Genomic DNA, 57,671 nt, shown 5'->3' on the forward strand with positions numbered 1-57,671 from the left:
TAAACTTATTTTTTAAGTTCAACTTGAAATTATAAACGATTTTCTAATTCTTTTTTCTTATCTTCAAAGCCTGGTTTACCTAATAGCGCAAACATGTTTTGTTTATAGGCTTCAACTCCAGGTTGATTAAATGGATTAACACCTAATTGATATCCACTCATTGCACAAGCTAATTCAAAGAAATAAACAACATACCCAAATGTTTCTTCATCTAACTGAGGAATATTTACAACGATATTTGGAACGCCACCATCAGTATGTGCAAGTAATGTACCTTCAAATGCTTTTGTATTCACTTCATCGATTGATTTGCCAGCAAGATAGTTCAGTCCGTCTAAATCATCTGCATCTTCTTCAATTTTGATATCATGTTTTGGATGGTTGACCTTAACCACTGTCTCGAATAAGAAACGACGGCCCTCTTGAACATATTGTCCTAAGGAATGTAAATCAGTTGTGTAATTCGCACTTGATGGATAAATACCTTTGAAATCTTTCCCTTCTGATTCACCGTATAATTGTTTCCACCATTCGTTGAAATACTGCATAGACGGTTCGTAATTAATTAACATTTCAGTAGTATAACCTTTGCTATATAGAATATTTCGAATAGTTGCATATTGATATGCGATATTTTGATCTAGATCATCAGAAGATAACTCTTCACGTGCCTTAGCCGCACCAATCATGATTGATTCGATATTGATACCTGCAGTTGCAATTGGTAGTAATCCTACAGCTGTAAGAACAGAATAACGACCTCCCACATCATCAGGTACAACAAACGTTTCATAACCCTCATTGTCTGCTAATTGTTTAAGTGCACCTTTAGATTTATCTGTCGTTGCAAAAATACGTTTCTTAGCTTCATCTTTTCCATATTTTTCTTCAACCAATTGTTTAAATAATCTAAATGCAACTGCTGGTTCTGTCGTAGTACCTGATTTTGAAATAACGTTAACTGAAAAATCTTTTCCTTGTAAATAATCTAATAATTCTTTTGTATAACTTGAAGATAAATGATTACCTACAAATACAATTTCAGGGTATTCCGTATTTGTTCTAAATGAAGATGTAAGCATCTCAATTGCAGCACGTGCACCTAAGTATGAACCTCCAATACCGATAACAACAAGTACATCGGAATTTGATTTGATACGTTTAGATGCTTCGACGATTCTAGAAAATTCTTCTTTATCATAATCAACAGGTAAATCTAACCAACCTAAAAAGTCATTACCTGCTCCTGTACCTTTATGAATAGTTTGGTGGATAGTTTTAACAATATCCTTTTGCTGATCAAGTTCATGTTTGTCAAAAAATTCTAAAGTTTTGCCATAGTCTAATTGAATGTGAGTCATCTTATTGCCTCCTGTTATAAGTACTTATACTAATTCTACTAAGTTTAGATGCGCTATTCAATTCTGAAGGCTAACTTATCAAAGGAAATTGCTTTTTTATTTAACCTTTTCATTCATAAAAAAAGTTATTTTTAATATCAAAAGTCGCACTACCACTCCAAATATACAATTTACAGAAATTTTAAAATATACAAGAATGCCCTTATACCAGTGTTTAAAACTAAAAAGTCAAAGATAATTAGATTCAAAAATGAATAATTATGTAGAAAAGTGGTTTTATTTTCATTATCAATCTGATATGATAGATGCATATTGATAATCATAAAAATTATTTGAGGTGTAAATATGAAAGATAAAATCGTTTTAGCATATTCAGGTGGTTTAGATACAAGTGTTGCAGTTCAATGGCTTATTGATAAAGGATATGACGTAGTTGCTTGCTGTCTTGACGTAGGCGAAGGTAAAGATTTAGACGTTGTATATCAAAAAGCTTTAGACATGGGTGCAGTCGAATGTCATATTATTGATGCAACTAAAGAATTTAGTGATGATTATGTAAGTTATGCTATTAAAGGAAATTTAATGTATGAAAATGCATATCCTCTAGTTTCAGCATTATCACGTCCACTCATCGCAAAAAAACTGGTTGAAATTGCTGAAAAAACAAATTCAATAGGTATAGCACACGGATGTACTGGTAAAGGGAATGACCAAGTGCGTTTCGAAGTGGCAATCAAAGCGTTAAATCCTAAGTTAAAAGCATTTGCACCTGTTCGTGAATGGGCTTGGAGCAGAGAAGAGGAAATTGATTATGCAATTAAACATAATATTCCTGTTTCAATCAATCATGACTCACCATACTCAATCGACCAAAACTTATGGGGTAGAGCTAATGAATGTGGTATTTTAGAAGATCCTTATGCCGCTCCTCCAGAAGATGCATTTGATTTAACTACACCTTTAGAAGAAACTCCAGATGAAGCAGACGAAATTATCCTTACATTTAAGCAAGGTATTCCAGTACAAGTTGATGGCAAAGAGTATCAATTAGATGATCTTATTCTTTACTTAAATCAACTTGCTGGTAAACACGGTATTGGTAGAATTGATCATGTTGAAAATAGAATGGTCGGAATAAAATCTAGAGAGATATATGAAACACCAGGTGCTGAAGTGATTTTAAAAGCACACAAAGCACTAGAAACGATTACATTAACAAAAGACGTAGCGCACTTTAAGCCTGTCATTGAAAAACAATTTTCAGAACAAATATACAATGGTTTATGGTTCTCACCATTAACAGATAGTTTAAAACTCTTTATCGATAGTACTCAACAATATGTTGAAGGCGATGTGAGAATTAAATTATTTAAAGGAAACGCTATTGTCAATGGCAGACAATCTCCTTACACTTTATACGATGAAAAATTAGCTACTTATACAAAAGAAGATGCTTTCAATCAAGAGGCAGCAGTAGGTTTCATTGATATTTATGGTTTACCTACACAAGTTAATGCATTACTTCACGGGGGGTATAGTAATGAGCAATAAAGCTTGGGGTGGCAGATTTGAAACTCAACCCGAAGAATGGGTTGATGATTTCAATGCGTCAATTGATTTTGATAAAAATTTAATTAAACAAGATGTTCAAGGTAGTATTGCACATGCAACTATGCTCGCTAAACAACATATTATTACAGATGATGAAGCTCAATCCATCATTAATGAGCTTAAAAATATTCAACGTGACTTTGAAGAAGGTCAACTTGAATTTAAAGCTTCTCTCGAAGATATTCATCTTAATATTGAACACGAGCTTATTCAACGTATTGGCGAAGCTGGTGGAAAACTGCATACCGGTCGTAGTCGTAATGATCAAGTTGCCACAGATATGCATTTGTATACTAAAGAACAAGTTCAATACATTATTGAACTTATAACGTCGTTTCAACAAACGATTGTTCAATTAGCAGACCAGCATGTTGACACAATTATGCCTGGATATACGCATTTACAACGTGCACAACCCATCTCGTTCGCACATCATATTATGACTTACTTTTGGATGTTAGAAAGAGATAAAGGTAGATTCGTGGATAGTCTTAAACGTATAGATATCTCACCATTAGGTGCTGCAGCTTTAAGTGGAACTACACACCCTATAGATAGACATCTGACTCAAGAACTTCTAGGATTCGCAAATCTGTATGAAAATAGTTTAGATGCGGTCAGTGATCGTGACTATATCGTTGAAACATTGCATCATATTTCACTCACTATGGTGCATCTATCACGCTTTGCAGAAGAAATCATCTTTTGGTCGACTGATGAAGCAAAATTCATCACTTTATCAGACGCGTTTTCTACTGGCTCATCTATTATGCCACAAAAGAAAAACCCTGATATGGCAGAACTAATAAGAGGAAAAGTAGGACGTACTACAGGACACTTGATGAGTATGTTAGTAACACTTAAAGGCTTACCGTTAGCTTATAATAAGGACATGCAAGAAGATAAAGAAGGTTTATTTGATGCTGTACACACACTTAAAGGATCTCTTAGAATCTTCGAAGGTATGGTTGCATCTATGAAAGTTAATTCAAATCGTTTAAATCAAACAGTAAAAAATGACTTTTCAAATGCAACAGAATTAGCAGACTATTTAGTCAGTAAAAATATACCTTTTAGAACCGCTCACGAAATCGTTGGTAAAATCGTATTAAATTGTATTCATAAAGGTATTTACCTATTAGACGTACCTTTAAGCGAATATCAAGAACATCATGAAAATATTGAGGAAGATATATATGATTATTTAACACCAGAAAATTGTCTTAAGCGTCGTCAAAGCTATGGTTCAACTGGTCAAGAATCTGTAAAACATCAACTAAAAGTCGCAAAAGCATTATTAAAAGACAACGGATCAAAATAGTTATTAAAAATTATAGCTATCTAAAATTACAAAAATTTAATTTTGTATTAAGTTATCAAAGTTTATATAAAAAAAATGTAAAATTCCCTTTCATCCTTTCAAATTGATGTACGTTTAAGTAGACATACTATTTTTGAAAGGATGTTTTTATGTTTAAGTCTAAGAAAATGATCATTTCAACTTTATCTTCCGTTACTCTAGGTTTAGCTAGTTTAAGTTCCCCTACGATAGCTGAAACATCGAACCACTCCTCAGCACCAAACCAATCAGAGAAATCTATACAACAACAAACAAATATTCCATCTAATATGAATCAATCATCAGCTAAAACATTTAAACGACAAGCTGAATCAGACTCAGTAAGTGGTAAAACAAACGATACCCATAATCATTGGGCTAAAAATTTAACTGGGGAGAAATTTACAACCATTGCACATCGTGGCGCAAGTGGTTACGCCCCAGAACATACTTTTGAAGCATATGATAAAAGTCATAATGAATTAGGAGCATCTTACATAGAAATCGATTTACAACGTACTAAAGATGGTCACTTGGTTGCTATGCACGACGAAAAGGTCAATCGTACGACTAATGGCCATGGACGTGTCGACCAGTTTACTTTAAAAGAGTTAAAACAACTTGATGCAGGAAGCTGGTTTAATCGAAAGCATCCTGAATATGCCAAAAATAAATATAAAAATGCTAAAGTTCCTACTTTAGACGAAATTTTAAATCGCTACGGCAAAAATGCAAACTATTATATTGAAACTAAATCGCCAGATGTTTACCCTGGCATGGAAAAGCAATTATTAGATACATTAGATAAACATGACTTGTTAACACAAAAATCACTTAAACATGGACATGTGATGATTCAATCATTTTCAGGGAGTAGTTTAGAAAAGGTACATCACATGAACGCCAATATACCACTTATTAGACTAATGAATAAATTTGAACTTAAAAAAGCTTCTAATCAAGATTTAAAAAATATTAAATCTTATGCCATTGGAGTAGGTCCTGAATACACAGATTTAAATATTAAGAACACAAGACATTTAAAAAATTTAGGATTTTTAGTTCATCCTTATACAGTTGATGATGAAAATCAAATGAGAAACTTAAATCAATATGGTGTTGATGGTGTATTCACTAATTATGCTGATAGATATAAAAAAGTTTCAGAAACACAACAATAAAATATTAGCGTTGAGTTGAACTGACTTCATATTGATTTTATCATCGCATTTTACTTAAGAACATTTGAGAAAGCATTACTTTTAACATTAACTTACTATTAATAAAGTTATCAATTGCATAAACATGATAAAAACCCTGGGACTATCATCTGATGTCTCAGGGTTTTCATCATATACTTATAATATTTTTCTTATGCCCAACCTCTATATCTTGCCGCTTCAGCAGTACGTTTAATACCTACTATATATGCTGCTAATCTCATATCAATTTTTCTATTTTGTGACAATTCATAAATCGTATCAAATGCTGTTACTAACTTTTCACGTAGTTTGTCATTGACTTCTTCTTCAGTCCAATAATAACCTTGATTATTTTGTACCCACTCGAAATAAGATACAGTCACACCCCCTGCACTTGCAAGTACATCCGGCACTAGTAATATATCTCTTTCTGTTAAAATACGTGTTGCTTCAGGTGTCGTAGGGCCATTAGCAGCTTCAACAACAATGCTTGCTTTAATATCGTGCGCATTATCTTCAGTGATTTGATTGGAAATTGCAGCAGGAACAAGGATGTCACAATCCAATTCGAATAATTCTTTGTTAGAAATTGTATCTTCGAATAGATTTGTAACTGTACCGAAGCTATCACGTCGATCTAATAAATAATCTATATCAAGTCCATTAGGGTCATGTAAGGCTCCATATGCATCACTTATACCAACTACTTTAGCACCTAAATCGTATAAGAATTTAGCTAAGAAACTACCTGCATTGCCGAAACCTTGAATCACAATTTTGGCATCTTTAATATCCATGCCACGACGTTTTGCCGCTTGTTCAATTGCAATGACTACACCTAAAGCTGTAGAGCGATCACGTCCTTGAGATCCACCTAATACAATAGGTTTGCCTGTTATAAAACCTGGCGAATTAAATTTATCTAATGCACTATACTCATCCATCATCCAAGCCATAATTTGAGAGTTTGTAAAAACATCTGGTGCTGGAATATCTTTGTTAGGGCCAACAAATTGAGATATAGCCCTTACATATCCTCGAGATAAACGCTCAACTTCGTGTATACTCATTTGACGCGGATCACAAACAATACCGCCTTTACCCCCACCATAAGGTAAATTAACAATGCCACATTTTAAAGTCATCCACATTGATAATGCCTTCACTTCTTCTTCATCAACTTCTGGATGGAAACGAACGCCACCTTTAGTAGGGCCAACTGCATCATTATGTTGTGCACGGTATCCAGTAAATGTTTTAACTGTCCCATCGTCCATTCGTACTGGAATGCGCACTTGTAAAAATCTAATTGGTTCTTTTATAAGGTCATACATACCATCATCAAAGCCCAATTTGTGTAATGCTTCTTTAATAATCTCTTGAGTGGAAGTTACTAAATTATTATTCTCAGTCATGATCCTATTCGCCTCTTTTTACTAAATGATTTCGCTTTCATTCGTAATTGTAACACAATTGAAAGCATTTTAAAGATTTTCTAAATTAATTGTTACAACTATTTGAACCTATGCAAATACACTCTTAATCTTCTCTAAAGCCATGTCTAACTCTTCTTTCGTTATCACTAATGGAGGTGCAAATCTAATAACGGTGTCGTGAGTTTCTTTACATAATAATCCTTGTTCTTTCAAAGCTTCACAATATGGTCTGGCACTTTCATGTAATTCAATACCGATAAATAATCCTCGTCCCCTAACTTCTTTAATAGATGGATGCTCAATTTTTTTCAATTCAGACTTAAAATATTCTCCTAATTCTAATGAACGACCAGGTAAATCCTCGTCAATAATGACATCTATAGCTGCAATAGAAACTGCACACGCTAGTGGATTTCCACCAAATGTAGAACCATGTGAGCCAGGAGTAAATACATCTAATACCTCATTATCTGCAAGAACTACCGAGATAGGAAATACACCTCCACCTAACGCTTTTCCTAAAATATAAACATCCGGTTTTACATGATCCCAATCCGTTGCAAATAATTTTCCTGAACGTCCTAATCCTGCTTGAATTTCATCAGCAATAAATAAAATTTGATGTTCATCACATAATTCTCTAATTGTTTTCAAATATCCTTCTGGTGGTACGTTAATCCCTGCTTCTCCCTGTATAGGTTCTACTAAAATTGCTGCTGTATTTTTATTAATTGCTGCTTTTAATTGATTAACGTCACCAAACTCAACTTTTCGAAAGCCATCTAACAATGGACCATAGCCTCGTTGATACTCAGCTTCTGAAGACAACGATACTGGTGCCATCGTACGTCCATGGAAATTACCATTAAAGGCGATAATTTCAGCTTTGTTCGGCTCAATACCCTTAACATCATAAGCCCAACGACGAGCAGCTTTTAAAGCTGTTTCAACCGCCTCGGCTCCTGTATTCATAGGCAATGCTTTATCTTTACCTGCGAGTTTACATATTTTCTCATACCATTGACCTAAATTATCACTATGAAAAGCGCGTGATACTAACGTGACTTTATCTGCTTGATCTTTCAATGCTTGAATAATTCTTGGGTGTCGATGACCTTGATTCACTGCCGAGTAGGCCGAAAGCATATCCATATACGTGTTACCTTCCGGATCTTTCACCCATACACCCTCTGCTTCAGAAATAACAATTGGAAGTGGAACGTAGTTATGCGCCCCATAGTGATTTGTTAAGTTAATAATTTTTTCAGATTGAGTCATAAAATCTCCCCTTTGTTTTCGAATAAAAACTTATTAACAATATCATAACTGATTTCTATCGACTCTCAAACTTATTTTTTAATATAACAATAAAATGAATCAATATCGTCATAATCGACAAATTGAATTGTATGAAACAGACTAAATCTTGATGCAAAACATATATGTAAGCCCTTACATTTATAATGACATAACGACTCTATCATTGACAAGTTATATCGTTAATAAACATTAATTTCAATAAAGTAAAAATCATAAAATGCTCTATAATAAAAACCCCTAATGTTGGTTTAACATTAGGGGGAATAGATACATTCAGATATACCATTCAATTATTTGTCTTTTCGAGGTAACGGGTAGAATCCTTGATTAAACTGTTCCCAAAGATTTGGTGTTAGATAATGTTGGTCTTCACGATTAGGATCAAAAGCATTTATAATTTCATCTTCTCGTCCTTCTTTAATTTTAGCAACAAAATCATAATCAAGTAGAATTTCACGACCTAACGCAACAAATTCAACTCCAATGTTCTCAACAGCATTTAGTGCATCTTCAGCTGTAAAGACAGAACCTATACCAATAAGTGGCATACGTCCATTTATCCATTGATGAATAAGTTTCAAGCGATTTTCACCTTTATATTTACCTTCTCGCGTCACTGAGTTAACATCCATTAATGACACATGAATATAATCAAGTGGTTTATTTGCGATTTGGTGAATTAATTCTTCAGTTATCTCCATTGAAATACCTGGTGATTCCGCTTCTTCAGGTGACAATCTATAACCAATAATAAAATCATCATTTGCATGAGCTTTTTTAGCTTTAACAACTTCATCTATAACAGCAACAGGGAATTTATAGTTATCAGCCCAAACATCATTTCTTCTATTATAGTAAGGAGAAACAAATTGGTGAATAAGATAATGGTTTGCGCCATGAATTTCAACGCCATCAAAACCTGCTTCAATTGCTCTTCTAGTTGCTTCACCAAAGTCTCTAATAGTTTGTTCAATTTCTTCAGCAGTCATCTCACGAGCATCATGTTCTTCTTGCTGACCAAAACTTTTAAGAGAAATAGCACTTGGTGCAACAACATCTCCATCAGGTGTTAACTCTGGTAAAGCTTGAGCACCTCCATGATGAATTTGGACTATTGCTTTCGCACCATTTTTCTTCATAACTTGAGCAAGTTCTTTTAACCCTTCGATATCTGAGTCATGTGCAACAGAAGGTTGACCAGGAAATGCTTTACCTACATCATTGACATTACTTGCGGCATTAATTGCAATCCCTACATCTTTGGAACGTTTCTCAATGTAAGGTAATTCTATATCCGAAATTGTTCCATCATCATTTGATGAAGTATGTGTAAGAGGAGCTAAAACAAAACGATTTCTTACCTCAACACCATTAGGTAGTGTTAAAGATTTAAATAAAGGTTCATATTTATTATTCATATTTTTAATACTCTCCTTGCTTAATGATGTTATGACTATAGCATGCTAGTTACATACTATTCTAATTATTTGCTTACAAATTATTTATTCCCCAATTATAAAAATGTTAAGAATAGTTAATTACATTCAACAAATAAATAATAATTGTCTAAAATTCTTTTATTTCCCCTTATTGAAATCATCGTTTATCCAAAATAATTGTTAAATTTAATTAATAAAAAACGACAATCCTAACAACACATTGTTGTTTAAAGATTGTCGTTATCATGTGATTGATTACATATATCGTAACATCACATGTTGGCACGAATTGACAGTCGTTTAGTCATTGTGAATTGCACGTTTTGACTGTTTGATCCAGACCGGTAAGCGTTCTTTAAGTGTTTGAAACCCATACTTTTCTGTTTCTCTAATTTCATCTAAGACAGACTGTTTTTCTTTTTTACGCTCATAATTTTTAAAGTAATCATTATCTTTTAAGGACAAATTTAATTTACCTTCATCATCAATTGATAATATTTTTGCTTTAACAACCTGTCCTTCAGATAGAAATTTCTTTAAGTTATGGACATAATCATCCATAATTTCTGAGATATGGATAAGCCCTTCAGTATGGTCAGGGGTCTCAACAAATGCGCCATACGGTTGAATACCAGTCACACGTACCTTGATATGTTGACCTACTTTGTAGTGATGATTCAACTTGATAACCCCTTATTTCGATTTTCTTAACACTCATATCATAGCATAAATCAAATATCTCGACTAACTATAACCATAATAAAATTCATTAAATTTTAAAAACTGGTTCCTTAATGTATTGTTTTGCAAACGAATCTATAAACTCATGGATTGAAATTATCATTCAAATATATGTTTTTCTAATAGATTTAATGAGTAATGAGCATTGGAATCCGAATTGTGAAATATTACAACAAACCCTTTTACATTGTCTATAGCATTTTATTCTAAGAATCAAGGAAAAGTTAAAAATACTTTGGTATCATTTTCTAATCAAGTTATCAATTATCATTATATTAAAATACCTGAGACAAAATTTGCCTCAGGTTATAAATTATTGATTGGATTTTATCTCTGAAAATAAATGCTGACTTCATACACTTTATACAATACAACAAAACTTATAGTTGCAATTAATGAATAAATTATTCTTGTACATCTATCGATTCAATGACTACATCATAAACAGGCTTGTCTTGAGCACCAACTTTAGTATTTGCAATATCTTCTAAAGTTGATTCACCCTCAATCAGTTGACCAAATACTGTATGTTTTTGATCTAACCAAGGTGTACCACCTTTTTCACCATATGCTTCTACAATAGGTTGAGGCCATCCACCATCTGCTAATTGACTTAACATATTTTCAGGCACTTCTTTCATTTGGACTATAAAGAATTGAGATCCATTTGTATTAGGACCTGCATTAGCCATTGATAATGCACCATAAAGGTTAAAAGCTTCTAGAGAAAATTCATCTTCAAAAGCACTACCATAAATACTTTCTCCACCCATGCCAGTTGCAGTTGGGTCCCCACCCTGTACCATAAAATCATTGATAACACGGTGGAACGTTACACCATCGTAGTACCCATTTTTTGAATGTGTCACAAAGTTTTCAACTGTCTTTGGAGCAATATCGGGAAATAATTTAAATGTCATGTCACCTTTATTTGTATGCATAACTACTTTAATTTCGTTATCTTGAATCTCTTTATTTAACTGCGGATAGTTCGTCATTTCAATTCTCCATTCGTGTTATGATATAAACATATATTAACATATATGAAAGGAAGTAATATAGGATGTTATATCGATTTTCTCACAAGACAGGCGTTTATGGTGTAAGTATCAAAGAGGAAACTGGAAATCAAATACTCGTACAAGTTGAACAAGTAATCAAACATCCCAAACAAGGTGATTTACACCATCCCAATGAGACAGAAGGTGTCTTTTTTCATGAACGTAAAGCTTTAAGCCATTTTGAGAAACGTTACGCAACACCTTCTCAACTTCGTGAGTTTAATGTCGAGGCCATACCTTATGAAGACTCACTTCAACATGCTATTACACATCTTGAGAATCAATTAAAAAAAGAGGAGACAGATTATTCACGATTGTCTTTAAATAATTTAAATCGTTTAAAAGAAGATTACGCTATTCAATATAAAAGACACTTCGACTAATCAACATTAAAACTTTAGTAATAAAGCGAAATAATTATTCATATAGTTAAAATTTTTGAATAAATTTTGACGAGTTTCTTCCTATTTAAAAGAGTCTTTAAATCAAAAGCTTCAAGGAGTTACATAGTTTTTCAGAAGAAGCGCATTGATGTATAATATGTGTCGTAAATAAATTTTAAAGGAGGAAAACATAGTGAGTTTGTTACATATTGCGGTACTATTACCGTTAATATTTGCACTCATTATTCCATTCCTATACCGGTTCGTTAAACGTATACACTTAGGATGGTTTGTATTACCTGTTCCTATTGTCTTATTTATATATTTCATATCATTGATTTCAATGACGATGTCAGGTAATAACGTAATGAAAAACTTAAATTGGATGCCACATATTGGAATGAATTTCAATTTATATGTGGATGGTCTCGGATTATTATTCAGTTTGCTTATCACTGGCATAGGAAGTCTAGTGGTTTTATATTCTATCGGATATTTAAGCAAATCAGAACAACTCGGGAATTTTTACTGTTATTTATTACTATTTATGGGTGCAATGTTAGGAGTTGTACTCTCTGATAATTTTATTATTTTATATTTATTTTGGGAGTTAACTTCTTTCTCTAGCTTTTTATTAATTTCTTTCTGGAGAGAAAAAAAAGCTTCAATTTATGGTGCTCAAAAATCTTTAATCATTACCGTATTAGGTGGCTTGAGCATGCTAGGTGGTATCATTTTACTTTCCCTAGCTACCGATACTTTTAGTATTCAGACTATGATTTCAAAAGCAAGTGACATTCAAAATAGTCCTTTCTTTATCTTAGCAATGATACTTTTTATGATTGGTGCATTTACAAAATCTGCACAAGTACCTTTTTATATTTGGTTGCCAGATGCTATGGAGGCGCCTACGCCAGTAAGTGCATACCTTCACTCTGCAACGATGGTAAAAGCAGGACTATATTTAATCGCAAGAATCACACCTATTTTTGCAATATCCGAAGGTTGGGTATGGACAATTACAATTGTTGGTTTAATCACCCTATTCTGGGCATCACTTAATGCAACAAAACAACAAGATTTAAAAGGTATTTTAGCTTTCTCAACTGTGTCTCAACTAGGGATGATTATGTCTATGCTTGGTATTGGTGCTGTAAGTTATCATTATCAAGGCGCTAATAGTCAACTTTATGTTGCTGGATTTGTTGCTGCCATATTTCATTTAATTAATCATGCCACATTTAAAGGTGCACTATTTATGATTACAGGTGGTATTGATCATTCAACTGGTACACGTGATGTTAAAAAGTTGGGCGGTTTACTTACAATCATGCCTATCTCATTCACGCTTACAGTTATTACAACATTAAGCATGGCTGGTGTACCGCCTTTTAATGGCTTTCTATCAAAAGAGAAATTCTTAGAGTCGATGATTAATGTTACACATTTAAATTTAATGAGTTTAAATACTTTAGGTATACTTTTACCAATTATTGCCATTATCGGTAGTATTTTCACATTTGTATATTCAATTAAATTTATATTGCATATATTCTTTGGTTCTTATAAACCTGAAGCACTGCCAAAACAAGCACATGAATCTTCAATGTTAATGCTTATTTCACCTATCATTTTAACATCACTAGTTATAGTATTCGGTTTATTCCCAAGTATATTAACGCAATCTATTATAGAGCCGGCATCTGAAGCAGTTAGTCAAACGTCAAATATAACTGCTGAGTTCCATTTATTCCATGGTATAACTCCAGCATTCTTATCAACAATAGGTATTTATATTATAGGTATTTTATTGCTAATTTCATTTAGTTATTGGATTCGTTTATTACAAGCACATCCATATCAGTTAACGTTGAATCATTGGTATGACACTTCAGGCCGACGTATTCCAGGATATTCCGAAAATATAACAAATAGTTATGTTACAGGTTTTTCTAGAAATAATTTGGTGATTATCTTAGGTATTCTCATTGCTTTAACTTTTGTTACAGTCATCAGTGTACCCTTCAGTATTGACTTTAAAAACGTGAGTCATTTACGCGTATTTGAAGGTGCAACAGTATTGTTTTTACTGATTGCTTCAACTTTCATTATATTTGCAAAATCACGTTTGTTTAGCATTATCATGTTAAGCGCTGTGGGTTACGCTATATCAGTATTATTTATTTTCTTTAAAGCGCCCGACTTAGCATTAACACAATTTGTAGTGGAATCTATTTCTACAGCATTATTCTTACTATGCTTTTATCACCTACCTAATTTAAATCGCTACAATGAAAAACCTACTTTTAAACTGACAAATGCTGTAATTTCAATTGGAGTAGGATTATCAGTGATTATTTTAGGATTAATTGGCTATGGTAATAGACACTTTGAATCTATTACTAAATTCTACCAAGAACATGTTTTTGATTTAGCACATGGTAAAAATATGGTAAATGTCATTCTCGTAGATTTCCGTGGTATGGATACTTTATTCGAGTCATCTGTACTAGGTATTGCAGGTTTAGGCGTATATACAATGATTAAATTACGATTAAAACAAAAAAATCAATCAAGTGAGGTGAATGACCATGAATAGACAACAAAATAACCTTATGTTTCAATACGCTGCCGTGATTATTTTCTTCATGGTCATTGTGTTCGGCTTTTCACTATTTTTAGCCGGACATTATACACCAGGTGGCGGTTTCGTTGGTGGTTTGCTTTTCGCTAGTGCATTATTAGTTATTACAATTGCATATGATGTAAAAACTATGAGAAAGATTTTTCCTTTAGATTTTAAAATCTTAATTGGTATTGGTTTATTATTTTGCGTGGGTACACCATTAACAAGTTGGTTCATGTCTAAAAACTTTTTTACACATGTCACTTTTGACATCCCTTTGCCTTTACTTGAACCTATGCACATGACGACAGCGATGTTTTTTGATTTTGGTGTTTTATGTGCAGTTGTAGGAACTATTATGACTATAATTATTTCGATTGGAGAGAACGAATAGTGGAAATTATCATGATCTTTGTTAGTGGTATTCTCACATCTATAAGTGTCTATCTCGTTTTGTCTAAAAGTTTGATACGTATCATTATGGGGACTACACTACTAACTCATGCCGCAAATTTATTTTTAATTACTATGGGAGGTTTAAAACACGGAACTGTTCCAATATTTGAAAAAGGAACATCAAGCTATGTTGACCCTATCCCTCAAGCATTGATTTTAACAGCTATCGTTATCGCCTTTGCTACAACAGCCTTCTTCCTAGTTCTTGCATTTAGAACATATAAAGAACTAGGCACAGATAACGTTGAGCTAATGAAAGGAGCGCCAGAAGATGATAGAGAGTAACTTGCTTGTTTTAACTTTAGTCATACCTATCCTAACTGCAATTTTACTCATATTTATTGGAAAGCGCCCAATAATAAAAAGATATGTTGCACTTGTCGGTACATTGTTAACATTAGTCGTTGCATTGATTAACTTAAAGAATGTGCTACGAGACGGACCAATCAAGGTTGAACTGGGCTCTTGGAAAGCCCCATACAGTATTGTATTTGTAGTCGATATTTTTAGCGCTCTACTCATCATCACAAGTATTATTATTACCATTTTAGTCATTTTATACTCATATCGTTCTATCGGTTTAGATAGAGAACGCCATTATTATTATTTCTCTATCATGTTTATGTTGATTGGTATTATTGGCTCATTTACAACAGGAGATATTTTCAACTTGTTTGTGTTCTTTGAAGTCTTTTTAATGTCTTCATATTGTTTACTCGTTATTGGTACTACTAAAATACAATTACAAGAAACAATTAAGTATATTTTAGTCAATGTTGTTTCATCATCTTTCTTTGTCATGGGTGTTGCAGTTTTATATTCAGTAGTAGGAACTTTAAATCTCGCTCATATTAGTGAAAGATTATCACAACTTTCTGTGCATGACAGCGGCTTAGTCAATATTGTTTTTATTTTATTTATCTTTGTCTTTGCCACTAAAGCAGGCGTTTTTCCTATGTACGTATGGCTACCTGGTGCTTATTATGCTCCTCCAGTAGCAATCATCACGTTCTTTGGCGCACTATTGACTAAAGTGGGTGTATACGCAATTGCGAGAACTCTAAGTTTATTCTTCAATAACACAGTAAGCTTTTCTCATTATGTCATCCTTTTCTTAGCATTACTTACAATTATTTTTGGATGTGTAGGTGCAATAGCTTACTATGATACGAAGAAAATCATCCTTTATAATATTATGATTGCAGTCGGTGTCATATTAGTTGGTGTTGCTATGATGAACGAATCAGGCATGACTGGTGCAATATATTACACACTACATGATATGTTAGTTAAAGCTTCATTGTTCTTACTCATTGGCGTCATGTACAAAATCACTAAAACGACTGACTTACGTCATTTTGGTGGCTTGATTAAAGGATATCCTATTCTAGGTTGGACATTCTTTATTGCATCGCTAAGCTTAGCGGGTATACCACCTTTTAGTGGTTTTTATGGTAAATTCTACATTGTTCGAGCGACCTTTGAAAAAGGATTTTATCTAAGTGGTATCATTGTACTTTTATCAAGTTTAATCGTGTTATATTCAGTCATACGTATTTTCTTAAGAGGATTTTTCGGTGAAGTTGAAGGATATACTTTATCCAAAAAGGTAAATGTTAAATATCTAACAACTATCGCCGTCGCATCTACAGTGATTACTGTAGTCTTTGGATTATCTGCAGACGCATTATTCCCAATCATCAAAGATGGTGCTGAAACGTTTGTCGATCCAAGTCAATATATTCATAGTGTGTTAGGAGGTAAATAGTTTGGCTATACAGTTTGTAATTAATTTACTTGTTTCTGTCATATGGTTACTTGTAACAAATAGCTATACCTTAAATAACTTTGTATTGGGTTTTATACTAGGATTATTTCTAGTTTATCTCCTGCACCGTGTATTGCCTGGTCAGTTTTATTTAGTGAGAATATATAGAATTGTGATGCTTATCATTACATTTTTAACTGAGTTAATAAAAGCAAACTTTGGTGTACTCAAAATTATTCTCAAACCACGAATTGAGAATAAACCCGGATTCTTTGTGTACGAGACGGAATTAGAAAGTGACTGGCAACTTGTTTTACTTTCCAATTTGATTACGTTAACACCCGGCACAGTCGTTTTAGGTATTAGTGATGACCGTAAAAAGATTTATATCCACTCAATTGATTTCAGTACAAAGGAAGAAGAGATTCAAAGTATCAAATCTTCATTAGAGAAGGTCGTTAGAAAGGTAGGCGAGAAATAATGCCTTTTAAAATATTTATTATTACAGCCTTAATTATTGTCGTCTTATCTATGTTAGCAATGTTAATACGTGTTATTTTAGGACCCTCTCTAGCAGACCGTGTCGTTGCACTTGATGCAATTGGTTTACAGTTAATGGCCGTGATAGCGCTATTTAGTATTTTACTGAATATTAAATACATGCTCGTCGTTATTTTAATGGTCGGTATTCTTGCTTTTCTAGGAACTGCAGTCTTTTCTAAATTTATGGATGAAGGTAAGGTGATCAAGCATGATAGCAACGATCGTCACTAGTGTCTCTATCATATTTGTTCTTCTTGGAGCTTTGATCAGTGCCTTTGCTGCAACGGGTCTCATTCGATTAAGGGATGTTTACTCAAGAGCACATGCAGCTGGTAAAGCAGCCACACTGGGTGCGATGTTTTTACTATTTGGAGCATTTTTATACTTTATTGGCACTGAAGGATATGTAAATATGCAATTAATTATCGGAATTATTTTCGTATTTATTACTGGTCCCCTTTCAAGTCATTTAATCATGAAAGCTGCCTATAACATTAAAACACCGTATACCAAAGATACTAAAATTGATGAAATTAAAGAGGATATGAAGCATACAAAGCTATAATTCATACTTTTAAGAGTTTTATACCAAAATCAAATTCAATATTTATTAATTTTTTTAAATCGATAATATGATTAATACCTGGGACATAATTCCTAGCAAAATAGCCAGTAAATGAGTTTTCATAAATTCATTTACTGGCTTTTTTATTTACAATACTTCGTATTGTTGGCTCCTTTTCTTAGGGGACAGCTTCAGCCTGTAGTCTTCAGCTTGTCCTGTTCCCTCAAGAGTCTCGCCAAAATACTTTGTATTCATATGTAATTTTACATTAAAATTGTTTTGCTCCTCTTTAAATAAAAATGACACTTTGTAACTCTTTGCAAATTGTGGTATGATTTAAATCGTAATAATTACGTTTTGAAAGTGGAGGGGCGATTCAATGCATTGGACAATTATTGGTGGTGGCTTACAAGGAACCACCATTGCACTTAAATTAAAAAATGAAGGACTAAAAAATGAGGAGCTTACTATCATAGATCCTTACTCCTCATTATGTGAGCGTTTTAATATTTATACACAACGTATTAGTATGCCATACTTAAGATCGCCTTTCGTTCATCATATTCATCCTAAACCTTTTCATCTCAAACAATATGCTAGATATCATCAGTATACTTCAGCTTATTACGGCCCGTATAAACGTCCTCAAAGAGATATGTTTATGCATCATGTTCATGATTTGATACATCAATTTAAACTTAATGATTGTCATATACAAGGTAAAGTCGAAGCTATTAATAAATCAAGAGGTAAATGGTGTATAAAACTATCAACTGGCGATAAAATGGTTACCGATTGTGTTGTGATAGCAAATGGTTATACGCAAACGCCATTCATACCTGAAATTTTCAGAAATAAAGCGAATGTAAAACACATATTTGCTGATAATTATCATGCCTCTTTAGATAAAGATACTCAACATGTTGTTGGTTCAGGTATATCTGCTGCCCACCTCACTTTAAAATTATTAAATGAACACAATCACCAACTTGTTCATTTATGGATGAATAAAGATATTGAGATACACGATTTTGATGCTGATCCTGGTTGGTTAGGACCAAAGAAAATGAACCATCTTGCATCTATATCCTCTTCAGATGCAAGAATGAAGTTAATTGAAGACGAGCGTCATAGCGGTTCAATGCCTATGGAATTATTTTTAAGGTTAAAGAAATATGTGCAAAGTGGTCGACTCGTCATACATATGAGTCAAATTGATGATGTAACAGAATCCTATATTATCGCTGCTGGAAAATATTTTGAATATAAGCATATTTTGTTAGCTACCGGATTTTATAATCAATTATTAACACAACCACTCATTAAAAACCTTATTCAAAACGAACAAGCACCACTCAATCATTCAGGTTATCCTTCTTTGTCAAACGAACTAGAATGGTTAAATCAATTATTCGTAGCTGGTGGACTTGCAGATTTAGAACTAGGTCCTTTTGCAAGAAATATAATGGGCGGTAAAGAAAGCGCTGAACGCATAAGTAAAGCATATAAACGTTTAAATAAGAAAATCTCATAAACAAACACCCCGATTAGATTGTGTAGAATTCACAATTTAATCGGGGTGTTCTGTTACATTATTGAATAGGTTTAATAGCAATCGTACCACGCATGACACTGATTAATTGGTCATGGTCATCTTTGATATCAATATTCCAAACTTGTGTTGTTTTTCCTTGATGTATTAAAGAAGCAAACGCTCTCACATGTCCTTGTCGAGTTGAGCGAATATGATTTGCATTCATTTCTAAACCTAGTGGAATGAATTGCTGCGTATCAATCAAATGAGCAGCACCTATCGAACATGCTGTTTCACCTAAAGCTAAACTCGCACCACCATGTAAATAGCCAAAGGGTTGCTTTACTTTATCTGTCACAGGCATAGACACTACTACTTTACCATCTTCTTTTTGTTCAATCTTCATTTCAAATGTTTCTAAAAGATTGGTCATAGTTCACACCTCATTTCAGTAGTTATAGTACCATAGCTGCTATCGTACCAAAAACCATAAGGGGAACATTATAAAATAAGAAATTCGGGATACATGTATCACGAATATGATCATGTTGTCCATCCATATTCAAACCGGCTGTCGGTCCAAGTGTAGAATCACTTGCTGGAGAACCTGAATCACCTAAAGCACTTGCTGTACCAATTAAAGCAATAAGAGCCATTGTGTCTAAACCAATTGATGCTCCAAAAGGTATAAATAATGAAGCAATAATAGGTATTGTTGCAAAAGAGGAACCAATACCTAATGTTACAATAAGTCCAATGAGGTACATGACGATAATACTAATCAATTTATGATCTCCAGTTAATCCTGTTAAACTCTTGACTAAGCTATCTATATCACCTGTTGCATTCATCACGCCAGCAAACCCGTTAGCTGTTAGTATCACTACACCAATATAAGCCATTAATTTGACTCCATCTACAAATTGTTCATCGAGTTCATACCAATGATAAGCTCTTGAAACAAAGAAAACAAGTACCCCAGCTAACGCACCAAAAATCATAGAATCTGTAAATGTCTGTACTAAAAACGTAGCTAGTATGGCAATGACAGTAACAATTAGCACATAAGGTTTGAGTTCCGAAATTGTTTCTCGATCATTTACATTACGTTGTTCATAAACGCGTGGCTTTCTATAAACAATAAATCCAAGTATGAGACCCACAACATATCCCATTGAAGGTATTAACATCGCCTTCCATATCATGTTCATCTCAATTGGATGGTTTGCTTTTTGAAAACCACTTTGAATGATTTGATGGAAAATTTGACCGAAACCATAAGGTAAGAGCACGTAAGGAAAACACAAACCAAATCCTATTACTAAAGCAATAAGTCTGCGATCAATTCTTAAATCGTTAAACAAACTCACAAGCGGAGGTATTACAATTGGAATAAAGGCAATATGTACAGGAATTAAGTTTTGACTCATGATACTCATTGTTAACAATGCAATGATAATAATTATTTTAACCTTAACTCGGGAAAGTCTACTATTCTCAGCATGAATACTTGCAATAATTTTACCGACAAGATAATCAGTTATACCACTATAGGAAATCAAAGCAGCAAAACCACCGAGTAACGCATAACTTAATGCGACTTCTGCGCCATCTACTATATTTTTTCCAAAAACATTAATTACTTTTTCTAAATTCATACCTGATATTAATCCACCGACAAGTGCACTAATAAATAAGCTAATGACCACATTTAATCGACATAAACAGAGTATGATCATTAATATGACTGCGATTACAACAGCATTTATCATTCCGCCTCACCCTTTATCACTCTATCGAACTAAAGTATTTATAAAATACATACTAGCAAGACATATATTTAATGTCAATGTTAAAAAAGACTCAACGATTATATACATTTAGTTATATTTAGTTGATTATTTTCAATAACTGAAATATAACACCTAAAAATGTAATAAGTTGAGTCTATATAACTTTATTTATATTTTTGTTGTAACCACTCTACAACTGTAGGTATCATGTAACCTGTCGGACCCTTTGGACCTTTATATGTAGCACTTTTAATTGTTGCAGGGCCTGCGATATCAAAGTGAATGTGTGGGATGTCACCACTAAAATGCGAAATAAATGCTGCTGCAAACAATGCTTTTCCTTGACCGTTCGTATGATTGACTAAATCTGCGACATCTGATTGTTTAATTAAATGTCTTTCAGTCTCTGTAATAGGTAATTCGAATACTTTTTCGTCTACATGACGTGCAACTGTTAATAAGTTTTTAAGTTCATTTTCAGCATGAGATTGGAAAGCAGCCGCCTTGTCATCACCTAAAGCTACAATCGCTGCACCCGTTAATGTAGCAAAATCAAGAATTAGTTGTGGTTTAAATTGTGTTGCATAGAATACTGCGTCACCTAAAACCATTCTACCTTCAGCATCACTATTCAACATTTCTACCGTTTCACCATTAAGCGCAGTAAATACATCATCTGGTTTCATCGAAGATTCACCAATCATATTTTCAGCTGAAGCGATCACTCCTACAATATTTACAGGTAGCTTTTGCTTAGAGATCGCATCAACCATACCAATAACATTGGCCGCACCGCACATATCATATTTCATAGTTTGCATACCTATCTTAGACTTAATACTATATCCACCGGAATCATATGTAATGCCCTTACCCACTAATGAAATAGGTGGTTCATCAGCTTCTGCACCATAATATGATAACGTAATTAATCTCGGACCATGATTAGAACCTTTACCTACTGCATGTATTAATCCAAATCCTTCATCTATAATTTGTCGGTGATCTTTGATATCTATACTAACGGAACTCCCTTCGAAATGCTTTTTTATTTCTTCGGCAAAATATTGGGGTGTTAAAATATTCGGAGGCATTTGACTTAGTTCACGAGCATAGTTTATAGATTCACCCAATTGTTGGCCTTCGTTAATCTTCGTTTCTATATTATGTTCTGTCGTTTGTATATAGACTCTACCTTGGTATGGAGGCTTTTTATCCGATTTATAATGGTCAAATTCAAAGATAGATTGTGCACTTTGTAAACCTAAAGTTTGACAAATTTCAATAATGTTACCATATTTAGATTTGAAAGTATCTAACAATAATTCACAATCCGTTACATGAACGTCTTTTAAATATTGAAACAACTGACCCCAAACTTTTAATAAACGTTGATATGATAAAATTTTTAAGTTTCCTAGTCCTACAGTTAATAATCTTTTGGGCTTTTCATCAATATAAATAAGCGTTGATGATATTTTGCCGATTGAGCTATTGATGACATGATATTGTTTTAATGTTTCTAATCGCTCTTTAATTAACGTCTTATGATATTTTATCTCACCTAATTGGTTGAGGTGATCTGGCACACCCACCACAATCGTTTCAATTGATGTTGGCGTATCTTGATTAATAAAAAATTGCATATAGATCCTCCGTTCCTCATTATGTATAACAATAATTATAAGTTATGAACACCACAATATTAAACAAAACCACTTTTTACTCTAACTCTAAATAAAAAGCATTTTTGTTTAATTAAGTGTGAAATTCTTCTTCATCATATTTTTTTGATAAAAAATAACCTGAGACAATCATTTTGTCCCAGGTATAATTAAAATATAAACAATCGATGACAAAATTAATTTGAGTTGTTTACATATTTTAACTCTAGTCATCTTTGCTAAGGGAGACAATAAATTATGTCTCGTACCTTTTTATTGTATTTTTAATGTCTATTACTTGATTAAAATTTCCCTTTTTTAAAGGCTAATCCTATGCCACCAAGTTTGTAAATCGCACGAGTATCAATAACTTTCTTCAAGAATGCTGCTTTTTTACCAGCGATATCTCTACCATATACAATTCCAACACCATCATTAGTACCTAATGAACATACAGTTCCACGGTTAACATATTGGAAATCTTGTGTTGATTCACCATTTAATAAACGTTTAATGTTGCTAGCAGTATGCTCACCTTGTTGCATAGCAATTTGAGCTGTTGTTGGTAATGGACGCTCTTCACCAGCTGGAATAAACGCTGAACAATCTCCTATAACGAAGATGTCATTATGACCTTCAATTGTTAAATCTTGTTTATTGATAATGCGTCCACGTTTAACACCTTCAAATGATTCTTCCATTAAATGACTTCCACGCACTCCAGCAGTCCATACAGAAGTTCCAGCTTCTAACTGTTGTTTTTCTCCATTGACTTCAACAACGAAACCTTTTTCATTACAAGCGACAATAGGTGTTGCAATTTTGAATTCTACTCCACGGTCTTCTAAATATTTTACTGCATAACTAACTAAGTCGTCTGAGAACATCGGTAACATTTTAGGTGCTGCTTCAACACATGTTAACTTCACTTTACTTTGATCAACACCATATTTACTGCATAATTCAGGAATTCTATCAGTTAATTCACCTAGAAATTCAATACCTGTAAATCCAGCTCCCCCAACTAAAATAGATAAATCTTTATCATCTTTTTCTTTAGAAGCAGCATAATTTGCGAACTTATCTTCAATGTGACGAGACAACTTACGAGAAGTTAAAACGTTCTCAATTTGGAAAGCATGTTCTTTCATACCATCAATGCCAAATGTTTCGCTAACAAAACCTAGTGCAACAACTAAGATATCAAAGTCATAAACACCCTTATCAGTTTCTACGCGTTTAGCATTACGATCAATTTTTGTTACCTCAGCAACAACAAAATTCACTTTATCTTTGTTGACAGTTTTCTCAACAGGATACAATAAATCTTCATAATTAATCGTACCGGCAGAAGCTTCATGCAACCAAGTTGATTCATAATGATATTCATTCTTATTAATTAAAGTAATTTCCGCTGCATCAGCAGAAAGTTCCTTTTGCAATTTAGTTACAGTTTGTAAACCAGCATAACCTGCACCTAATACGAGCACTTTCTTACGATCTTGAGCCATCTCTAATTCACCTAAGCTTTCATAATATTTTAACCAACCAACAATGTAGATAAAGGCTATAAACATATGACAAGCCAAATTGTCTCTTTCTTTATAGTCTTAGTCAACATTTAAAATTTTCAAGTCTTTTTTGGGTTTTGCTCTTCAGTTGTTCACATAAAAGACACTTTTAATCTAGTTTTAATTTTATAGCTTTTACCCTATATTTTCAAGCTACAATAGGGATAGTTTGTGAAAAGTTTAATTTAATTTCGGATGGCAATATGAAGTTAACATTGCTCTGGATTTCCAGCGACTTTAGCTGTTTTAAATGAACTTCCACAACCACATGAGGCAATAGCATTAGGATTGTCTATTTGAAATCCTCCACCCATAAGTGACTGTTTAAAATCAATTGTTGTTCCATTTAATACTGGAGCATCATTTTGGTCTACTAGAACTTTCAAACCATAATATTCGAGAATTTCATCATTTTCACCAGGTTCTGCTTCGGCTGACATACCATAGGTTAATCCTGTGCATCCTCCACCATTTACTTTAATTTTTAAATAACCATCAGACATGTCGTTATTTTTTAACATGTCTTTAACTTCAAATGCTGCCGCTTCAGTTAAAATGACTGTTGGCATATAAAAAACCTCCCATAATTTTTTAATCTCTATAGCAAATTCGTTATATCATTATCTTCGATATGTTGATATATGTTTTTTAATAAATCGTCTGGTGTGTTACCTTCAACAATATCACCATCTACAAGGGCATACAAGCTACTTGCGCATAGACCACAATTTTGTAGACAACCGTATTCAAGGACATCTATATTAGGATCATTTTCTAATTTTTCAAATACAACATCACTGCCTTTGGCCATATTTGAAATACAGAACTCCACTAATGGAAACATAAGTCACCTTCTTATCTTTATTAGTTTAAACATTATAACAAAGTATTCAATGTCCTGACTATCAGTCGGTATGACGATTTTAATTTTGTTTATCTTTTTAAATTTTATAATAATTAAATTGCATTCTACATTTGTTTGTAGTCAATTTGAAAAATAGATATAATAGTCATGCATACAAGTATTTTATTATAACTATCAGGGACTAGGAATCATCTTCATTTAGAGTATTCTAGTAATTTTTGAAAAGGGTTTCAATAAAACAATTTTAACAAAGGGGTATAAATCAATGAAAAACTTAGTATTACTAGGCGGGGGCTATGGTAATATGCGAATTATGTCGCGCATTTTACCTCATTCAATTCCTGAGGGATATCACTTAACTTTAATCGACCGCATGCCATTCCACGGTTTAAAACCAGAATTTTATGCACTTGCAGCAGGAACTAAATCTGACAAAGAGGTGCGAATCCAATTTCCAGATAGCAGTAAAATTAATACGGTTTATGGGGAAATCAATGATATAGATTTGGACGAACAAATGATAACAGTTGGAAATTCAAAAATAGATTATGACGAACTTATCATTGGTCTAGGGTGTGAGGATAAATATCATAATGTCCCTGGTGCTGAAGCATATACTCATAGCATTCAAACATTATCTAAATCGCGTGATACGTACCATAGAATTAGCGAATTACCTAAAGGGGCGCGTGTAGGTATCGTTGGGGCAGGTTTAAGTGGCATTGAATTAGCGAGCGAACTACGTGAAAGTCGATCAGACTTGGAAATTTTATTATATGATAGAGGGCCTCGAATTTTAAGGAATTTTCCTGAGAAACTAAGTAAATACATATCCAATTGGTTTTCTAAACACAATGTTACTGTAGTACCCAATTCAGTCATCGACAAAGTTGAACCTGGAAAAATTTATAATAATGGTAAACCAGAGAATATTGATTTAGTCGTTTGGACAGCAGGCATACAACCTGTTGAAATTGTGCGTAATCTTCCTATCGATATGAGTACCACTGGACGCGTGATTATTAATCAGTACCATCAAGTCCCAACCTATAGAAATGTCTATGTCGTAGGTGACTGTGCTAATTTACCACATGCACCCAGCGCTCAACTAGCAGAACTACAGGGTGAACAGATTGCTGAGGTGTTGAAGAAGCAATGGAATAACGAACCACTTCCAGATAAAATGCCTGAAATTAAAGTACAAGGCTTTTTAGGCTCTTTAGGTGACAAACAAGGTTTTGCTTATATCATGGATCGAACAGTTACCGGACGACTGGCTTCTATTTTAAAATCAGGTGTTCTGTGGCGCTATAAATATCATAATGGTTAATAAATAAAGAACCTAGGACACTTACATTTTCCTAGGTTCTTTATTATTAATCACAAACAATGACAGAATTGAAAAGTTATTCTTCTCAATAAAAGATGTAGCCCGAAAATGAAGAATTTCAACGGAAAATAACACAGACAATGTCAATTGAGGCACATGGTTAGTATGAGTATTGTCCCCCTTCTTTTAATCTTACGTGGTAAAATATGATTCAATAAAACGGGTTATTTGTTTATATTGTATGTAACCATCTGCTACATATTCATCATTCATCGTAACTAATGGGTAAAACAACTCATCTTCATTAATTCTTTCTATAAATTGCATATCATGATCAGTTAAATTTTCAGTATCATTTCGTATGTCAATATATGTAAATTCAAAATGATGTTGAGGAAACTTTCTTAAAAGTAATGCTTGAAGCCATTGATAAGTATCTATAGAAGTAGGTGCATTTACACAACTCGCACAAACGACTTCTGCTCCATATACGACAACACTAATTTTAGTCATTAAAATCCCCTATCTTGTTTTATAGATTTTTACTACTTTATCTATTATAATGTAATAATAATGATTATGAAATAATTGCTCTGAAAGGAGACATGTCACATGCCTACTGAGAATCCAACAATGTTTGATCAAGTAGCAGAAGTTATAGAACGTTTGCGTCCATTTTTACTACGAGATGGTGGCGATTGTACGCTTGTAGATGTTGAAGATGGTATAGTTAAACTACAATTACACGGCGCTTGCGGAACATGTCCTAGTTCTACAATAACCTTAAAAGCTGGCATCGAGCGTGCGCTTCATGAAGAAGTTCCAGGTGTAATAGAAGTAGAACAAGTATTCTAATATATCCCTATATATTTATAAACCTAGGACTCATAGTAACGTCCTAGGTTTTTTTAATTTGATAGAAATGAATAAATGAAATCATAGCGCACTAATATTAACCCTATGATGCTATATAAACAATAAAATGCTTAGGATACAAAATATTGTTCCTAAGCATTTTATATACTGGCTATCAAAGATAGAAATGAATAATACTTTACATCGAGGTGTTTCCCTTACAAATCTCGTTACACGGGATGAACAACGAATTCTGTACCTAGTTCACCTAATTTTATTTCGGTTAATAATATTATTTGTTGCCTTGATGTTGATCATCTTGACGACCTTTGTGATGTTTGTGTGGTGGTTTATTTTTAGAATAATCGACTTCATGATTTTTAGGTGCATGACCATCCATATGTCTTGCGATTTGCTGGTCGACATAAACCCAACCTTTCCATCCAATATGAACAGCATCACTAATTACGTACTTTTCATAGTCCTTGTTTGTCAAATCATAAATTTTTCCACCATTATCAACTACTGTTGAATGAATCTTTTTATATACAGCTTCACGTCTATCTTTTTTGATACCTATATGATCATACCATCTTCCATTTGAAGGTATACTAACATATTGTACATCAGCTCCAGCAGCATGTAGCGTTTGCACTAATAGTTTTAAATCTTGGAACTCAGGTGAGTTAATGTTGAACTCATAATCCCTTTTGATTTTACGCTTGTTTTGTTTTATCAATTTCCAATATGGATCTCTTATATCATATTTATTAGATTGAGTATTTGCTTTGCCTATATCGACAGCTTTATGTTTCATTTCATCCCATGAAGCATCTTCTCTTGTTGCCGGTTTTACTTCTGCTAAAGGTGGCTTAGTGAATGAGAATAATGATTTAATAGCTTCAATCTTAGTTAATTGATTTTCTTTAAATGAAGAAATGTAGTTTCCAGAGACATCATCAGGGCGTTTTGCTTGTTCTCTAAGGTATGACTTATTGTGTGCATGCGGAAACTGTAACAATCTTTGTGCATACCGTTTCTTCAAATTAGCTGGCATATCTTTTTGATTAAACATCTGATTGATTTGACTTTGTGACATACGAGCATCAAAGTTTTGATTTGTTAATCCATGATTCGTAAACCATTGTGGAGAAATAATAAATGTAAATTTCTTTCCTTTTAAATTGTCGTATTGCGCTGCAAGTTCAACTGCATTAATTAAATCTGTCGAACCTCCCGCACCAATAAGGAACGTTTCTTTACTAGCATTTTGTTTATTTAGCGCTATACCTGGATTAAAAGGATCATCCTTTTCCAGCTCACTGGAACCATAAATCGGGTAATACTTATTTGACTCGAATAATTTATTTTGAATGAGCGTGCCTTTTAAAACTTGATCAGTTAAAGAAATTCTATTATCAGCTAACGTCTTATTTGTCACAAGACCAGTAAACCAACTTGCTGGTAAAAATAAAAATATAATAAATATGACGCCGCTGATTATAATGGGTAAGAATGGTTTCAGTTTCATCGTAACTCTTCTAAAGCTTCTACAATTTTATTAGGAGTTGCCCACTCATCTCTATCAAAGTCCATAATTGACACTTCAATATCCAATTTATTTTGAATTTCTAAAAGTAAACCTACAGTTTGAAATGAATCAATAATACCTTCTTCAAAGATTTCTACATCTGGGTTTTCCTTCACAATGTTATTTTCAGCTACTTCTGCTAATAAATCTAATACTTGTTCTCTAAATTCCATAATTAATTACTCCTTTATTAAATAAATTTGCCTGAGAAAATTAAGAATCCGAAAGTTACAAAATGGAAGGTAATGATAATACTTATAGCTGTAGTGAAACCATTTTGCCAACGTGGTGGATGCTTTTTACGCCAACGCTCATAATAACCATAACCTATGAATAACGCTGCGTGGTATAATCCATATACAATGTAATATACTTCTAGACCATGCCATACTCCCATTATGAAAAAGTTTAAAAAGAACGCTACATTTGACATTGCAAATTGACTTTTTAATAACTTCTTACGTGACATGTAGAATAAAGATCTCATATAGATACAATCTCTAAACCAGAAAGATAAAGTCATATGCCATCTATTCCAGAAATCTTTAATATTTTTGGCTTTAAACGGTTGTTTAAAGTTAGGCGGCGTCTTAATACCATATAAATAACTCACTGCAATCGCGAATAAACTGTATCCTGCAAAATCAAAGAATAAATATAAGCTATAGGCGTACATATATAGCCACATATGAGTAAACCCATGTAGGTTAAGTTGTAAAGGATTAACAGCGTATGTCTGAATCAAATACGCAATAATATATTTATATAAGAACCCTAACATAATCATATGAATTGCTTTGATAACAAGCTCTCTGTACTCTGCACCACTAGGTACTTTCTTATCATCTTTCACATAACGTTTATATCTATCAATAGGTCCAGATGAAATGGTTGGGAAGAAAGAAATGAATTGTATCAATTTCCCTACTTTGATTTCTTTAATAGAACCATCACGAATCTCCATAATTAATTGAACACTTTTGAAAGTGACGTACGAGATACCTAAAAATCCTACAAATTCAATTAATTTACTTTCATGGAAGTGAATTTGATGTCCACCTAACCATGAACTCTGTAATATCTTAACAATTGCTAGAGGGAGAATAGACAATACCATAATTGTTACAAATTTTGTAAATGTATTCTTCCTTTGTCGTGATTGATAGTAGTACATAATGAGGGCAACCTGCCATATGACATAAATAATAAAACAAAAAAGTTGTGCACTTAGATATTTTTGCCCTAACAGATTATGTTTATCTGATGCAAATATAATGACAATCATGATTGCTGTACTTATACCATTGTAAATATAACTTCGCTTACCTAAGAATCCAAGTATTATCACAGGTATAAGAACGATAAATGCAATTAAGAAAAATGTAAATGTGCCATAAGGTATCATCCGTTTACAACCTCGGCAATTTTCTTACGATCTAATTTACCATTTAATGTGAGTGGTAGTCGTTCCATCCATTCGAACTTTCTAGGAATCATATATTCTGGTAAGCGTGATTTAAGTTCGTGTTTAATTTGAGTTGTCATTGCTAAATTATCTTCTACAGATTCAGTAGGTACTACTGCTCCTATTAAATGTACGACCTTTCCATTTTTATAAACCGGCACAACAACAGCCTCTCTTACATGTTTTGACTGGCGTAATTGTGTTTCAATTTCCTCTAGTTCCATACGATAACCATTTAGTTTAATTTGGAAATCAATACGTCCTTGAATAAACCACAATCCATCTTCAATTTTAGCTTTATCCCCAGTATGATATGTTCTGACACCGTCTTCAAAATTAAATACTGCGGCTGTCTTTTCTTCATTCTTTAAATAACCTAAACTGACGCTTTGCCCCTCAATGACAAGTTCTCCTTCTTCAGTAGCAAATAATCTTGTACCAGGTCTAGCCACACCAACTGGTAAAGGATTATATTGATTTAAAATTTCTTCTGTGATTTGTATACTTGTGACTGCAACAGTAGCTTCAGTTGGTCCATATGTGTTATAAATCATTGAATTCGGAAATCTTTCAACTAAGACTTTAGCTGTTTTATGCGGTAAAATTTCCCCACAGAAAAAGAATTGCTTTAAGCTATTATATTGTTGTTCATTTAAATTAGGTAATAATAAACACATTTCTATAAAAGAAGGCGTAGAAACCCAAACATTCATCGGTGTTTGAACTAACATTTCGTTCAATAGTTTAGGTTTTTTGATCATATCTTTATCAACAAGATTTAAAGTACCACCTGATGTTAAACAAGGATAGATTGCCATTACTGATAAATCAAACGAAAATGGCGCTTGATTTAACCATTCTTTACCAGTACCAGTTTCATTTAAAGATACCATCCATTCTGCGAATTCATTTAAACTTGCATATTCAATTTGTACACCTTTAGGTTCTCCCGTAGACCCTGAAGTAAAAATTGTATATACTACATCGTTTTGCTTCATTTGACTATCAAAGACAATTGGATATTGTGAATCCTGAATATCGCTAACCTTAAGCACTTGTGCATTTGTCTGTTCCAAAGTCTCATCTGAAGTATTGAAAATGATTTCCGGTTGTACTTTATCAATAATCATATTGACACGTTCTTTTGGAACAGAAGTATCGATAGGAACATAACCGCAACCGGATTTAATCGCTCCAATCATACCAACAATCATGTAAGGTGACATGTGACCATATAAAATCATTGGCTTTTTACTATCTTGTAATAGATGTGCTAACTTACTTGATTCTTCATCAAGTTGCTTATATGTTAGCTCATCATTTGTATGTCTAACCGCAACTGCTTCAGGTTGTTCCTGAACAAAGTGGTTTAGAATATTAATTAAGTCTGCCATAACTACTCTCCCTCATTAGAATTCATTATAAATGAAGTTGTTTTGTGTATCACCACTACCATAAATTAAATACAGCGCTATAAAAATAGCTAAATATAACAAAGTGATTAAGTAAGGCTTCATTTTATCAAAATATTTGTTAGAAGGCTCTTTTCCTTTCATTTTTAAATAGCACCTCTCAAACTCTAACTATTATTAATCGTAAATCTTCTCAATGTTCTTATATTAAATCATGTACTATGAACCTTAATCATTACTAATAGACATCAAGTAATACAATATACATTTTATAATTTAATTTTACAATTCATTATATCTTTGTTTCAAATATAATTCAATTCAAATTTTATGTCTTCATTAAAATTGTATTGAAATTTTTACATATTCAAATCATATGTCAACGACTCAATTAGAAATGGTTCTCTCTTTTTAAGAACAACATTATTTTAATTCTAAAGCCATGATTAGACAATTACAGTGGGTATAACAAAATTGTTAGTTTTATCAAATAAAAAAATTCACGTTATCACATTCAATTGATGGAATATGACTAACGTGAATAAATTTTAAATGTGTAAAGGGGTTACAGGGGTTAGTGGTGCATCATTATTTAATACTGCTTTAATATTATCTATACAAAGTTGTACCATTCGATTTCTAGTGACTTGAGATGAACTTCCTATGTGAGGTAACACCACAGCGTTAGGTAATTTCAGTATTGGATGGTCAGGTTGAATAGGTTCTTGACGCATAACATCTAAACCACAGGCTTGTATCTCATGATTTTTTAATGCTTCTAAAAGTGCTTCCTCATCTACAATTGCACCTCTTCCAATATTAATGAAGACAGCATCATTTTTCATTTTATTAAAAGCTCGATTATCAAATTGATTCTCAGTTTCCTTTGTTAAAGGTGCTGTGCAAATAATAAAATCACTTTGTTCAAGTAAAGAGTTAAATGTTACATATGTAGCATTTAACTCACTTTCAGCAATTAAATCACGTTTGCGGTTGTGATATATTATCCGTGCATCAAACCCTTGTAAGCGACGTGCAAACGCTTTTCCTATATCACCCATTCCAAAAATACCAACAGTTGCACCGTATACATCTTTTCCTGATAATAAGTATGGTCCCCAACTTTTCCACTTACCCTCTTGAATATATGAAGTCGCTTCTATGATTCTACGGGCTACAGTAAGCATCAATGTAAACCCTAGTTCGGCAGTTGTCTCTGTCAGTACGTGAGGTGTATTAGTAACAACTACACCATGTTTCTTTGCTAATGTAATATCAATATTATCAAAACCTACAGCCATATTAGCAATCACTTTAAGTTGTTGTGCCCTGAGAAATACTTCTTCATCAATATGCTCACTCAATGTGATCACACATGCTGTTGCATCTTCAACGTTAGCAAGAAATGACTCTCTAGACATGGGCGTTAAATCGTGTTCCCACATGACAACTTGTCCTATTTTTTAAGTTGTTCAACGTAGTGTTGTGGAATTTGACGTGTTACGAGTATTTTATTCATATGCACACCTCTATTAATTTCAAAACAGATAGATGATAATTTTATTTTTCTAATTCTGCAATAGCCACATTTAAATCTTTAAATGAATACGTAGGCGGTATTTCTTTAGATTGAATATCTTCATACGTACTCACACCAGTTTGAACATGTATCGTATCAATACCCACGTTAATACCTGACATAATGTCTGTGTCATATAAATCACCAACCATTGCAACTTCTGATTTTTCTAATCCAAGTATATCTAAAGACTTAGACATTATAATTGTTTCAGGTTTACCAATAAACTCTGGCTGAATGCCGGTAGAGACGCTGACCACACTCGTAATAGCACCATTACCAGGTAAAAAACCTCTCTCTTTAGGTATGGATACATCTGGATTGGTAGATATAAATTTAGCTCCATTACGTACAGCTAATGTTGCAATTGATAATTTTTCATATGTGACCTTTTCGTCTAAACCAATAACTACATAATCAACATGTTCATCGTTTTTTATTGAAAGCCCTGCATCAGTTAGTGCAGTTTTAAGTCCATGGCCACCAATCATATATACAGTTGCATTAGGATGCTGTTCAGAGATATAATCCGCTGTTGCCAATGCTGACGTTACAACTTCATCTGGTTTAGCATCAATATGCATCTCACGTAATTTCTCAGTAACTTGAACAGGTGTCTTTGTAGAATTATTAGTTACATATAGATGAGGGATATGATTATTATTTAAATAATCTATAAATTGTGCGGCACCGTCAATTTCCTCTGTGCCTTTATACATTGTCCCATCTAAATCGATTAAGTATGCCTGATAATGTTTCACTAGTTATTCTCTCCTTTTCCAAATGCGGTAATTGGTACATTTTCATTTTCTAAAAATTGTCCTACTTCTTGAATAAATTGCTTATAGTATGGTAGTGCATCATCAAATAACGGCTCAATTTTATTCATATTTAAATCGATATAGTGATGTGCAAACTGTTTTCTAACATCAATAGTTCGATTGATATGTGATTGTGTTTCTTTTGAAATAACATTTTCCAATTCTAAAATATCTATTACATCTTTATAATTACCAGGATCTCTTAAAATAAACCCATCTATAATCATATTGCCGATATCTACAGAAGATTCAATTAACATTTGGCCAATTCGTTCAAAAGCATATGGATTCCTTTTATTATCATTGTAATCTTCAGTGAGCTTTTGTAAGTAAGTGATTTTCTGAGTTAGTTTATCTTTATCTACGAAATACATTCGCTTGTCACCTCTTCATACATCTAATAAATTAATCATACCATAGTTTTGCAGTCATCATCATTTGTCGTTATACTTAAATATAATAGTTTTCGCAATGTAAAGGAGCGTCAGAGATATGATAGATATGTATTTATATGATGATGAAGAACAAAGCCAAGTACGGTTCGTCGGCTTTGTTGGTGAGCATAGTCGCTACGACTTAATGCTTGTACAAACAGATAGACACTACGGTAAAACTTTAGTTTTAAATATGCAGACTAATCAATTTGGCATTATAGGTTCAGATGATATAGAAGAAGAAGGTTACATTTCTCATATATTAGGAGTATCAAAGGAAGAAGCGGATGAAATTATTGAATATTTAAATGAGGTTATTCAATAGAAGCGTTATGTTATAAAAGTCCACTTAAATTGAGATGACGCTCTCAACTTAGTGGACTTTTATTGATCTATAGCTCGGGTATGTTTTTCTGTGTCTTGAATAGTAGGTTGAATCTTAACATCATGTAATTTATCAATGATATCTTCTTTATCATCCATTTCTTCAATAAATTCATTTGGTGACAAACGTCTGACAACAAAATAAGGACAACCAAAATTACAATATTCTAATATATAATCTTGTATACTTGAAAACCGTTTACTTATTTCTGCCTTTTTATTACTATCTTTATAAAATCCTTTTAAGCGTAATTGATCGTAACCATAATCACCTACGACATAATCATATTTATCTAATATATCCGAATACCTAGCAGAAAATATTTCCACATCAAAACATTCTCTATATTCTTCTATCAATTCAAAATATTGTTGGTCGACTTTAATCATATTTTCACCTTACAAAAAATGAAATAGAGGCAATAAGCATCAAAAATGCCATAAATCACTTACCGATATCTTCAATACACACATTTATTAAAAATATAATGAAATTTTATGTATCACATAAATTATAGATACTCGATAAGCGAGGCACTTATGCCTCTATTTTTAATAGTTTAAAAAATTATTACTTAATTGAGTTGTTCTTCACCTTGGCGTTGTTTCTCTTTAGCCGCTTCATTCACTTGTTCATCAGCATGATACGAACTTCTTACTAAAGGTCCTGCTTGACAATGTTTAAATCCTTTTTCCATTGCAATCTTTCTCATTTTACCAAATTCTAATGGCGTATAATATTTCTCAACTTTCAAATGTTTTCGAGACGGTTGTAAATATTGACCTATAGTTAAGATATCAACATCATTAGCGCGTAAATCATCCATCGTTTCATAAATTTCTTCCATCGTTTCACCTAGACCAACCATCAAACTAGATTTTGTTGGAATATCAGGTTGCAATTCTTTAGAACGACGTAAAAATTGTAAAGTTCTATCGTAAGTTGCTCGAGCTCTAACTCTTGGTGTTAAGCGACGAACCGTTTCAATGTTGTGATTAAGAATGTCTGGTCTAGAAGCCATTAATGTTTCAAGGGCTTCATAATCGCCACCCATGTCAGATGGTAAAATTTCTATTGTTGTAAATGGATTTCTTTCTCTTACTTTGCGTACTGTTTCTGCATACACATTTGAACCTTGATCTCTTAAATCATCACGTGCAACAGCAGTAATTACAACATGTTTTAAATTCATTAATTCTACTGATTCTGCAACTCGTTCTGGTTCATTTAAATCTAATTCATTAGGCAAACCCGTTTTTACTGCGCAGAATCGACATGCTCTTGTACATACTGCCCCTAAAATCATAAATGTAGCTGTACGACGCGCACCCCAACATTCGTGAATATTCGGACATTTAGCTTCTTCACACACTGTGTGTAAATTTTTCTCACGCATCATTTTCTTAAGACCAGTATAATTATCGTTTGTGTTAAGCTTAATCTTTAACCAATCCGGTTTACGTAAAATTTCTTCATTTCTAGTCGCCATAACAACGCATACCCTCCTGTTTAATATATCTTCGTTTATTATAACATATCGGTATTAACATTAAATTAAAATTCAATATACGCTTTTTTATAATTTTAGTAATTTCTCTTTAAAAATATCACGTAAAAATTCAGGCATAATATAATCTATAGATAACCCCTTTAACAGTGGGAAATATCTTCCAAAAGTATACATATCAACAGTACCTAACGTATATTGTTTATCATTTTGAATCTCTTCATCGCCTATAAAATAACGCTCTTCTGACTCAATAAAGCCAAGATTATATAAAATATATCCTCCAAAGATATCCCCTCTAAAACCAAGACCTTGTGCATGTTCGTGCATATATTCTTGCTTTTGGCTTTTTTGAATCACTTGCTTTAATTGTTTGCCAGTTAATCGAACCCTTACAATATTGATTGGATGGGGTAACATGCGATGTATATCATATTCCGTCACTTTATCAGCTTCAATGCCTTTTACTATAAGTCCAGCATTTACGATTGCACAATCAGCGCTTGAAAACTCATATACACTCTCAGCCAGTAAATAGGATGTTCTAGTAATAACATCTGTTCTTTTGACTAAGTTCACATGATGATTAACTACTGGTTTACTTAGAAGTGCTCTTCCTTGTTCTTCAAAATGTGTCTCGACTAAAGGAAGTGTTTCAATAGGATGAATTTTGGCGATTTTATCAACGATTTTTCCATTTTCAATCGTGATATTAACTTCACCTAAATAATAGCCATATTTTCCTGCAGCTGCCATCAAAACACCATTATTTATTTCTCCATGTTCAAAATGATGGTGTGTATGACTACCAAAGATAACATCTATTTCCGGAATCTCTTGGCATAACTTTTCATCAAAAAAGATACCGACATGGCTCATAACCATCAAAAGATCATATTCACCTTGATGTGCATTGATTTCATCTTTGATTGCCGCTAGTGGATCAGTAACAATCCAATCCAGTGCTCGATAAAAAGGTGTGAACGGCGCCGTTGCTGCAACAAATAAAATACGCGTTCCTTTTATTTCTTTGATATACGAAGAGGCAATATGATGTGGAAGATGTCCCTCTTCATCTATGACATTCGTGCAAATCACTTTAAAATTCGCATCGTTATATAGATTTTGTAAAGCATCATGAGAAATTGTCATTCCTTCATTATTTCCAATGGTTGCAATATCACAATGTGCTTCATTTAAAAGTTCTATATTTTTATGTCCTACCGTAGCTTCTGTCACAGGTGCTGATAAATCAACATGATCACCTATATCTATATAGAGTGAGGGATGTTCAAGTTGCGGTCTATGTTTTGCCATATAAGCTTGAATACGAGCATATTCATTTAAATGACTATGAATATCATTCGTGTGATATATTGTTAATTCCATAACATGATCCCCCTCTTTAAAATTTATATACTTAATTGTACTTTAGCATTAAAGAACAAAGTCTCAAAGCATAACTACTTCACTTTTAAATAAAAGATTTAATGATTAAATATACCCCCATGATAAGCATTACTGTTCTCAATAACATCACAACTGTGTCGGATTTCATAGATCGATTGACCCTTACACCTATTTGTGCACCTATCACACTTGAAATAATGAGAATGATGGAATATCCCCAAGCCACATGTCCTTGAAGGATATGCCCTATCGAACTCATCACACTTGAAAAGAAAATCATCATCATACTTGTGCCTACTGCAACATGTGGTGGAAATCTAAAGACGATGAGCATAAGAGGGGTCATCAATGCACCTCCACCTATGCCAAACAGCCCTGTTAATATCCCAATAAATAACGTTGTTATAAAAGCAAACAGAGGAGGGACACTATAACGGTATGTTTTCCCTTCAGCATCAACATATGTACGCGCATACTTAGGTTTGTCAAAAATTTTAAAAGGTTTTATTTTGTGACGAATCATCAGTAATATCGACACAAATATCATAAACACGCCAAAGTATAAGTTAAATGAATCAAGTGTAAGGTATCTACTTAAAAAAGAACCAACCAAAGATCCAGGTAGTAGCCCAAATAGAAATATCGAGCCGTTTTTTATATCTACTTGTTTGGTTTTTAAATATCCTAATGAGGAAGATAGTCCAGTAACAATCAGAATAACTGAAGAAGTACCTATTGCAATTTGCGTCGTAATACCATGTAGAAGATGATGGTTTACGCCTAAATAAACAAGTGTGGGGACGATGATGATTCCACCACCAATACCAACGATAGATCCTAAAATCGCTGAAAATCCCCCTATTAATATTAATAGAATAATTGTTAATAACATGACATTCGCCTCTTAAAATAGTTTTAATTGTTGTGGTGCTAAACCTTCATAATCAATGTCTAAAATATTTTGATACTTTTTAGCATTATTAGCTGCATGACCGCCAGAATTATTATTAAAAATAACGTATACTTTCTTAGCCTTTTGATTAAGTATTTCGACTTTACGAGCCAAGTCAGCTAACTCTTCCTCGCTATAATCATATAAATATCTTACATCTCGCCATTCTTGATCAGTCATATCTTTTTTAGTCCAACCATAATGATTACGTCCATGATAACGTACAAAAGCAATATCACTAGTAATCCTATTTACTAAAGGAATGCTCCCCTCTTTAATTTGAGGTTCATCTACCACTGCATGAATGATTTGATGTTGTGTTAAGAAAGATAAAGTTTGCTCTTTATATTGATTGTCAAACCATGATTGATGTCTAAATTCAATGCTCATCGGAATATCACTTAATTGTTTTCTCACATATAAGATGTAATTTATATTTTGAACGTTACAATCAAACCAGGGTGGGAATTGTACGAGCACCATCGCCAATTTATTATGCTCTTTTAACGGATTAATCATTTCTTTAAACTGTTTAAATAATACATCTCTCGACTCTGCATAATCTCTATAGTCAGCATGTAATGTTAATGCTTGATGAATTTTAACGACGAATTGAAATCTATTCGGCGTTTCATTTATCCATTTAATTATATTTCGTTCTGGCTGTATCGCATAATACGAAGCATCCAATTCTACTATCGGGAAATGACTAGCATAAGTTTTTAACTTATCTGTTTTACGCTCTAAATCCTCATATAATGTATCATGGTCACCCCAACCAGTAAGACCTATTTCTATCATATTTATCACCAACAACATGATACCACATTACAATTCATTGATTCACTTGAGTTAAATTAAATTTACATATTCTTTAATATACACATATCTGAAAGTTAAACAAAAACACCTCTTATGGTAAGAGGAAGATACAACCACTTTCAAATATCTTGTATAACCTTAGCAATAAAAACTAAGGTTAATAAAAATTATATTTATCGAGTTTTTCATTCTATTATTGCCTACTAAAATAAAAAAACACCTGGAACATTGTATCATGTCCCAGGTTTTCTATCTTTACAATTTATATCACAGCTAAATTATACAACATCTTAATTGCCCCGCAACTTGTTTGACATTCATAGCCACTATCATTTTTACAACAAAATTAACGATGCATCATGCTTTGCGGAAATTTTTGATGTTTTAATTTATTTTCTTCTTCACGATCCATTTCATCCTCAATATCCATACCAAGTAGCTCTTCTATTAAATCTTCGTGCGATACAATAGCATCCGTACCGCCATATTCATCTAATACAATCGCTAGATGTTTTCGTGAAACGGTCATTTTACGCAATACCCATTCTGCCCTATTATGTTCATTTACAAATAAAGGGCTTGATGCATAATTTGTAATTGCGTCCTCTTTATGTTTACTCCAAGCTAATAAATATTTTGAGTGGAATACACCGATGATATCATCTATATCTTCATCATATACTGGATATCTAGTATATGGATTATTCATCACTGTATCATAAGCTTCGTCATATTTTACATCCTTTGAAAAAGCTACAACATTAATACGGGGCGTAGTATCAACATCCTTAACTTTCAATTGTTCAAAGTCCATAACGTTTTGAAGTCGAGTATTTTCTATCTCATTAAATGCACCTTCTCTACCCGCAATATTTAATAATGTGCGAATTTCTTCTTTAGAAAATCTTTTTTCAACAGGTTGGCCTCGAGATAGTAAATGATTAATACCATCTGTCATCTTGTTTAATAAAATTGTAATGGGCTTGAGTACAATGACACATATATGAATGATAGGATACACAAGTTTTGAAATTTTATCAGGAAATGTTGCAGCAATTGATTTAGGAATCACTTCAGAAATAAGTATAATCACAATTGTTACAATTGCTGATGCTATTCCCACGTTCACTCCAATATCAATCGCTAAGATTGTCACGAGTGTAGGTAAAATAATATTCGCTACATTGTTACCGATTAATATAGCAGTGATAAACTCACTTGGTTTATCTAATAACTTTGTTAAACCTTGCGCTTTACGATCACCCTTTTTAGCTTCAGTTTGAAACTTAGTGCGATTCGCGGCTGTTAATGCTGTCTCACTACCTGAAAAGAAAAATGAAACAAATATTAATAGTATAATTGCAATAATCATGATGCATTTCTCCTTAAGATTTAGTCCTTATTAATACACTATTTCCCGAGAAATGAGTTATCAAACTTATCATTCATATTGGATTACCACAACGCACGAATATGAAAGAACTAATGTAAAACATTTTTATAGTTTATCGTGGCTTACTCTCGTAAAGTATATCAGTAACTTAACTATTCCTTTTGTTAAAAATTAAACGATTAGCTATGATAATTCATTTCATTTATTGAAGTAAAGAGTTCAGACTTCTAAAAACTACCACTTTAAATACTTTGTAAAAATATAAGAAGTAAAAATCAGCTAAATATATTGTAAAATGAAATTCATGTCGTAATTATCATTAAAATGTTAAATAACACAATGATAAAAAGTGGTTTAATAGTTCTTAAAGAAAATTTTTCCTTTTAATCCATAAAATGAAATCGATGATAAAGTAAGCAATAGAGACTAGCATAACAATTATGATAATAGTTTCTATTCCTTGCAATTCTTTACTTTTAATTTCTGGCACTCTTATAAATATATATGCTAGAAATAACATGATCAAGACAACTATTGATATGTACGACTTGACCCTGGATAATTGAATATTTACTGACATACTCTCGTATTGGTCAAGCGTCAATTTTTCATGTGGGTTATCTATAATCTTTTCTAACTTTTTCATTGTATTGATAATTTTATTACTCATCTTAATATCTTTTTTAGTTATCAGGAATGTAGTAGCTTTACCACCACCCTATAAAGCATCGCTATATCCATCTAATTCTTTTTTCAACTGAACGAATTGTTTAGTTTTCGAATAAGCAGTGTATAACTGCTTTATAAGACCGAGTTTCCTGCTATTAGTGAGCAATCACCCGGTATACCTTTCACTTCTTTTGAAACCATAGTATCTACAGGTGCAATCATATCCAATAAATTTGCATCATCCAAATCATGTTTAGCTTGAAAATCTTTGAAGTCACCCAAAGTAATTTTGATATGCTTATTCAAATCTTTACCATTAACTTCATTATTTGCAATAGCTAGTGTTTCTGTAATATCTTCAATGTTTTTACAGTAGAATCCATTTTATTTAATGAATTGAAATATTAAATGAGATACTAAAAAAAATTTCATAAAAAAGACTCATGATTGATACTCTTATATAAGATGTTATTAACCAATAAAAATAAATATTAGAGCCAATATGAGCTAAAACAATCATAAATTAACTACTCATGCAAGTATAAAGTATTATTAGAAAAGAAAATTATTCTTTTAGAGTTTTTACGAATCAGTTAAACCGTTTGCTTTCAACTATTTATCATAAAATCAAAAGAAATATCATAATTATATTGTTTAAAAAGCTTAAATAAATTATGGAACTCGTAAAAAGAATTATGTTCACTTTTCTAAATTAACTAATTTGAAATAAGCGGATAAGGTATTAACTTCTATTTAATTTTTTCAATGCCACCAACTGAGTTTGACATAAAAATAAAACAACCAGCGAATCACAAACGATTCGTTGGTTGTTAATCATATTATAGTTGATTTAGTATTAACCAATTGAGCCTTCCATTTCAAACTTAATTAAACGGTTCATTTCTACTGCGTATTCCATTGGTAATTCTTTAGTGAACGGTTCAATGAATCCCATAACAATCATTTCTGTCGCTTCTTCCTCAGAAATACCACGACTCATAAGATAGAATAATTGCTCTTCTGATACTTTAGAAACTTTAGCTTCATGTTCTAGAGAAATATTGTCATTGAACACTTCATTATAAGGGATAGTATCTGAAGTTGATTCATTATCTAAAATTAATGTATCACATTCGATGTTTGAACGTGCACCCTTAGCTTTACGTCCAAAATGAACGATACCACGATAAATGACTTTACCGCCATTTTTGGAGATAGATTTAGAAACAATAGTTGAAGATGTATTAGGTGCTTTATGAATCATTTTAGCACCAGCATCTTGAACTTGGCCTTTACCAGCAAATGCAATGGATAGCGTGCTACCTTTAGCACCCTCACCTAAAAGTACACAGTTAGGATATTTCATCGTCAACTTAGAACCTAAGTTTCCATCTACCCATTCCATATTACCATTCTCATGTACAAAGGTACGTTTAGTTACTAAATTATATACGTTGTTGGCCCAGTTTTGGATAGTAGTATATCTTACATGTGCATCTTTGTGTACAATAATTTCAACAACTGCCGAATGTAGTGAACTTGTGGAGTATACAGGTGCAGTACAACCTTCTACATAGTTTACTGATGCACCTTCATCAGCAATAATTAATGTACGTTCGAATTGTCCCATATTCTCAGAGTTAATACGGAAATATGCTTGTAGTGGTGTATCTAATTTAACATTCTTAGGAACATAAATGAATGAACCACCAGACCATACTGCTGAATTTAATGCAGCAAATTTATTATCTGCAGCAGGTACTACAGACGCAAAATATTCTCTGAATAACTCTTCATTTTCACGTAATGCACTATCAGTATCTTTGAAAATAATACCCTTTTCTTCCAATTCTTTCTCCATATTATGATAAACAACTTCTGATTCATATTGAGCAGAAACTCCAGCTAAGTATTTCTGCTCAGCTTCTGGAATACCTAATTTATCAAAAGTACGTTTGATTTCTTCAGGCACTTCATCCCATGAACGTTCAGTATGTTCAGAAGGTTTAACATAATACGTAATATCATCAAAATCTAATTCAGATAAATCTCCACCCCATTGTGGCATTGGCATTTTATAGAATAATTTCAATGCTTTCAAACGGAAATCTAACATCCATTGTGGCTCTTCTTTCATTTTAGAGATTTCTGTTACTATATTTTCCGTTAAACCACGCTCTGATCTAAAAATGGAAATATCTTCGTCATGGAATCCGTATTTATAATCCCCAACATCAGGTGCTTGTTTTGCCATTTTAATCACTCCTTGATTTTATAATTAATAAACGGCATGCGTATAAAAAATTTATTTATATTTATGTTTACTCTATTTTGTTATGCTCTATCATTATGATTTAAACTTTTATGATGTAATACAATCACTGAATTAAACATATGAGGATGTTGATTCAGTATAACAATATATTTACATCATCAAAAGGTATTATAATGTATTAGTTTTAATCTTCTTCAGTTGTACCTTCTGACTTACCTTCTTTTTCGACTGTCCCTTTTTCTAATGCTTTCCATGCAAGCGTTGCACATTTAATTCGAGCTGGGAATTGTGAGACACCTTGAAGTGCCTCAATATCTCCCATTTCTTCAGTAATCTCGTAGTCTTCACCGAGCATCATTTTAGTAAATTCTTGGCTCATTTGCATTGCTTCACCAAGTGAATGACCTTTAACTGCTTCAGTCATCATAGATGCACTAGACATTGAAATTGAACATCCTTCACCTTCAAACTTAGCATCGTTAATGATTCCGTCTTCAATATCAAATGTCAAACGTATGCGATCACCACATGTAGGATTATTCATATCAACAGTCATTGAGCCATTGTCTAAGACACCTTTGTTTCTAGGGTTTTTGTAATGATCCATAATTACAGATCGATATAATTGATCCAAATTATTAAAATTCATAAGAGAAAAACTCCTTCGTTTGTTTCAATGCTTGAACTAATTGATCTACATCTTCTTTCGTATTATAAACGTAAAAACTTGCACGTGCTGTTGAAGAGACACCCAACCATTTCATCAAAGGTTGCGCACAATGATGGCCTGCACGAACTGCAACACCTTCTGTATCAACGGCTGTAGCTACATCATGTGGATGTATATCTTCTAAATTAAAAGTAATGACCCCTGCACGTCTATCTTTTGGTGGACCGTAAATTTCAAGACCATCTATACTTAACATTTGTTCATATGCATATTCTGTCAATTCTTTTTCATGTTGATGAATCGCATTAAAACTTAAATTCTCAATATAACGTATAGCTTCTGCTAGACCTATTGCTTGAGCAATAAGTGGTGTACCAGCCTCAAATTTAGTTGGTAGGTCAGCCCACGTGGCGTCATATTTACTTACGAAGTCTATCATATCTCCACCAAATTCAACGGGTTCCATATTTTGTAATAATTCTCTTTTTCCATATAAGACTCCAATGCCAGTAGGACCTAACATTTTATGTCCACTAAAACTATAAAAATCAGCATCAATATCTTGCATATCTAAAGCCATGTGTGGAGCTGATTGCGCACCATCCACACTTATAACTGCACCATGTTCGTGTGCAATTTTAGCGATAGTTTTAACATCATTAATTGTTCCTAAAACGTTGGAAACGTGAGCGATAGCAACAATTTTAGTTTTATCATTGATGGTTGCTTTTATATCATCTAATTGCAATTCACCATCTTTTGTCATAGGAATAAATTTTAGTGTTGCATTCTTACGTTTAGCTAATTGTTGCCATGGAACAATATTAGCATGATGTTCCATTTCTGTTACAACAATTTCGTCACCCTCACTAATATGAGCATCACCATAACTATGTGCTACGATATTTATTGATGCAGTTGTTCCTCGAGTGAAAATAATTTCTTCAAAGTACTTCGCATTGATAAAACGTCTTACTGTTTCTCTCGCATTTTCATAGCCATCTGTAGCTAATGACCCCAATGTGTGTACACCACGATGAACATTAGAATTATAACGCTTGTAATAATCATCTAGTACATTTAAAACTTGTACAGGTGTTTGACTAGTCGCAGTTGAATCAAGGTATGCTAAACGTTTATTATTTACCTTTTGCTCAAGTATCGGAAAGTCTTTAATGACTGCCTTAACATCAAGAGAATGTTCGGCCATTATAGTCACGACCTTTCTATATATGAGTTTCCCCTCTAGGAGGTATCAATTGAATTAATCTTTGACTTTATTTTGAAACTTTACGCTCAATTACTTCTCTTAGTTGACGTTTTACATCGTCAATCGGTAATTCACGTACTACTGGGTCTAAGAAACCATGTATAACTAAACGCTCTGCTTCAGCTCTTGAAATACCACGGCTCATTAAATAGTATAATTGCTCAGGATCGACACGACCAACTGAAGCTGCATGTCCTGCTTCAACATCATCTTCGTCTATTAAAAGAATAGGATTAGCATCACCACGTGCATTTTCAGATAACATCAAAACACGTGACTCTTGGTTCGCAATAGATTTTGTACCACCATGTTTAATGTAGCCAATTCCATTAAATACAGAAGATGCATTTTCTTTCATAACACCATGTTTCAATATATACCCGTCTGTTTCTTTACCGTATTGAACAATTTTGGAAGTTAAATTTATTTTTTGATCACCTGTACCAACAACAACTGATTTCAATGCACTTGTTGAACGATCACCGTTAAGATTTGTAGTATTATCTATAATTTGGCTACCTTCATTCATCAATCCTAATGCCCAATTGATAGAAGCATCTGCATCTGCAGAACCACGACGAATGATATGACCTGTAAATCCTTTATCTAAATAATCAACTGAACCATATGTGACGTTAGAGTTTGCGCCAGCGATAACCTCTGACACAATATTAAGTTGGTTATCTTCACCACTAGTAGTAGAAAGATAGTTCTCTACATAGGTAACCTCTGCACTTTCTTCTGTAACAATGATGACGTGATTGTAAAAGCTCGCTTGTTCATCATCATGTAAAACAACATACTGTATCGGATGTTCTACAACAGTATTTTTAGGTACATAAACAAAAATACCACCGTTCACTAATGCAGTATGTAATGCTGTTAAACGATGTTCATCAACATTTACTGCTTTAGTCATAAAGTACTTTTGAACTAAATCACTATGATTGACTAGTGCTTCAGATAGACCTTCAATAATCACACCATCATTTTTAGCTTGATCTGATACCTGTGTATATGCCAAATCATTATTATGTTGAATGATTAAATTTTCTGAGTTTTCAACATCAATGATTTCTTTAACAGATTTTGGTAAATCAGTTAATTGATGGTATGAATCTCCTGTTGTATGGTGTTGTTTAAACGTATCAAAATCCCATTTTCTTAATTTCGTTTTATCAGGTTTTGGCATTTCTAAAGTTTCTGTTAATTTCAACGCTTTTTTACGTAACTCTGTCATCCAAGAAGGTTCATTGTGCGCTTTAGAATAATCAACAAGTTGTTCTTCAGAAATGTTCAAAGTTTTAGTTGTCATCACTTTTTCCTCCTACTTGATGAAATAAATTTTACTTCGAATGTTCAGTTTCATCATTTTATGTGAACATCTCAATGCTAATTTTGGAATATGACTATTCAGCAGCACCAAATTCTTCTTTAACCCATTCATAGCCTTCTTCTTCAAGACGTTTAGCTAATTCTGGGCCTCCAGATTTCACAACTTTACCACCATACATCACATGTACTTGATCTGGTGTAATATAATTTAAAAGTCGTTGATAGTGCGTAATCATTAATGCACCAAACTCTTCACCACGCATTTGATTAATACCTTTAGAAACCACTTTTAAAGCATCGATATCCAAACCAGAGTCAATTTCATCTAAAATAGCGAATTTCGGTTCTAACATCATTAATTGTAAAATCTCATTTCGTTTTTTCTCTCCACCAGAGAAACCTTCATTTAAATAACGTTGAGCCATATCTTTATCGATATCTAAAAAGTCCATTTGTTTATCCAATTTCTTGATGAACTGCATTAAATTAATTTCTTGTCCCTCTTCACGTTTCGCATTGATTGCTGAGCGCATAAAATCTGCGTTTGTTACCCCTGTAATTTCTGATGGGTATTGCATAGCTAAAAATAAACCTGCTTTAGCTCTCTCATCAACGTCTAACTCTAAAATATTAACGCCATCTAATAATACTTCACCTTGTGTAACTTCATAACTTGGATGTCCCATAATTGCTGACGATAATGTTGATTTACCAGTACCATTAGGTCCCATAATTGCGTGTATTTCACCAGTATTAATTGTTAAGTTAACACCTTTTAAAATTTCTTTATCCTCGATAGACACATGTAGGTCCTTAATCTCTAATGTTGATGACATTTATATTCCCTCCGTAAAATATAAAGTTTTCTTAACTAGTTTATAATAATTTTAATCTATAGTCAAAAAGACTCATTGAATTTCAATCCACTTCATTATAACGTACTTAGTCGCTAATATAAACTTTTTAAAACACTTATTTAGATTTATTATTTAACAATAATTATTTTTATGTAATCGTTCTGAAATTTTTTAAATGATAATGGCAAGCTCACTTTCTCAATAGCCAATCTTTAGACAAAAAGAAAAATATCCCAAGAAGTTCAAATAATGTGATATTATGCACTTTAACCTTTAAAATTTTCTTGAAAGGAGTTTATTATGAAAAAATTCAAATGGATAAATATATTTAAAGGTTTTGGTATGGGCACAAGTGATCTCGTCCCAGGTGTAAGTGGAGGGACTATCGCTTTATTACTTGGAATTTATGAAGACTTTATTAGCTCAATTAGTGGTTTGTTTTCAAGACGATTTTGGCCTAGCTTAAAATTTTTACTACCTATTTTAATAGGAATGCTAATAGCTATAGGACTATTAAGTCAATTATTTAATTATTTGCTTAGTCAACATCATATTCCTACTATGTTATTTTTTACAGGTTTGATTCTCGGTATCATCCCTTATTTATTAACCGTCTCTAATTTCAAAAAAAATTTCAGTATAATACATTATTCTATTCTATTATTAGGTATTGCTATTATAGTCGTTTTCGCATTGCTTAATAATGGGGACAAGCATACAGGTGAAACACTTACTTTATCTTTCAGTCTTATCATTAAATATTTTATCGCAGGTGTTTTCGCTTCAAGTGCTATGTTATTACCGGGCATTTCTGGATCATTTATGTTACTTGTCTTCGGAGTATATGGGACGCTAATGTATGCCATCTCTGAACTACTTCATTTTAATTTAAATGCATTACCTATCATATTAATAGTAGGTTTCGGTATTGTCACTGGATTTATGATTTCAAGTCGATTAATTCAATATTGTCTACATCAACACCCTACAATGACCTTTGCTTTGATAATAGGCTTTGTGATTGGATCGTTGTATGCAGTTTTCCCTGGATTCCCGAAAGACTTAATCCAATGGATCATATCATTTTTCCTATTGGTCACTGGCTTCTTAGTAAGCTATGTTCTTGGTAAAATTACAGCAAAAAATGAAGCATCATTTTGATATATACACAAACAAGCCCTCATATACCTTAGAGTACATGAGGGCTAAATTATAAGGACTATTATTAGTCACCTTTATTACCTTTAAATTTATCAATAACGTCATTTGCTTTTTCTTTAACGTTTTCTACAGCTTCTTTTGCTTTACCAGAAGCTTTGTCACCTTTACCATCTTTTTCTAATTCTTTATTATCAGTAGCATTACCTACTGTTTCTTTAATATTACCTTTAGCTTGTTCAAATTTATCTTCAGCCATTTAAAATTCCTCCTTATGCTTAACTTATTAATATTGTTACCCTCTTATTTATGAGCTAAACATCTTTTATGAATTTTTTTCACATACAGATGATTTTACGAAAGAAACTATAAATTTACAGTAGATTATAGTATATTGAATATAAAATAATTATAAGTTGGGTTGGTATATTTTATGAAATTTATTACTATTAAAGCGATTACTGAAAAAGGGTTAGATAAAAAAAGTAAATCAATTTTTAAAATCACATCCACAAATTGAAATTATCAAATTTGATTACCAAATGGGATATAGCGGTGTAAGTGTTGGTATTTTATACCGTGATAATATTTAAATAATTATAGATATGTTGTGCGTATAAAGACCATTGGCTTTACCTCTTACAAAGCTTCCTATTCTAAAAATATGGCTAGTGAATAATAGTCATTGTTAGATAACTATAATCACAGAAAAATGTTTATGGAAGTTAAAATGTCTAACAAAAGTGAGTTAAAAATTAAAGGTTCAATAGCAAAAAACACGTAAATGATTTTATATTAAATCATCTACGTGTTTTTGTATAATCATGTGACAAACGATTAAATATTATTAATTGTTTGCTATTTACTTAGCAGGTACGACAGCTCCATCATACTTATCTTTAATATAATCTTGAATTTCTTTAGATTGTAGCACTTCCATTAATACTTTGATATTTTCATCATTTTTATGACCTTTTTTAACTGCAATTAAATTTGCATATGGGTTATCTTTAGGAGATTCTAAAGCAATCGAATCTTTTTTAGGACTTAATTTTTGGTCAATCGCATAGTTAGAATTAATGATTACTGCGTCAGCGTCTTGATTTTGATAGATTTTTGGTAAATATTCTGCTGATTGTTTGTTGTTAAATTTAATATCTTTTTTGTTTTCAGTTATGTCATCAAATTTAGCATTTTCAATTTTAACGCCTTTTTTAAGTTTAATAAGACCTTCATCTACAAAGAATTTTAAGAAACGACCTTGTTCAGCTGGGTTATTTGATACATATACTGTTGCACCTTTAGGTAGATCTTTTAAGCTTTTATATTTTTTTGAGTATACAGCCATAGGTTCTAATTCAACATTCCCAGCCGATTCAATTTTATACCCTTTTTCTTTACTTTCAGTATTTAAATATGGTGTATGTTGGAAGAAGTTCGCATCGATTTCACCTTTGTCTAATAATTTATTAGGCGTTGTGTAATCGTTAATTGGTTTGATTTTTAAATCATAACCTTTTTTCTTCAATAATGGTTTTGCTTTTTCTAAAATTTCAGCGTGTGGTGCTGGAGATGCACCTACTGTGATAGTTTTTTCCTTATCTTTACCTCCACCACATGCAGCTAAGGCAATCGTTAAAGCCAATACTAAAATAATTCCGAATAATTTTTTCATAGAATATAATCCCCTTTTCTTTAGCGTTTATCGATTTTATTTGTAAGCCAATCCCCTAGGAACTGGATTATAAATACAATAATTAAAATAAATACTGTTGAAACTAAAATGACATCATTTTGATTTCGAGTAAATCCTGTTAAATATGCTAAATTACCTAAACCACCTGCGCCAATAACACCTGCAATAGCTGTAGAACCTACCAAAGCAATTGCAGTAACGGTAATACCTGAGACTAATGCAGGCATTGCTTCAGGAAGTAGTACTTTTCTCACAACTATCCAAGTGTTCGCTCCCATTGACCAAGCAGCTTCTATAACACCTTTATCAATTTCTTTAAAAGCAATCTCGACCAATCTAGCGTAGAATGGCGCTGCACCAATAATAAGTGCTGGTAATGCACCAGTTGGACCACTGATTGTTCCGAGAAGTACACTTGTAAATGGAATTAACAGTAAAATTAATATGATAAATGGAATTGCTCTAAATAAATTAACAATGAATGACACAATCGTGTAGAAAATCTTAGCAGCCAATGAGTTACTTTTCGCAGATAAAAAGAGTAATACCCCTAATATAAGTCCAAAGACAAATGCAAAAAGTGTCGAAACAACAGTCATATATAGAGTTTCTAAAATTGCTTGCCAAACCTCTGGCCACTGAACATTCGGCATTGTCACCATTTCATGAAATATTTCACCGTAAGATTTACCCATGTCTTAGCACCTCCACATTAACGTGTTGTTCGTGAAGATTATGTTTAAATTGCTTGAAATGTTCCTCACTTATATGTGGTATGTGAATAACTAAAAATCCAAGCGAACCGTTTTTAGTATTCTTAATATCCGCTTCAAGAATATTCACATCTATGTTATGTGTCTTCGTCATATAAGATATGATAGGCTCAGTCGTATTATCACCAGTAAAGTTTAACCTCACAATATATGCATCATGATCTAATGGCTCCAAATACTCTAAAGAATCTTCAAAATCATCGTTTAAATCATCTTTCACAAAACGTTTCGTTACTTCATGTTGTGGATTCTCAAATACTTTACTTACCGCTCCTTGTTCAATAACTTTACCGTTTTCCATTACAGCAACTTCATCACAAATTCTTCGTATAACATGCATTTCATGTGTTATAAGTACAATAGTTAGATTTTGTTGTTCCCTTACCTTCAATAATAAATCTAGAATTTCATCTGTAGTTTGTGGATCTAATGCACTTGTCGCCTCATCACATAACAATACATCTGGATCATTAGCTAATGCTCTCGCAATACCCACTCTTTGTTTTTGTCCGCCTGATAATTCAGACGGATACGCACTTTCTCGACCTTTTAGACCGACAAGTTCAATAAGTTCCAATGCTTTTTGTTTAGCTCGACCACTTGGAACGCCAGCAATTTCTAATGGAAATGTTACATTTTTCAATACATTTCTTGACCATAGCAAGTTAAAATGTTGAAAAATCATACTCACCTTTTGTCGTTTTTTTCGTAACTGTGATTTAGATAATTGACTTATATTGTCTCCATCTATAATGATTTCACCTGACGTTGGAGATTCTAAGTTGTTAAACATTCTTATGAGCGTACTTTTACCAGCTCCTGAGAAACCAATCACACCAAAAATAGAGCCGGATTCAATGTTTAAATCAACGTGATCAACAGCAAGAACATCTTTGTCCTTGGTATGATAGCGTTTAACAATTTGGTTTAGCTTAATCACGTTAATAGCCTCCTTATGTTGCTTAGTAATCAAATTAAAAATGCTTTCTCAATTTTTAGAAAATTTGAGAAAGCATTTGTTGAAATGTTCTTTCTCTCATCTTCTAAAGTTATACTTTATGTGAATTGGCACCATTTCTATTTTAGACGGTTGCCGGGCTTCTTAGGGCACATCCCTCCACCTCTCTCGATAAGAGTTAAAGCATTATTTAATTTGTATTAATCCTACCATCGTACTAATGTTTCGTCAATAATTATTTTAAATTTTCTAACAAATAAGTAACTGACTGAAATGCATAGATTCTTTTTATCTCTTCATCTCTACGCATAAGCAGCAATACAGGAACAGACATAATTTGTTTCTCTTTACTCCATTCAGGATGAAAATTAAGATCTATTTTTTTTATTGGCAATTGTAAGATTTCATTAGCAATATCCAACATCCTTTCAGAAATCTTACATGTTCCACACATTGGTGTATAACCAAATATGAGATGTTTATCTTTATTAAAATTAACAGTTATGTCTTCAATATCCTTCAATTTATTCATTTACTAAAACTAGCCTTTCAGTTTTTAAATTATTCATAAGTTTCTTTTCTTTTTTTACATTAAAACCATATCTACTTAATACATGTGCTAAATAATTTTTGGGGCACTTAGCAACTTCACAAAACGTTTTATCAACATAAATATGTTCACTTTCGCTTAAATAACGTTTAAACCATTTTCTAATTTTTTCACCCTCATCATCAGAATCGGCAAGAACATAAACTTGTTTGTCATAAAGTGTTTCTATCATGTTGTCTATCTTATCTATACTCATAGTGCCATGTGTACAAATGATGTTTACAGGTTCAGCGATCACTTGTTGTACTCTCTTCTTATCCGATTTACCTTCGACAATAATAACCTTATTTACAATAGCCATGTCAATCCACCTTCTAAGCGTCAAAGTAACTGTCACTATCATCATTCACAAAATCCCCAAAACCTAAACATTTAGTGACACTACAATTTTCAATTGCTAGTGTCACTTATGCTTGAGCCTTGCTCAAACGTTCCTCTTTTTTACTGCAATTTTCAATTGTTAGTGTCACTCATGCATGAACCTTGGCTTACGTTTCTGATTAAAGTTATTCCTTCTAAAAAAACTCCTTGATTAAATCTAATCGAGGAGTTTGTAATCATTATTCACCAATCATTTCTGAGTATTGATCTGCTGATAATAATTCTTCTAATTGACTATCGTCACTAATTTCAATTTTAACCATCCATGCTTTTTCGTATGGTGATTCATTTACAAATTCTGGGCTATCTTCCAATTCTTCATTAACTTCAACAATTTTCCCAGAAATTGGCGCATACAACTCTGATACTGTTTTTACTGATTCAACACTACCGAATGTGTCACCTTCATTTAATTCATCTTCAGTTTCAGGTAGCTCAACAAATACGATATCACCTAATTCGTTTTGTGCGTATTCTGTAATACCAATTGTTGCTACATTATTTTCAATTTTAACCCACTCATGCTCTTTAGAATATTTAAATTCGCTCGGTACTGCCACGAAAATCCCCTCCTGATTAATTTAATTACAATTTAATGATGCCACACACATATTATTCATTCAACTATTATTACAAAGAATAAATGAATTAAAATTCGTTTTTAAATATACAAAACACCATTTTAATTTATATTTTTTTATTAATGTTCACTTTCTCTAATTTAATATCACACCTATAACCATTGGTGTTGATACTCATTTTCTTTAAATCCTAAAGTCAAATGGTTACCAGAGATAGCTAATGGACGTTTAACCAACATTCCATCTGAAGCAAGTAGTTCTAGTTTTTCATCATCAGACATATTTTTAAGTTTCTCTTTTAAATTTAATTCGCGATATTTGATACCATGTGTATTAAACAACTTATTAATATTCACACCCGTTTTATCTACGATATCTTTGAATTCTTTTTTAGTCGGTGTATATTGAACAATATCAATAGATTCAAAATTCACATCGTGCTCATCTAAAAACTTTGCAGCTTTTTTGCACGTTGTACATTTGGGATACTGATAAAATTTAATCAATTACCTTTTACCTCCTTCTCTCTATTAACTTAAATATATCATGATATTTAATTGAACGCTTTAATTTTCAAGCTAATATTTTTGTTAATGTGCAGTCATTCGTTATAATAAGTTTACCAAATTACAAAAAGGAGTAGATAGTGATGAAAAATATTCATCAAACTGAAGAATTTAATTCTACTATTGATAGTACCGATCCAGTAATTATCAAGTTTGAAGCCGACTGGTGTCCAGATTGTAAAGCGATGGATATGTGGATAGATCCGATTGTTGAAAAATATAATAATTATCAATGGTATGTGGTCGATCGTGACGAATTAGAAGATGTAACAACTGAAAATGATGTTATGGGTATCCCAAGTATTTTAATATTCCAAAATGGTGAAAAATTAGCCCACTTGCATTCAGCAAATGCTAAATCACCTGAACAAGTTGAATCATTCTTGTCTGAACATTTAGATCAATAATATTTAACCAAAAAACCTGAGACATTATCAAACGTCTCAGGTTTTTCTTGTATTATTCGTCAGTAACTAAAGTAAATACTTCTGTTTTCAACTCTGTTACTCATTGTCACGGTGAAACGATAAACACAAATTACATCTCACCTATTTTTAATACACGCTCAATATCACGGATGATTTATTCAAATTCGGTAATAAGATTTTTATTTTTACGTTTAGCCTTAGTTGGTACTTCTTCTAAATCAGTAAGATACAAAAATCCTGCTAATATTTCATTATCTTTTACACCTAAGACTTTTCGTATTTTAGGATCAAAGATATATTGTGGCGACTTCCAACAAGTACCAATGCCCGCTTCGTATAAAAGTAACATTAAATTTTGAGCAAACGCTCCAAATGCAAAATAATTTTCACGACTTTGACGTTGTCTTGGATCATCTTTTAAAATCAACAACAACATGCCACCCAAATTTGTTACTGCATGAAAGTGATTCTCTCGCTTTTCAGGACTATCTGGAAAAGCAAATCTTGTGATATCCCTACTAAAATCACCGAGTTTATCTTTTGAAATATGAACCAATCTCCATGGTTCTCTCATACCATGATTTGGAGCGTCAGCAGCTTTATATATTGCATCGTAAACCGTTTGATCATCAACCACCATATCGTGTTTAAATTTTTTGACGCTTCTACGATTAGATATAGCTTCTTGTAATTCCAATGTATTTCGCTCCCTTTATTTTATACATGATAACCATTATCAATTATAAGATACATTGTTATTGAATTCAAACTTACAAGTTAATCCTCATAAAATGAAACCAAGGATTTTAACTTAGAGACATGTATCTGTCCCGGTGCTTGTGGTTCTTCTATGCAACCATAAGACAGCGTTCCACCAAATACGCCTTGAGCAATTCGGCTGACTTTACCCAAACTAGACATCGATATACCGACAATTCGGCATGATGTGTGCTTCGCTGTCAGTGACATGGCTTCTAATAAATGTAACACGTCCTCTTGACTTTTAGGCATAACCGCAAGCTTTAAATAATCAGGATTGAGCTTTTGCATTTTAAAGTAAATAAATTTAAGTTCATCTAAAGCCGGTGTTTCTTGAAAATTATGATGCGAAAGAACAACTTCAAGCCCTTTTTGTTGTGCACGTTGAACAAGAAGCATATATTTTTCAATATTGACGGCACTGCTCCACTCAATATCAATCATATCAAATTGTGGGCACTCGATTAATTCACCTAATATATTTAAATACTCTTGCTCATTTACAGCTCCTTTCCCCCCTTGAATTGAAGTTCTATATGTTACTAATATTTTCAAATGGAATATTTTTAATTGCTTAATCACTTCCTTTAATAATGCCTTATTAAAGGATGGCCATTGGTCAATGCGCAATTCAACGATATCTATTGATTTCTCGTTTATTTTTATATCATTGAGTAAAGTTTTAGAAAGCTTTTCTTCTGGTGCAATTGTCGCCGCGATATCTACATGGGTCATTCTATCCCTCATTTCGTACACTATAGTAATTTTATTTTATATGATTTTCTTTCATTCATACAAATATCTCTAAACTTATTATTAAAATTTCAAATGAATGATTAAGTTCACCTACTGTTGGGTATCAATAAAATACATACATTTTGAGGAGGTAATAATGATGGCAGTTCAATATGAAACTAAAGCAACTAACGTAGGTGGACGTAAAGGTCATGTCCATACTGACGATAACGCAATAAATGTAGATGTATTACCACCACAACAAGCTGACGGTAAAGCGACTAATCCAGAACAATTATTTGCTGCAGGTTACGCTTCATGCTTTAATGGTGCATTTGATTTAATTTTAAAACAAAATAAAGTGCGCGATGCTGAACCTGAAGTAACGTTAACAGTACGCTTGGAAGATGATCCAGATGCTGAAAGCCCAAAACTTAGCGTTGATATTCATGCAAAAGTTAAAAATGTTTTATCACAAGAAGATGCTGAAAAATATTTACAAGATGCGCACGACTTTTGTCCGTATTCTAAAGCTACACGTGGCAATATCGATGTAAACTTAAATGTTGAAGTAGTAGAATAATATTTTATCGATTAATTATATTCTTCACCCACAATTTGTGCTATCAAATTGTGGGTGTTTTTTATTACTTTTTAAATTTCTTATGTTATCAATCTTGCTTATTTAATTAGTATTTATAACATACTTTTCAATA

Annotated in this window: 60 protein-coding genes, 1 pseudogene and 1 riboswitch; of the genes and pseudogenes, 18 read left to right on the forward strand and 43 right to left on the reverse strand. The window is 32.7% G+C overall.

Going from position 1 to position 57,671, the window contains the following annotated elements:
* Positions 1 to 29: 29 nt before the first annotated feature.
* The gene (locus ACVBFA_RS08010) at positions 30 to 1,361 is read right to left on the reverse strand and encodes a glucose-6-phosphate isomerase (RefSeq protein WP_001831993.1); all 1,332 of its coding nucleotides are present in this window, start codon (positions 1,359 to 1,361) and stop codon (positions 30 to 32) included.
* 345 nt (positions 1,362 to 1,706) lie between these two features.
* On the opposite strand from ACVBFA_RS08010, the gene ACVBFA_RS08015 reads away from it, so the two are divergent.
* The 3 genes from ACVBFA_RS08015 to ACVBFA_RS08025 all read left to right on the forward strand — a co-directional run bounded on the left by ACVBFA_RS08015 (position 1,707) and on the right by ACVBFA_RS08025 (position 5,492).
* Positions 1,707 to 2,912 (forward strand): argininosuccinate synthase, encoded by a 1,206-nt coding sequence (locus ACVBFA_RS08015; protein ID WP_002457188.1) that lies wholly within the window; start codon positions 1,707 to 1,709, stop codon positions 2,910 to 2,912.
* Positions 2,902 to 4,293 carry an argininosuccinate lyase gene (gene argH, locus ACVBFA_RS08020; protein WP_002457189.1) on the forward strand — a complete coding sequence of 464 codons (1,392 nt, stop codon included), beginning with the start codon at positions 2,902 to 2,904 and terminating at the stop codon, positions 4,291 to 4,293. Before ACVBFA_RS08015 ends, argH begins: the two co-directional genes overlap by 11 nt.
* Positions 4,294 to 4,442: 149 nt before the next feature.
* The gene (locus tag ACVBFA_RS08025; RefSeq protein WP_099606863.1) at positions 4,443 to 5,492 is read left to right on the forward strand and encodes a glycerophosphodiester phosphodiesterase; all 1,050 of its coding nucleotides are present in this window, start codon (positions 4,443 to 4,445) and stop codon (positions 5,490 to 5,492) included.
* Between the two features lie 191 nt (positions 5,493 to 5,683).
* Here ACVBFA_RS08025 and ACVBFA_RS08030 read toward each other — a convergent pair whose 3' ends face one another.
* From ACVBFA_RS08030 to ACVBFA_RS08050, 5 genes are all read right to left on the reverse strand, one after another.
* Entirely contained in the window at positions 5,684 to 6,928 is a 1,245-nt protein-coding gene (locus ACVBFA_RS08030) for a Glu/Leu/Phe/Val family dehydrogenase (RefSeq protein ID WP_447158810.1), read from the reverse strand.
* A 108-nt stretch (positions 6,929 to 7,036) separates the two neighbouring features.
* Complete coding sequence (locus ACVBFA_RS08035) at positions 7,037 to 8,227, reverse strand: ornithine--oxo-acid transaminase (protein ID WP_002457191.1); 1,191 nt, start codon at positions 8,225 to 8,227, stop codon at positions 7,037 to 7,039.
* A 332-nt stretch (positions 8,228 to 8,559) separates the two neighbouring features.
* Complete coding sequence (locus tag ACVBFA_RS08040) at positions 8,560 to 9,687, reverse strand: NADH-dependent flavin oxidoreductase (protein WP_002487073.1); 1,128 nt, start codon at positions 9,685 to 9,687, stop codon at positions 8,560 to 8,562.
* A 321-nt stretch (positions 9,688 to 10,008) separates the two neighbouring features.
* Positions 10,009 to 10,389 (reverse strand): S1 domain-containing post-transcriptional regulator Ygs, encoded by a 381-nt coding sequence (gene ygs / locus ACVBFA_RS08045; RefSeq protein ID WP_001831918.1) that lies wholly within the window; start codon positions 10,387 to 10,389, stop codon positions 10,009 to 10,011.
* Between the two features lie 464 nt (positions 10,390 to 10,853).
* The gene (locus ACVBFA_RS08050) at positions 10,854 to 11,447 is read right to left on the reverse strand and encodes a peptidylprolyl isomerase (protein WP_126122347.1); all 594 of its coding nucleotides are present in this window, start codon (positions 11,445 to 11,447) and stop codon (positions 10,854 to 10,856) included.
* Between the two features lie 65 nt (positions 11,448 to 11,512).
* Between ACVBFA_RS08050 and ACVBFA_RS08055 the strand changes: the two genes are divergently transcribed.
* The 9 genes from ACVBFA_RS08055 to ACVBFA_RS08095 all read left to right on the forward strand — a co-directional run bounded on the left by ACVBFA_RS08055 (position 11,513) and on the right by ACVBFA_RS08095 (position 19,385).
* Positions 11,513 to 11,893 (forward strand): kinase-associated lipoprotein B, encoded by a 381-nt coding sequence (locus tag ACVBFA_RS08055; protein ID WP_002490787.1) that lies wholly within the window; start codon positions 11,513 to 11,515, stop codon positions 11,891 to 11,893.
* A 193-nt stretch (positions 11,894 to 12,086) separates the two neighbouring features.
* A complete protein-coding gene (locus tag ACVBFA_RS08060; RefSeq protein ID WP_126122348.1) occupies positions 12,087 to 14,492 on the forward strand; it encodes a Na+/H+ antiporter subunit A in 2,406 nt (801 codons plus the stop codon).
* A complete protein-coding gene (mnhB1, locus tag ACVBFA_RS08065; protein ID WP_002446042.1) occupies positions 14,485 to 14,913 on the forward strand; it encodes a Na+/H+ antiporter Mnh1 subunit B in 429 nt (142 codons plus the stop codon). Before ACVBFA_RS08060 ends, mnhB1 begins: the two co-directional genes overlap by 8 nt.
* Positions 14,913 to 15,260 (forward strand): Na+/H+ antiporter Mnh1 subunit C, encoded by a 348-nt coding sequence (gene mnhC1 / locus ACVBFA_RS08070; protein ID WP_001831949.1) that lies wholly within the window; start codon positions 14,913 to 14,915, stop codon positions 15,258 to 15,260. Before mnhB1 ends, mnhC1 begins: the two co-directional genes overlap by 1 nt.
* Complete coding sequence (mnhD1, locus tag ACVBFA_RS08075; RefSeq protein WP_002457194.1) at positions 15,247 to 16,743, forward strand: Na+/H+ antiporter Mnh1 subunit D; 1,497 nt, start codon at positions 15,247 to 15,249, stop codon at positions 16,741 to 16,743. The genes mnhC1 and mnhD1 overlap by 14 nt, the downstream gene beginning before the upstream one ends.
* A gap of 1 nt (position 16,744) precedes the next feature.
* Positions 16,745 to 17,224, forward strand: coding sequence for a Na+/H+ antiporter subunit E (locus tag ACVBFA_RS08080; protein WP_002457195.1), 480 nt, complete (start codon positions 16,745 to 16,747; stop codon positions 17,222 to 17,224).
* Positions 17,224 to 17,517, forward strand: a complete 294-nt coding sequence (gene mnhF1 / locus ACVBFA_RS08085) for a Na+/H+ antiporter Mnh1 subunit F (protein ID WP_001831940.1) — start codon at positions 17,224 to 17,226, stop codon at positions 17,515 to 17,517. Before ACVBFA_RS08080 ends, mnhF1 begins: the two co-directional genes overlap by 1 nt.
* Positions 17,495 to 17,851 (forward strand): Na+/H+ antiporter Mnh1 subunit G, encoded by a 357-nt coding sequence (mnhG1, locus tag ACVBFA_RS08090; RefSeq protein ID WP_002446039.1) that lies wholly within the window; start codon positions 17,495 to 17,497, stop codon positions 17,849 to 17,851. Before mnhF1 ends, mnhG1 begins: the two co-directional genes overlap by 23 nt.
* 379 nt (positions 17,852 to 18,230) lie before the next feature.
* Positions 18,231 to 19,385: an NAD(P)-binding domain-containing protein gene (locus tag ACVBFA_RS08095; protein WP_002495800.1), complete on the forward strand. Its 1,155-nt coding sequence runs from the start codon at positions 18,231 to 18,233 to the stop codon at positions 19,383 to 19,385.
* Positions 19,386 to 19,443: 58 nt separating this feature from the next.
* On the opposite strand, the gene ACVBFA_RS08100 is transcribed toward ACVBFA_RS08095, so the two are convergent.
* The 6 genes from ACVBFA_RS08100 to ACVBFA_RS08125 form a co-directional block, all read right to left on the reverse strand.
* Complete coding sequence (locus ACVBFA_RS08100) at positions 19,444 to 19,818, reverse strand: hotdog fold thioesterase (protein WP_001831899.1); 375 nt, start codon at positions 19,816 to 19,818, stop codon at positions 19,444 to 19,446.
* Positions 19,819 to 19,840: 22 nt separating this feature from the next.
* Positions 19,841 to 21,157, reverse strand: coding sequence for a Na+/H+ antiporter family protein (locus ACVBFA_RS08105; RefSeq protein ID WP_126122412.1), 1,317 nt, complete (start codon positions 21,155 to 21,157; stop codon positions 19,841 to 19,843).
* Positions 21,158 to 21,342: 185 nt separating this feature from the next.
* Positions 21,343 to 22,824, reverse strand: a complete 1,482-nt coding sequence (locus ACVBFA_RS08110; RefSeq protein ID WP_126122411.1) for a M17 family metallopeptidase — start codon at positions 22,822 to 22,824, stop codon at positions 21,343 to 21,345.
* A gap of 320 nt (positions 22,825 to 23,144) precedes the next feature.
* Positions 23,145 to 24,353 carry an NAD(P)/FAD-dependent oxidoreductase gene (locus ACVBFA_RS08115; protein WP_002457198.1) on the reverse strand — a complete coding sequence of 403 codons (1,209 nt, stop codon included), beginning with the start codon at positions 24,351 to 24,353 and terminating at the stop codon, positions 23,145 to 23,147.
* 269 nt (positions 24,354 to 24,622) lie between these two features.
* Entirely contained in the window at positions 24,623 to 24,982 is a 360-nt protein-coding gene (locus ACVBFA_RS08120) for a HesB/IscA family protein (RefSeq protein ID WP_002446034.1), read from the reverse strand.
* A 29-nt stretch (positions 24,983 to 25,011) separates the two neighbouring features.
* Positions 25,012 to 25,257, reverse strand: coding sequence for a YuzB family protein (locus ACVBFA_RS08125; RefSeq protein WP_001831896.1), 246 nt, complete (start codon positions 25,255 to 25,257; stop codon positions 25,012 to 25,014).
* A 286-nt stretch (positions 25,258 to 25,543) separates the two neighbouring features.
* On the opposite strand from ACVBFA_RS08125, the gene ACVBFA_RS08130 reads away from it, so the two are divergent.
* Positions 25,544 to 26,608 carry an NAD(P)/FAD-dependent oxidoreductase gene (locus ACVBFA_RS08130; protein WP_002475034.1) on the forward strand — a complete coding sequence of 355 codons (1,065 nt, stop codon included), beginning with the start codon at positions 25,544 to 25,546 and terminating at the stop codon, positions 26,606 to 26,608.
* A gap of 192 nt (positions 26,609 to 26,800) precedes the next feature.
* Here ACVBFA_RS08130 and ACVBFA_RS08135 read toward each other — a convergent pair whose 3' ends face one another.
* The gene (locus ACVBFA_RS08135; RefSeq protein ID WP_002446032.1) at positions 26,801 to 27,121 is read right to left on the reverse strand and encodes a YuzD family protein; all 321 of its coding nucleotides are present in this window, start codon (positions 27,119 to 27,121) and stop codon (positions 26,801 to 26,803) included.
* Between the two features lie 99 nt (positions 27,122 to 27,220).
* Between ACVBFA_RS08135 and ACVBFA_RS08140 the strand changes: the two genes are divergently transcribed.
* On the forward strand, positions 27,221 to 27,463 hold the full coding sequence (locus ACVBFA_RS08140; RefSeq protein WP_001831958.1) for a NifU family protein: 243 nt from the start codon (positions 27,221 to 27,223) through the stop codon (positions 27,461 to 27,463).
* Between the two features lie 292 nt (positions 27,464 to 27,755).
* Here ACVBFA_RS08140 and dltD read toward each other — a convergent pair whose 3' ends face one another.
* The 8 genes and pseudogenes from dltD to ACVBFA_RS08180 all read right to left on the reverse strand — a co-directional run bounded on the left by dltD (position 27,756) and on the right by ACVBFA_RS08180 (position 34,705).
* Positions 27,756 to 28,994: a D-alanyl-lipoteichoic acid biosynthesis protein DltD gene (gene dltD, locus ACVBFA_RS08145; protein ID WP_002475053.1), complete on the reverse strand. Its 1,239-nt coding sequence runs from the start codon at positions 28,992 to 28,994 to the stop codon at positions 27,756 to 27,758.
* A complete protein-coding gene (gene dltC / locus ACVBFA_RS08150; protein ID WP_001831996.1) occupies positions 28,991 to 29,227 on the reverse strand; it encodes a D-alanine--poly(phosphoribitol) ligase subunit 2 in 237 nt (78 codons plus the stop codon). Before dltC ends, dltD begins: the two co-directional genes overlap by 4 nt.
* Positions 29,228 to 29,244: 17 nt before the next feature.
* On the reverse strand, positions 29,245 to 30,459 hold the full coding sequence (dltB, locus tag ACVBFA_RS08155; RefSeq protein ID WP_002475036.1) for a D-alanyl-lipoteichoic acid biosynthesis protein DltB: 1,215 nt from the start codon (positions 30,457 to 30,459) through the stop codon (positions 29,245 to 29,247).
* Positions 30,456 to 31,913: a D-alanine--poly(phosphoribitol) ligase subunit DltA gene (gene dltA, locus ACVBFA_RS08160; protein ID WP_126122410.1), complete on the reverse strand. Its 1,458-nt coding sequence runs from the start codon at positions 31,911 to 31,913 to the stop codon at positions 30,456 to 30,458. Before dltA ends, dltB begins: the two co-directional genes overlap by 4 nt.
* A gap of 15 nt (positions 31,914 to 31,928) precedes the next feature.
* On the reverse strand, positions 31,929 to 32,075 hold the full coding sequence (locus ACVBFA_RS08165) for a teichoic acid D-Ala incorporation-associated protein DltX (protein WP_001831913.1): 147 nt from the start codon (positions 32,073 to 32,075) through the stop codon (positions 31,929 to 31,931).
* A 404-nt stretch (positions 32,076 to 32,479) separates the two neighbouring features.
* Positions 32,480 to 33,450, reverse strand: a pseudogene (locus ACVBFA_RS08170) (2-hydroxyacid dehydrogenase).
* Between the two features lie 41 nt (positions 33,451 to 33,491).
* Positions 33,492 to 34,271 carry a TIGR01457 family HAD-type hydrolase gene (locus ACVBFA_RS08175; protein ID WP_002446027.1) on the reverse strand — a complete coding sequence of 260 codons (780 nt, stop codon included), beginning with the start codon at positions 34,269 to 34,271 and terminating at the stop codon, positions 33,492 to 33,494.
* Complete coding sequence (locus tag ACVBFA_RS08180) at positions 34,271 to 34,705, reverse strand: DUF86 domain-containing protein (protein WP_002446026.1); 435 nt, start codon at positions 34,703 to 34,705, stop codon at positions 34,271 to 34,273. Before ACVBFA_RS08180 ends, ACVBFA_RS08175 begins: the two co-directional genes overlap by 1 nt.
* 118 nt (positions 34,706 to 34,823) lie before the next feature.
* On the opposite strand from ACVBFA_RS08180, the gene ACVBFA_RS08185 reads away from it, so the two are divergent.
* Positions 34,824 to 35,090 (forward strand): DUF3055 domain-containing protein, encoded by a 267-nt coding sequence (locus tag ACVBFA_RS08185; RefSeq protein WP_002490735.1) that lies wholly within the window; start codon positions 34,824 to 34,826, stop codon positions 35,088 to 35,090.
* A 59-nt stretch (positions 35,091 to 35,149) separates the two neighbouring features.
* On the opposite strand, the gene ACVBFA_RS08190 is transcribed toward ACVBFA_RS08185, so the two are convergent.
* The 12 genes from ACVBFA_RS08190 to sufC all read right to left on the reverse strand — a co-directional run bounded on the left by ACVBFA_RS08190 (position 35,150) and on the right by sufC (position 48,289).
* Complete coding sequence (locus ACVBFA_RS08190; protein WP_126122409.1) at positions 35,150 to 35,539, reverse strand: YutD family protein; 390 nt, start codon at positions 35,537 to 35,539, stop codon at positions 35,150 to 35,152.
* Between the two features lie 185 nt (positions 35,540 to 35,724).
* Entirely contained in the window at positions 35,725 to 36,639 is a 915-nt protein-coding gene (gene lipA, locus ACVBFA_RS08195) for a lipoyl synthase (protein ID WP_001831979.1), read from the reverse strand.
* Positions 36,640 to 36,726: 87 nt separating this feature from the next.
* The gene (locus ACVBFA_RS08200) at positions 36,727 to 38,046 is read right to left on the reverse strand and encodes a bifunctional metallophosphatase/5'-nucleotidase (RefSeq protein WP_070593312.1); all 1,320 of its coding nucleotides are present in this window, start codon (positions 38,044 to 38,046) and stop codon (positions 36,727 to 36,729) included.
* An 85-nt stretch (positions 38,047 to 38,131) separates the two neighbouring features.
* Positions 38,132 to 38,959 (reverse strand): sulfite exporter TauE/SafE family protein, encoded by an 828-nt coding sequence (locus ACVBFA_RS08205; RefSeq protein WP_002446023.1) that lies wholly within the window; start codon positions 38,957 to 38,959, stop codon positions 38,132 to 38,134.
* Positions 38,960 to 38,971: 12 nt separating this feature from the next.
* On the reverse strand, positions 38,972 to 39,820 hold the full coding sequence (locus ACVBFA_RS08210) for a DUF72 domain-containing protein (RefSeq protein WP_002446022.1): 849 nt from the start codon (positions 39,818 to 39,820) through the stop codon (positions 38,972 to 38,974).
* A gap of 367 nt (positions 39,821 to 40,187) precedes the next feature.
* Complete coding sequence (locus ACVBFA_RS08215) at positions 40,188 to 41,213, reverse strand: hemolysin family protein (protein WP_002490748.1); 1,026 nt, start codon at positions 41,211 to 41,213, stop codon at positions 40,188 to 40,190.
* Between the two features lie 822 nt (positions 41,214 to 42,035).
* On the reverse strand, positions 42,036 to 42,209 hold the full coding sequence (locus ACVBFA_RS08220; protein WP_002475038.1) for a hypothetical protein: 174 nt from the start codon (positions 42,207 to 42,209) through the stop codon (positions 42,036 to 42,038).
* A 550-nt stretch (positions 42,210 to 42,759) separates the two neighbouring features.
* Positions 42,760 to 44,157: a Fe-S cluster assembly protein SufB gene (sufB, locus tag ACVBFA_RS08225; RefSeq protein ID WP_002446019.1), complete on the reverse strand. Its 1,398-nt coding sequence runs from the start codon at positions 44,155 to 44,157 to the stop codon at positions 42,760 to 42,762.
* Positions 44,158 to 44,362: 205 nt separating this feature from the next.
* A complete protein-coding gene (sufU, locus tag ACVBFA_RS08230; protein ID WP_001831954.1) occupies positions 44,363 to 44,827 on the reverse strand; it encodes a Fe-S cluster assembly sulfur transfer protein SufU in 465 nt (154 codons plus the stop codon).
* The gene (locus ACVBFA_RS08235) at positions 44,817 to 46,058 is read right to left on the reverse strand and encodes a cysteine desulfurase (protein ID WP_070593318.1); all 1,242 of its coding nucleotides are present in this window, start codon (positions 46,056 to 46,058) and stop codon (positions 44,817 to 44,819) included. Before ACVBFA_RS08235 ends, sufU begins: the two co-directional genes overlap by 11 nt.
* A 67-nt stretch (positions 46,059 to 46,125) precedes the next feature.
* A complete protein-coding gene (sufD, locus tag ACVBFA_RS08240; RefSeq protein WP_002446017.1) occupies positions 46,126 to 47,433 on the reverse strand; it encodes a Fe-S cluster assembly protein SufD in 1,308 nt (435 codons plus the stop codon).
* A gap of 94 nt (positions 47,434 to 47,527) precedes the next feature.
* The gene (sufC, locus tag ACVBFA_RS08245) at positions 47,528 to 48,289 is read right to left on the reverse strand and encodes a Fe-S cluster assembly ATPase SufC (protein WP_002446016.1); all 762 of its coding nucleotides are present in this window, start codon (positions 48,287 to 48,289) and stop codon (positions 47,528 to 47,530) included.
* 321 nt (positions 48,290 to 48,610) lie between these two features.
* On the opposite strand from sufC, the gene ACVBFA_RS08250 reads away from it, so the two are divergent.
* Entirely contained in the window at positions 48,611 to 49,471 is an 861-nt protein-coding gene (locus ACVBFA_RS08250) for a DUF368 domain-containing protein (RefSeq protein WP_070593320.1), read from the forward strand.
* A 64-nt stretch (positions 49,472 to 49,535) separates the two neighbouring features.
* Here ACVBFA_RS08250 and ACVBFA_RS08255 read toward each other — a convergent pair whose 3' ends face one another.
* From ACVBFA_RS08255 to ACVBFA_RS08290, 8 genes are all read right to left on the reverse strand, one after another.
* Positions 49,536 to 49,727, reverse strand: a complete 192-nt coding sequence (locus ACVBFA_RS08255; RefSeq protein WP_001831967.1) for a CsbD family protein — start codon at positions 49,725 to 49,727, stop codon at positions 49,536 to 49,538.
* A gap of 603 nt (positions 49,728 to 50,330) precedes the next feature.
* Positions 50,331 to 51,143 carry a MetQ/NlpA family ABC transporter substrate-binding protein gene (locus tag ACVBFA_RS08260; RefSeq protein ID WP_002457213.1) on the reverse strand — a complete coding sequence of 271 codons (813 nt, stop codon included), beginning with the start codon at positions 51,141 to 51,143 and terminating at the stop codon, positions 50,331 to 50,333.
* Positions 51,144 to 51,163: 20 nt separating this feature from the next.
* Positions 51,164 to 51,859 (reverse strand): methionine ABC transporter permease, encoded by a 696-nt coding sequence (locus tag ACVBFA_RS08265; protein ID WP_002446013.1) that lies wholly within the window; start codon positions 51,857 to 51,859, stop codon positions 51,164 to 51,166.
* The gene (locus tag ACVBFA_RS08270) at positions 51,852 to 52,877 is read right to left on the reverse strand and encodes a methionine ABC transporter ATP-binding protein (protein ID WP_002457215.1); all 1,026 of its coding nucleotides are present in this window, start codon (positions 52,875 to 52,877) and stop codon (positions 51,852 to 51,854) included. Before ACVBFA_RS08270 ends, ACVBFA_RS08265 begins: the two co-directional genes overlap by 8 nt.
* A gap of 93 nt (positions 52,878 to 52,970) precedes the next feature.
* Positions 52,971 to 53,073, reverse strand: a riboswitch (SAM riboswitch).
* A 57-nt stretch (positions 53,074 to 53,130) separates the two neighbouring features.
* Positions 53,131 to 53,427 carry a thioredoxin family protein gene (locus ACVBFA_RS08275; RefSeq protein WP_126122407.1) on the reverse strand — a complete coding sequence of 99 codons (297 nt, stop codon included), beginning with the start codon at positions 53,425 to 53,427 and terminating at the stop codon, positions 53,131 to 53,133.
* Positions 53,420 to 53,806 (reverse strand): toprim domain-containing protein, encoded by a 387-nt coding sequence (locus ACVBFA_RS08280; RefSeq protein WP_002457216.1) that lies wholly within the window; start codon positions 53,804 to 53,806, stop codon positions 53,420 to 53,422. The genes ACVBFA_RS08275 and ACVBFA_RS08280 overlap by 8 nt, the downstream gene beginning before the upstream one ends.
* A 259-nt stretch (positions 53,807 to 54,065) precedes the next feature.
* Positions 54,066 to 54,446: a glycine cleavage system protein GcvH gene (gene gcvH, locus ACVBFA_RS08285; RefSeq protein ID WP_002475964.1), complete on the reverse strand. Its 381-nt coding sequence runs from the start codon at positions 54,444 to 54,446 to the stop codon at positions 54,066 to 54,068.
* Between the two features lie 173 nt (positions 54,447 to 54,619).
* On the reverse strand, positions 54,620 to 54,973 hold the full coding sequence (locus tag ACVBFA_RS08290) for an arsenate reductase family protein (protein ID WP_126122406.1): 354 nt from the start codon (positions 54,971 to 54,973) through the stop codon (positions 54,620 to 54,622).
* A gap of 143 nt (positions 54,974 to 55,116) precedes the next feature.
* Here ACVBFA_RS08290 and ACVBFA_RS08295 point away from each other — a divergent pair, with 143 nt between their 5' ends.
* Entirely contained in the window at positions 55,117 to 55,440 is a 324-nt protein-coding gene (locus tag ACVBFA_RS08295) for a thioredoxin family protein (protein ID WP_002446008.1), read from the forward strand.
* Positions 55,441 to 55,615: 175 nt separating this feature from the next.
* On the opposite strand, the gene ACVBFA_RS08300 is transcribed toward ACVBFA_RS08295, so the two are convergent.
* Both ACVBFA_RS08300 and aroD read right to left on the reverse strand, forming a co-directional pair.
* The gene (locus tag ACVBFA_RS08300) at positions 55,616 to 56,158 is read right to left on the reverse strand and encodes a nitroreductase family protein (protein ID WP_002475966.1); all 543 of its coding nucleotides are present in this window, start codon (positions 56,156 to 56,158) and stop codon (positions 55,616 to 55,618) included.
* A gap of 80 nt (positions 56,159 to 56,238) precedes the next feature.
* Positions 56,239 to 56,955, reverse strand: coding sequence for a type I 3-dehydroquinate dehydratase (aroD, locus tag ACVBFA_RS08305; RefSeq protein ID WP_002475962.1), 717 nt, complete (start codon positions 56,953 to 56,955; stop codon positions 56,239 to 56,241).
* Between the two features lie 160 nt (positions 56,956 to 57,115).
* Between aroD and ACVBFA_RS08310 the strand changes: the two genes are divergently transcribed.
* Positions 57,116 to 57,538, forward strand: a complete 423-nt coding sequence (locus ACVBFA_RS08310; RefSeq protein WP_002457221.1) for an organic hydroperoxide resistance protein — start codon at positions 57,116 to 57,118, stop codon at positions 57,536 to 57,538.
* Positions 57,539 to 57,671 lie beyond the last annotated feature (133 nt).

Source organism: Staphylococcus sp. MSU001 (assembly GCF_052976705.1).

Coding starts and splice junctions, on each gene's coding strand:
- mnhG1 (WP_002446039.1), top strand. CDS start 17,495: ATGATAGCAACGATCGTCACTAGTGTCTCTATCATATTTGTTCTTCTT.
- ACVBFA_RS08040 (WP_002487073.1), bottom strand. CDS start 9,687: ATGAATAATAAATATGAACCTTTATTTAAATCTTTAACACTACCTAAT.
- ACVBFA_RS08180 (WP_002446026.1), bottom strand. CDS start 34,705: ATGTATTTCGTAGATAAAGATAAACTAACTCAGAAAATCACTTACTTA.
- ACVBFA_RS08140 (WP_001831958.1), top strand. CDS start 27,221: ATGCCTACTGAGAATCCAACAATGTTTGATCAAGTAGCAGAAGTTATA.
- ACVBFA_RS08025 (WP_099606863.1), top strand. CDS start 4,443: ATGTTTAAGTCTAAGAAAATGATCATTTCAACTTTATCTTCCGTTACT.
- ACVBFA_RS08235 (WP_070593318.1), bottom strand. CDS start 46,058: ATGGCCGAACATTCTCTTGATGTTAAGGCAGTCATTAAAGACTTTCCG.
- ACVBFA_RS08130 (WP_002475034.1), top strand. CDS start 25,544: ATGAAAAACTTAGTATTACTAGGCGGGGGCTATGGTAATATGCGAATT.
- aroD (WP_002475962.1), bottom strand. CDS start 56,955: ATGACCCATGTAGATATCGCGGCGACAATTGCACCAGAAGAAAAGCTT.
- ACVBFA_RS08110 (WP_126122411.1), bottom strand. CDS start 22,824: ATGCAATTTTTTATTAATCAAGATACGCCAACATCAATTGAAACGATT.
- ACVBFA_RS08250 (WP_070593320.1), top strand. CDS start 48,611: ATGAAAAAATTCAAATGGATAAATATATTTAAAGGTTTTGGTATGGGC.
- sufB (WP_002446019.1), bottom strand. CDS start 44,157: ATGGCAAAACAAGCACCTGATGTTGGGGATTATAAATACGGATTCCAT.
- ACVBFA_RS08210 (WP_002446022.1), bottom strand. CDS start 39,820: ATGATAGAAATAGGTCTTACTGGTTGGGGTGACCATGATACATTATAT.
- ACVBFA_RS08125 (WP_001831896.1), bottom strand. CDS start 25,257: ATGTTTCCATTAGTGGAGTTCTGTATTTCAAATATGGCCAAAGGCAGT.
- argH (WP_002457189.1), top strand. CDS start 2,902: ATGAGCAATAAAGCTTGGGGTGGCAGATTTGAAACTCAACCCGAAGAA.
- ACVBFA_RS08255 (WP_001831967.1), bottom strand. CDS start 49,727: ATGGCTGAAGATAAATTTGAACAAGCTAAAGGTAATATTAAAGAAACA.
- ACVBFA_RS08185 (WP_002490735.1), top strand. CDS start 34,824: ATGATAGATATGTATTTATATGATGATGAAGAACAAAGCCAAGTACGG.
- ACVBFA_RS08275 (WP_126122407.1), bottom strand. CDS start 53,427: ATGAATAAATTGAAGGATATTGAAGACATAACTGTTAATTTTAATAAA.
- mnhF1 (WP_001831940.1), top strand. CDS start 17,224: ATGCCTTTTAAAATATTTATTATTACAGCCTTAATTATTGTCGTCTTA.
- mnhB1 (WP_002446042.1), top strand. CDS start 14,485: ATGAATAGACAACAAAATAACCTTATGTTTCAATACGCTGCCGTGATT.
- ACVBFA_RS08200 (WP_070593312.1), bottom strand. CDS start 38,046: ATGGAATTAACAATATATCACACGAATGATATTCATAGTCATTTAAAT.
- ACVBFA_RS08135 (WP_002446032.1), bottom strand. CDS start 27,121: ATGACTAAAATTAGTGTTGTCGTATATGGAGCAGAAGTCGTTTGTGCG.
- mnhD1 (WP_002457194.1), top strand. CDS start 15,247: ATGATAGAGAGTAACTTGCTTGTTTTAACTTTAGTCATACCTATCCTA.
- lipA (WP_001831979.1), bottom strand. CDS start 36,639: ATGGCGACTAGAAATGAAGAAATTTTACGTAAACCGGATTGGTTAAAG.
- ACVBFA_RS08120 (WP_002446034.1), bottom strand. CDS start 24,982: ATGCCAACAGTCATTTTAACTGAAGCGGCAGCATTTGAAGTTAAAGAC.
- ACVBFA_RS08205 (WP_002446023.1), bottom strand. CDS start 38,959: ATGTTATTAACAATTATTCTATTAATATTAATAGGGGGATTTTCAGCG.
- ACVBFA_RS08015 (WP_002457188.1), top strand. CDS start 1,707: ATGAAAGATAAAATCGTTTTAGCATATTCAGGTGGTTTAGATACAAGT.
- ACVBFA_RS08105 (WP_126122412.1), bottom strand. CDS start 21,157: ATGATAAATGCTGTTGTAATCGCAGTCATATTAATGATCATACTCTGT.
- ACVBFA_RS08050 (WP_126122347.1), bottom strand. CDS start 11,447: ATGACGAACTATCCGCAGTTAAATAAAGAGATTCAAGATAACGAAATT.
- sufC (WP_002446016.1), bottom strand. CDS start 48,289: ATGTCATCAACATTAGAGATTAAGGACCTACATGTGTCTATCGAGGAT.
- dltD (WP_002475053.1), bottom strand. CDS start 28,994: ATGAAACTGAAACCATTCTTACCCATTATAATCAGCGGCGTCATATTT.
- ACVBFA_RS08035 (WP_002457191.1), bottom strand. CDS start 8,227: ATGACTCAATCTGAAAAAATTATTAACTTAACAAATCACTATGGGGCG.
- ACVBFA_RS08215 (WP_002490748.1), bottom strand. CDS start 41,213: ATGATTATTGCAATTATACTATTAATATTTGTTTCATTTTTCTTTTCA.
- ACVBFA_RS08115 (WP_002457198.1), bottom strand. CDS start 24,353: ATGGCTCAAGATCGTAAGAAAGTGCTCGTATTAGGTGCAGGTTATGCT.
- dltC (WP_001831996.1), bottom strand. CDS start 29,227: ATGGAATTTAGAGAACAAGTATTAGATTTATTAGCAGAAGTAGCTGAA.
- ACVBFA_RS08265 (WP_002446013.1), bottom strand. CDS start 51,859: ATGGGTAAATCTTACGGTGAAATATTTCATGAAATGGTGACAATGCCG.
- ACVBFA_RS08190 (WP_126122409.1), bottom strand. CDS start 35,539: ATGATTAAAGTCGACCAACAATATTTTGAATTGATAGAAGAATATAGA.
- ACVBFA_RS08100 (WP_001831899.1), bottom strand. CDS start 19,818: ATGACCAATCTTTTAGAAACATTTGAAATGAAGATTGAACAAAAAGAA.
- ACVBFA_RS08010 (WP_001831993.1), bottom strand. CDS start 1,361: ATGACTCACATTCAATTAGACTATGGCAAAACTTTAGAATTTTTTGAC.
- sufD (WP_002446017.1), bottom strand. CDS start 47,433: ATGACAACTAAAACTTTGAACATTTCTGAAGAACAACTTGTTGATTAT.
- ACVBFA_RS08295 (WP_002446008.1), top strand. CDS start 55,117: ATGAAAAATATTCATCAAACTGAAGAATTTAATTCTACTATTGATAGT.
- ACVBFA_RS08055 (WP_002490787.1), top strand. CDS start 11,513: ATGTTATATCGATTTTCTCACAAGACAGGCGTTTATGGTGTAAGTATC.
- ACVBFA_RS08030 (WP_447158810.1), bottom strand. CDS start 6,928: ATGACTGAGAATAATAATTTAGTAACTTCCACTCAAGAGATTATTAAA.
- dltA (WP_126122410.1), bottom strand. CDS start 31,913: ATGGCAGACTTAATTAATATTCTAAACCACTTTGTTCAGGAACAACCT.
- ACVBFA_RS08310 (WP_002457221.1), top strand. CDS start 57,116: ATGGCAGTTCAATATGAAACTAAAGCAACTAACGTAGGTGGACGTAAA.
- ACVBFA_RS08095 (WP_002495800.1), top strand. CDS start 18,231: ATGCATTGGACAATTATTGGTGGTGGCTTACAAGGAACCACCATTGCA.
- sufU (WP_001831954.1), bottom strand. CDS start 44,827: ATGAATTTTAATAATTTGGATCAATTATATCGATCTGTAATTATGGAT.
- ACVBFA_RS08260 (WP_002457213.1), bottom strand. CDS start 51,143: ATGAAAAAATTATTCGGAATTATTTTAGTATTGGCTTTAACGATTGCC.
- ACVBFA_RS08165 (WP_001831913.1), bottom strand. CDS start 32,075: ATGAAAGGAAAAGAGCCTTCTAACAAATATTTTGATAAAATGAAGCCT.
- ACVBFA_RS08280 (WP_002457216.1), bottom strand. CDS start 53,806: ATGGCTATTGTAAATAAGGTTATTATTGTCGAAGGTAAATCGGATAAG.
- dltB (WP_002475036.1), bottom strand. CDS start 30,459: ATGATACCTTATGGCACATTTACATTTTTCTTAATTGCATTTATCGTT.